This is a genomic window from Pseudomonas huaxiensis (assembly GCF_003231275.1).
GTDB lineage: Bacteria > Pseudomonadota > Gammaproteobacteria > Pseudomonadales > Pseudomonadaceae > Aquipseudomonas > Aquipseudomonas huaxiensis.
In genome coordinates this window covers 1-55,235 of the sequence record NZ_QKVL01000011.1, presented here as the reverse complement: position 1 = coordinate 55,235, position 55,235 = coordinate 1, and the positions used below count along the sequence as shown (strand labels likewise).

Genomic DNA, 55,235 nt, shown 5'->3' with positions numbered 1-55,235 from the left:
CGCAGCAGCGATTCGGCGGCGCGCAGGGCGACCGCGTATTCGCCGATCTGACGGATGATGTGCGGCTCGTCGCTGGCCCGCTCGACCTCGCTCTCGACCCACGGCCGGGCGTGCTGGTTGAGGTAGTCGATGCCGGCCTGCAGAGCGCCGGCGGCAATGCCGGTGTCGATGGCGGCGTGGAGAATCTGCGGGAAGGTCAGGCCGGTACGTTTCATCGGGCCTTGGCGACGCAACACGTAACGCTCGTCCAGCTCGATATTGTCGAAGCGCACGGTGCCGCTCACCGAGTTGTGCTGGCCGAAAGCGTCCCAGTCGTCGACCAGGGTCAGGCCGGGGGTATCGCGGTGCAGCAGCACGCCCGCGCCGCCGTCGTCACTGGCAGCGGTCAGCGAAATCCACTCGGCCAGGAACGAACCCGTCGAATAGAACTTGCTGCCGTTGAGCACCAGCACACCGTCCTCGCGGCGCTCGACCCGGGTCTTCAGGGCGAACTTGTTCTTGCCGCCGATTTCGGCCAGGGCGTTGCCCAGCCGCTTGCCGGCGAGCACATCGGTAACCAGGCGCTGGCGCACTTCTTCCGGGTAGCCATTGAGCACGCCGCGCAGCATGACGTTGTGGATCTGCAGCAATTGGCCGACGCCGCCGTCGGCGCGGGAAATGATCCGCACGGTCTCGACGATGGTTTCTACCGAGGCGCCGAGGCCGCCGTCGGCACGGGGCACGCCGATGGCGGTGAGGCCGCTTTCGGACAGCAGTTCGGCCTGGCGGCGCGGCAGGGTGCGGTTGTGTTGTGGGTCGGCAGCGATCGCGGCGATGTGCTCGGCGATCTCATGGGCGACGGTAATGGCCTGGGCTTCGCTTTCCAGACGGCGGGGCAGGGTAGTCACGATTAACGCTTCCTTGAATGAACAGGTGCGTGGACCGGAGCAGGTTCTGTGCCATCGGCCTGTAGCCCTTGTACGGCGTGGCTTTCAGTGAAATCGACAGGCGCGGCTGCTGCTCCAGCAGCAGTCGGCGGGTGGTTGTTGCTCAGGCAGCAGCAGGTCCGTTGCACGGGTGTTGCCAGATCAGCAGTCAGCCTCTGGCTCCATGGCTAAAGCCCAATGAAATCAAGGGTTTGACGAGTTGGCACGGGCGCTGCAATGACACTGGCAAAGGCCACCCGGCCCCTTCGATCCGCTTGATGGAGTCTGTTCATGTCACTTGCCGCCGCTCTTGCCTCCACTCAGCCGTTGCCCGCCGCAACGCCCCTGGAGCAACTCTGGTTCACCCGCTGCCCGGTGCCGACCGCTTCCGGTATCGCCTACACCCTGGGCTGGCTCGGCGAGGAATTCGCCGCCGAAGGCCTTCCGGTGCTGACCCTGCAGGAAGCCCGTCAGTTGGGCCATCACCACTACGATCATCAATTGCCCGGCCTGTTTCGCGAGGGCGGCAACGTCCCGGCCCTGGCCGCCCGCGCCGCCGGTTCGCCGAGCCGCCTGATCGGCCTGACCTGGATCGAGGAATGGCAGACCATTCTGGTCCGCCCAGGCTCCGGCATTCGCAATGCCGCCGATCTCAAGGGCAAGCGCCTGGCCCTGCCGGCCTGGGGCGAGAACCGTCCGGGCAGCATCGCTCGGGCCATGAGCCTGCACGGTTATAAAGGCGCGTTGAGTTCGGTCGGGCTGAGCTTCGACGACGTCACCCTGGTGGAAGTGGCGCTGGCCGACCAGGCCGCCGCACCGACCCCGGAGCAAGGCCTGCAACGGCTGTGGTCGGGCCTGGAGTATCTGGTGCGCGGCGAAGTCGACGCGGTCTACGTCAAGGGCGCTTCCGCCGCCGACGCCGCCCGCCGCCTGGGCCTGGAAGTGGGTATCGACCTCGACCAACTGGAGCCGCGCTTCCGTATCAACAACGGCACGCCACGGCCCATCACCGTGCACCAGAGCCTGCTGGACGACCACTTCGACCTGGTGGTGCGTTTCCTCGCCCAGACCCTGCGCGCCGCCGAATGGGCCAAGGACAACCGCGAAGGCCTGCTGCGCATCCTCCAGGACGAAACCCGCGCCGGTGCCGAAGGCGTCGATGAAGCCTACCGCGGCGACTTCCACACCACCCTGGCGCCGGACCTGTCCGAGCAGCGCCTGGCCTTCCTCGATGTGCAGAAAACCTTCCTCAACCTGCACGGCTTCCTCGAAGCCGACTTTGCCCTGGCCGACTGGGTCGACCCGCGTCCACTGCAAGCTGCCCATGAACTGTTGGCCGAGCGCACGAAGCGCGTCTAAAGGAGCAAGACCATGACCGTATTGACCACTGAACACCTGATCGATGCCGAACTGAAAGCTTTCGTTGATCAGGTCACGCACCTGGCCGGCGAGGCGTTCCGCGTCTACCGCGAAACCAACACCATCACCGCCAACGGCACCGTCGGCTTTATCGAGCGGGTGCCGGGCCGCGACCTGCTGGTGTCGGTCAACTACCCGGGCCCGTGGAAAAAGGACCAGCCGTTGAAGGCCAGCGTCACCGACTTCGCCGGCAATCTGGTGTTCGGCCAGGGCAAGGGCGGCCTCAACCGCTACACCCGCCTGTTCATCGAACAACCGAAGATCACCACCGTGTCCCATGTGCACAGCCCGTACCTCGGCGCCTGGGCGCAGACCCAGCGTTCGCTGCCGATCAGTTATGTGCCGGTGCAGCGCTACCAGTTGTCCCGCGAGCTGCCGGTATACATCGACCGCCGCCAGGACGAAGTCGACTTCATCCTCGACAGCCTTGCCGAAAACCCGTTCACCACCGCCATCCTCGAAGCCAACGGCGGTTCCACCGTCTGGGGCACCGAGGGCTTGCAGGCCACCGCCGAGTTCATCCTGTTGCTGGAGGAGGGCGCGCAACTGCAACTGCTCGCCGAAGCCCTCGGTGGTTCCCGCGCCTACGGCCCGGGCGTGCTGACCCAGCAATGGACCATGAGCAAGCTGCTCGGCCAGGCCCGTGAACTGGGCCTGGTTCCACCGAACGACAGCCCGCGCGCATAAGGACATCCGATCATGGCAGTAAAGATTCTCTGGTACCTCACCAGCCCCGATGGCCCGTATCCATGGGAAGAAAAGGGTCGCTGGGTGACTGATTTCTCCCACCTCAAGCAACTGGCGGTGACCGCTGACCGTCTTGGCTATTACGGCTCGCTGCTGGGCTCCAGCCCCAACGAAAGCCTGACCGTGGCGGCCTCGCTGATCGACGCCACCGAGCGCCTGCGTTTCCTGGTGGCGCAGCATCCGGGCGAAGTCTCGCCGGCGGTGTTGGCCAAGTGGGCGCTGACGTTCGACGAATTCTCCGGTGGTCGCCTGCTGTTCAACGTGGTCAACGGCAGTGACGCCGGTCTGGCGACCCTCGGCGTGCATTACCCGCACGACGAACGCTACCAGTTCAGCCTGGAATACTGGCGCGCCTTCCAGACCATCTACGCCGGCGGCACCGAGGGCTTCGACGGTCAGTACGTCAAGCTGGCACCGCGTCCGGCTGCGGCGGCGCGTCATCCGCTGGGTGGCTGGCATCCGCCGAAACGCCTGGCGGTGCCGCTGTGGGGCGCCGGCACCTCGGGTCCGGGTGTGGCTCACTCGGTGCAACTGCTCGACGTCTACCTGAGCTTTGCCGACACCCCACCGAAGCTGGGCGACAAGTTCCGCCGCGTCGGTGCCGAAGCGGCCAAGCTCGGCCGCGAGCTGAGCTACGGCACGCGCTTCCAGATCATCGTCCGTGAAACCGAGGAAGAAGCCTGGGCCCATGCCCAGAAGCTGTTGGACAACACCTCGCTGGCGACCACCCGCGCCGCCCTCGAACGGCAACTGCCGGCGGGCCAGACGCTGGACAGCTTCCACAGCGACGACCCGCGTATCGAAGCCAACCTGCAAGCGATCCGCGAAGGCCGTCTGCCCAAGGCTCGCGACCTGGAGATCTACCCCAACGTCTGGACCGGGCCGAGCCTGTTCGGCTTCAACCTGCTGGGGCCGGCTGCCGGTACGTACCTGGTGGGCAGTGCCGAGCAGGTCGCCGAGCGGATTCGCGAATACGAAGCCCAGGGCACCAGCGCCTTCATCCTCTCCGGCTTCCCGCTGATCGATGAAGCGCACCGGGTCGCCGACCTGCTGTTCCCCTTGCTCGACCTGGACCACGGCTTCGAGGTCCCGCGCCTCAACGCCCGCACCATCGCTGAAACGGCCGCCCAACCGGCCTGAGGAATGACCCATGCCCAACGAATTTTCCCGCCGGATCTTCCTCGGCAACAGCCTGACCATCGGTGGCGGCCTGATCCTCGGCTCCAGCCTGCTGACCGGCTGCGGTGGCGGTGAACCCGCCGCCGTGGCCGGCGCCAAGGCCATCGCCAGCACCCCGGTGCGGGGCGGACGGCTGCGCGTCGGCATCATCGACGGCGACCAGGCCGGCAACCTCGACGCGCACAAGCCGTCTGGCGGCGGGATCATTCGCGGCTGGGCGCTGTACAGCAAGTTCTGGGAATGGAACGACGACGTCAGCACCCGCCTGGGCCTGGCCGAGTTCGCCGAACCCAACGCCGACGCCACGGCCTGGACTATCCGCATCCGTCCGGGCCTGGAGTTCCACCACGGCAAGACCATCACCTCCGATGACATGCTGTTCTCGATCCTGCGCCTGACCGACCCGAAACTGGCCTCGCCCTATGCCGGGCTGGTTGGCGCCATCGACCGCCAGGCCCTGCGCAAGCTGGACGACCGCACCATCGAGATCCGCTTCAAGGAAGGCCGCAGTTTCTTCCCGCTGGACGAAACCCTGATCGCTTTCGGCGGCATCGTGCCGACCGACTACGACCCGAACAATCCGGTGGGCGCCGGGCCGTATCGCCTGAAGCGCTTCGTGCCGGGCCAGCGTGCGCTCTTCACCCGTTTTGAAAACTACTTCAAGCCCAACCAGCCTTACGCTGACGAGCTGGAAATCATCGAATTCAAGGACCAGGTGTCGCGGGTCGCGGCCCTGCGGGCCGGGCAGATCGACGTCGCCAGCGGCGTGCAGGCCGAGCACAGCGCCTTGCTCAAGGCCGACCCGCGCTTGCAACTGGTGGTCTCGCCGACCACCTCGTTCACCGGCTTCAACCTCAATACCGCCAAGGCGCCATTCCAGGACGAGCGCGTGCGTCAGGCCTTCCGCCTGCTGGCCGACCGCCAGGAACTGGTAGACCGCGGCCTCAACGGTTTCGGCCGGGTCGCCAACGACCTGTATTCGCCCAACGATCCGACCTACAACCATGCCATCGCCCAGCGCCCTTACGACCTGGAACAGGCCCGTTCGCTGTTGCGCCAGGCCGGCGTCAGCGACCTGCGCCTGGAACTGACTACCACCGCCAACGAGGTCAACGCCGCGCTGGTGTTCGCCCAGCAGGCGAAAAAAGCCGGTGTGGAAATCAAGGTCACGCCGGTGGACGGCTCGGTGTTCAACGGCCCGCAGAAAGAGCAATGGCTGATGTCGCCGGGCTCCACGCCGGCCCGCGGCTTCCTCGCCACCGGCTTGCACAACGATGCACCGCTGGCGATCTACAACCGCAGCAACTTCCGCGACGAGCGTTTCTCGCAATTGTTCACCCAGGCCCTCGGCCAGCCGGACCTGGCCAAGCGCCGCGAGCTGGTACACGAAGCGCAGACCATCCAGCACCAGCGCGGCGGCCTGCTGATCTGGGGCTTCAGTGACGTGCTCGACGCCGCTTCGAACAAGGTCGGCGGCCTGCACGGCGAACAGACCACCTTCGCCTCCTGGCGCTTTGACAGCCTGTGGTTGAACCATGCCTGATCGCCTGAAAACTCCCCGTTTGCCGGCCTGGCTGCCGTGGTTCATCGGCCGCCTCGGTTATGGCCTGCTCACCGCCTGGGTCATCAGCCTGGTGGTGTTCCTCGCCACCCAGGCGCTGCCGTCGGACCCGGCGCGGGTCATCCTCGGGCCCGACGCGCCGCTGGAAAGTATCCTCACCCTGCGCCAGCAACTGGGCCTCGACCGGCCGATCCTGCTGCAGTACCTGAGCTGGCTGGCCCAGTTGCTGCGCGGCGACCTCGGCGTGTCGCTGGACTCGGCGCAGCCGGTGGCGACTATCCTCTTCGACCGCTTCGGCAACACCCTGGCGTTGCTGCTCGGGGTGTTGCTGCTGGTGCTGCCGCTGGCGCTGGTGATCGGCGTCGGCCTGGCGCTGCGCCGTGACAGCCGCCTGGACCGTTGGGGCCTGGCGGCATTGATCGTGCTCAAGGCCACCCCCGGTTATTTGCTGGCCATCGGCCTGGTGCTGCTGTTCTCCATGCCGCACTTCGACTTGCTGCCTGCGGTGTCGCTGGTCGACCCGGACCGGCCGTTGTGGCGGCAACTGCATTACCTGGCGCTGCCGGTGATTGCCCTGAGCCTGACGGCGCTGCCGTACCTGGCGCGGCTGGTGCGCTCGTCGATGATCGAAACGCTGGATTCCGACTTCGTCGGCGCCGCCCGCCTGCGCGGTGTGCCGGAGCGGCGCATCGTCTGGCGGCACGCCTTGCCGAATGCGCTGGTGCCGGCGATTCAGGGCGTGGCATTGACCCTGCGCGTGCTGATCGGCGGCGCGCTGCTGGCGGAAGTGGTGTTCAGCTACCCCGGCATCGGCACCTTGCTCAACAGCGCGATCCAGATGCGTGACCTGCCGTTGATCCAGGGCGTGGTGCTGGTGATCACCCTCGGCGTGGTGCTGATCAACTTGCTGGCTGACCTGCTGACCGTCTTGCTGACCCCGAAACTGCGTACCGCACGCCGCCCCGGACTGATCGCCCGCAATCGCCGCGGCATCCAGAGCTGGTGGCGGCGTCCGGCGGCGAAAGCCCCTTGAAAGGAGTAGAGCATGTTCACTGCACGATTCTGGCGTGAGCCGAGCATTCGCCGCGGCGCCCTGGTGACCCTGGCGGTGGTGCTGCTGGCGCTGTTCGGCCCGTGGCTGGCGCCCCATGCGCCGACCGATATGCTCGGCGGCGTGTACGGCGCACCTACGGCCGCTGCGCCGCTGGGCCACGATTTCCTTGGCCACGACGTGCTGTCGCGCCTGCTGGCCGGCGGCCTGTCGATTCTCTGGATGTCCCTGGCTGCGGCCGGGCTGGCGCTGGTGGTGGGCAGCGTGCTGGGCATGCTCGCCGGCCTCTCCCGGCAGCGCCTGGATCAGGTCATCACCTGGCTGGCGGATGTCTGGCTGGCGTTCCCCGACCTGATTCTGGTGTTGCTGATCGTCTCCATGCTGGGGCGCGCGCCGTGGCTGATCGTCCTCACCGTGGCTATCGCGTTTACTCCCGGGGTGATTCGCCTGGCCCGCGGCAGCGCGGTGTCGGTGGCCAGCCAGGAGTTTGTCGAGGCGGCGCAGATGATGGGTTTTTCCCGGACCCGCATTCTCTTGCGCGAGATCCTGCCCAATGTCCTGACACCGCTGCTGGTGCACTTCGGCAACATGCTCACCTGGGGCATCGGCATGCTCTCGGGCCTGAGTTTCCTTGGCTACGGCGTCGCCCCACCGGCGGCGGACTGGGGCCTGATGATCAATGAAAACCAGGCGGGCCTGCTGGTCCAGCCCTGGGCCGTGCTGGCCCCGGCGCTGCTGATCGCGGTGTTCGCCTATGGCACCAACTTGCTGGCCGAAGGCATTGCCCGGTACAGCGCGGGAGCGCGCTCATGAATGCATTCGTCCTGTCCGAGCCGGTGCAGACCGGCGCCAGCGCCGACGAGGCCCGCGTGGCGGCCTTGCACGTCGAGGGCCTGCGGGTCGACCTCGACAACGGCAGCGATGTGATCGACCACATCGACTTCAGCCTGGAACCTGGGGAAATCCTCGGTCTGGTGGGTGAGTCGGGCTCCGGCAAGACCACCCTCGCCACCGCCTTGCTCGCCCACGCCCGTCGCGGCGCACGCATCAGCGGCGGACGGGTGCGGGTCGCTGGCACCGACTTCCTTGCCCTCGACGGCGAGGGCTTGCGCCGTGCCCGTGGCGGGCTGATCGGCTACGTCGCCCAGGACCCGGCGCTGGCCCTGAACCCGGCGATCCGCATTGGCAAACTGCTGCTGGAAACCCTGCGTGCCCACGAGCCGACGCTGGGCGTTGATGCCTGGGAGCAACGCCTGCAACAGACCCTGGTGGATGTCGGCCTGCCGGGCGATCGCGAGTTTCTCCGGCGCTTCGCCCATCAACTGTCCGGTGGCCAGCAACAGCGGGTGATGCTGGCGCTGGCGTTCATTCTGCGGCCGAAACTGATCGTGCTCGACGAACCGACCACCGCGCTGGACGTCGGCACCCGCGCGCACATCCTGCAAACCGTGCGGCGGCTGTGCAAGGAACAGGGCGTGGCGGCGGTGTACGTGTCCCACGACCTGGGCGTGATCAAGGACCTGGTGGACCGGGTAATGGTCATGTACGCCGGGCGCATCGTCGAAGTCGCCAGCCGCGAACGGCTGTTTGCCCGGCCTGGCCATCCGTACACCCTCGGGTTGCTCGCGGCGATTCCGGAAGTCGGCCGCCAGCGTGTGCTGCGCGCCATCGCCGGGCATGCACCGGCGCCGGGGCAGCGTCCGCGCGGTTGCGCCTTCGCGGCCCGCTGCGAGCGACGCACTGCCGCGTGCGAGGGAGCGGAACCTTCGTTGCAAGCGTTGGACGGCACCCAGCAGGTGGCGTGCCTGCACCCGCAACTGAGCGTGCTGCCAGAGGCGGAAAGCGCTGCGCCACGGCTGTTTGTCGAAGGGCGTACCCCGTTGCTGGAACTGCGCGAACTCAACCTGACCTATGACCGCCAGGTGCTGTTCGATCTGGATGTGCAGGTGTACCGCGGCGAATGCCTGGCGGTGGTCGGCGAGTCCGGCTCGGGCAAGACCAGCCTGGCGCGGACCCTGGCCGGCCTTGGCGACAACGCCACCGGCAGCCTGAATTTCGATGGCCAGCCGCTGAGCCTGCTGGCCCGCCAGCGTCCTGCGGCGACGCGGCACCGGATCCAGTACATCTTCCAGAACCCGTACCGCGCGCTGAACCCGCGCCAGACCGTCGCCCAGTGCCTGCAAGCGCCGCTGGAGCACTTCTTTGGCCTAAAGGGCGCCGCCTGCCGGGCCCGCATCGATGCCGCGCTGACGCGGGTGGCATTACCGCTGGAAACCGCGAACAAGTACCCGCATCACCTGTCTGGCGGCGAGCGCCAGCGCGTGGCGATTGCGCGGGCACTGGTCTGCGAGCCTGAAGTGCTGATCTGCGACGAAGTCACCTCGGCCCTGGACGTTTCGGTACAGGCCGCAATCCTCGCGCTGCTGCGCGAATTGCAGGAGGAGGGCATGACCCTGGTGTTCGTCACCCACGACCTTGGCGTGGTGCGGGCGATTGCCGACCGCATCGTGGTGGTCAAGGACGGCCGGATCATCGAGGCCGGTGCCAGTAGCGAAGTGCTGGACCGGCCGCAGACGGCCTATGTGAAGGGGTTGGTGGAACAGGCGATGTTTTTGCGGTAGGCCCGTTTGCAGTGGTGTCGTTGATGACCTCATCGCTGCGGCTCGGCGCTCCGGCAAGCCAGCGTCTACCGGCAAGCCAGAGTTGTGCCGGACTCAGTTCGGCTCAGAGGTCATACCGCACACTCAAGGTCACCGTCCGCGGGTCGTTTACCGAGTAATACGCGGTACTGCTCGCCGCCGAATACGCGATGCTCTGCGGGTACGCGCGGTTGAGCAGGTTTTTCACCCCGAGGGTGGTGGTCCAATGCCCGTCGCCGCTGCTGTAGCTGGTGTTGGCGTTCCAGAAGCTCTGTTCCGGCACTTCATAGATCTCGCCATTGACCGCGTTGGCGAACGACTTGGTCTGGAACTGCCAGTCGGTGCCCGCCACCAGCGCGCCCGGCAGGTTCACCGGCACGGTCCAGTTCAGCCCCAGCGCCAGGTTCCAGCGCGGTGCGAAGACCATCCAGTTGCCGTCGGCATCGACACCCGGCCCGGCGGCGTTCTTGAAGTCGTCGTACTGGGCCTTGAGGAAACCAAGGTTGACCGTGGCAGTCAGGTCGCGGCTGAGCAGGGCGGTGTTTTCCAGCTCCACGCCGTAGCTGTGGGCGCTGCCGACGTTGGTCCGCAGGTTGGCGCTGATGGCAGGGTCCCAGGCGTTGGTCTGCAGGTCTTTGTAGTCGTTGTAGAACACCGCGATGTTGCTGCGCAGACGCCCGTCGAGGTAGTCGCCCTTGAGCCCGGTTTCGTAGGTGATGACGTTTTCCGGGTCGAAGCCCTGCAACGCGGCGAGGCGAGTCGGTGCGCGGTTGTCGAAGCCGCCGGCCTTGAAGCCCTTGGCGACGTAACCGTACTGGATCAGGTTGTCGGTCCAGGCGTATTCCAGACCGAGTTTCGGGCTGAACGAGGCCCAGCTTTCGCTGGTTTCAGCTTCGAAGTTCAGGCCGGTGATGTCCCGTGCCGTGGTGATGCGGTAGTTCTTGTACTCGAAGTTCTTGTGTTCGGCGGTGTAGCGCAGGCCGCCGGTGACGGACAGGCGCGAGGTCAGTTTGTAGGTGCCCTGGCCGTACAGCGCGTAGCTTTCGGTATCGGTGGTGCTGTACTGGCCGCTGGCGTTGACCCGGTCGGCGGCTACCGAATAGGTCAGGCTGTCGCGTTCGGCGCGGAAGCGTTCTTTGTACAGGAAGGCGCCGAGGGTGAAGTTGAAGCGCTCGTACTCGCCGTTGAGCTGGAATTCCTGGGTGGCGTAGCGCTGCTTGTAGTGGATCAGGTTGTTCTGCACCGGCGCGGCGTTGCCGCTGTTGGCCTCGCCGGAGTTGTCGTAGTCCACCGGCTGGTCGAAGGTCGACCAGGCCGTGACCGACTTGGCGCTCAACTGGTCATCGATGTGGTAGATCGAGCGCAGCACCGCGCTGCCTTGGTCGAGGCGGTTTTTCGGGTCGAGGCTACTGTAGGTCTTGAACTTGTCGAAGTGGCCGTTGGCCGGGTCGAACGGGGTGTAGCTGGTGGTATCGCCGCGGTCGAAGGTGCCGGCCAGGGTCAGTTGCGTGTCCCACGGCGAATCCACCGGGGCCAGGCGCAGCTTGCCGCGGTAGGACTGGATATCGACGTTGTTCACGTCCTTATCGCGGGTGCGGTTGCGCACGGTGCCGTCGCGGCTCAGGCGCACGGCGGAGAAGCTGCCGAACAGGGTGTCGTCCACCAACGGGCCGCTGATCAGCAGGCGGCCGTTGCGCGCATCGTAATTGCCGGCGCCCAGCTCGACGAAGGCACGGGTTTTCTGGTCCGGGTCGCGGGTGATCACGCGGATCGCCCCGGCCGCGCTGTTGCGCCCGTAGAGGGTGCCTTGCGGGCCACGCAGGACTTCGACGCGCTCGACATCGTTGAAGTCGAGCATCGAGGAAATCGCCCGCGGGATGTACAGGTCGTCGGCGTACACCGCCACCGCAGCTTCCTGGATCGGGTCGGTTTCGCCGATGCCACGGATGCCGTAGGTCTGCGCGCTGTAGGAGATCGACTGACGGTTGAGGGTCAGGTTCGGCACCCGCCCGGAGAGGTCGCGGATATTGTTGATCTGCTGGTCACGCAGGGTGTTCTCGTCGAAGGCGCTGATCGCCACCGGGGTTTTCTGCAGGTTTTCCTGACGGTGCTCGGCGGTCACGGTGACGCTCGGGAGGCGTTCTTCCTTGGGGGCGTCGGTGGCGGCGAAAGTGGTCAGGGGCAAGGACAAGAGCAACGGCGGGAGTGTGTGGCGCAAGGTGGAGCGGGGCATGGTGGGGGCTTCCTGGCTGTTTTTTTGGATTTCCTCCCTGAGTGGGGTCGGTCAGTTGGATGGGGGTGGGGGCCATCGCGAGCAAGCTCGCTCCTACGGGTGCAACGCATTTTCTCTGTAGGAACGAGCTTGCTCGCGATGGCCTTGAACATCACAAAAAATCAATGCTTGTAACCATCCCCCTCCCGATCCAGTTGCCGAATCAGCGCATCCCAGTGCCGCTGAATCCCCGGGTTGTTGCCATCGAGAAACGCCGCAGTCTGCTGCTTCACTTTCTCGATCGCCGCCTCAGGCGCGAACAGCAGGTCGGCATTGCCGCCCGCCTGCGCGGCGATCTGGATGTTGCAGGCGCGCTCCAGGCCATGCAGCTCGCGGAACGCGTGTTCGACACTGCTGCCACCGGTGAGCAGGCCATGGTTGCGCAGGATCAGGATATTGCTGGTGCCCAGGTGGGCAACCAGGCGCTCTTGCTCGTCCAGGTCCAGGGCCACGCCTTCGTAGGTGTGGTAAACGACCCGGCTGTAATAGGCCAGCGCATGTTGCGACAGCGGCAGCAGGCCATCGCGCTGCGCCGACACCGCCGCACCATCGCGGGTGTGGGTGTGCAGCACCGCCTTGAGGTCGGGGCGGGCGCGGTGGATGGCGCTGTGGATCACGTAGCCGGCCTGGTTGATGCCCAGCCCCAGCGGGTCGTCGATGATCGTGCCGTCGACATCAACCTTGACCAGGTTGGACGCGGTGATTTCATCGAACAGCAGGCCATAGGCATTGATCAGGAAGTGCTCTTCCGGACCGGGCACTCGCGCCGAGAAGTGCGTGTAGATGTGGTCGGTCCAGCGAAACAGCGCGGCCAGGCGGTAGGCGGCGGCGAGTTTGACCCGCACCTCCCATTCTTCGGCGCTGACCCGCTGGCGCACGCTATCGAGGTCGGAGGTAACGGTCAGAACGGAAACGGCAGTCATTGCAGTGCTCCCCACGCGCCAGGCGGCGCGTCAAGTTCATAGGTTCAGGTTTAGGTTCAGTAGCCGCGCTGGTGGTCCACCAGATTGCGCAGCGCTTCGCCCTGGTGGTAGCGGCGGAAGTTCTCGACGAAATCCTCGGCGAAACCGCGGATGCCCTCGGTGGAAATGGCGCAGGTGTGTGGCGAAATGAACACCCGCGGGTCGCTGTACAGCGGATGGCCGGCGGGCAGCGGCTCGGGCTCGGTGACGTCGAGGGTGGCGCGGCCGATCCAGCCGGCTTCCAGCCCTTCGAGCAAGGCTTGCTGGTCGAGCAGGCCGCCGCGAGCGATGTTGATCAGGTGCAGGCCGGGCTTGGCGCTGGCCAGCACGTCACGGTTGATCAGGCCACGGGTCTGGGCGGTGAGGGGCGCGGCGATGACCAGATGATCGGACTCGGCGAACAACTGGTGCAGGTCGGCCACCGCCTCGACTGGCACGCCGGCTTCCAGCGCCAGGCCCGGCCGGCCCAGGGCGATCACCCGCAGGCCCAGGGCGTGGCCCTTGGCGGCAAGGGCGCGACCGATGCTGCCCAGGCCGAGGATGCCGAGGGTCTTGCCGCGCACCGGTTGCAGCGGGGTGAAGCTCCAGTCGTCGTCCTTGACCCAGATGTTCGGCAACTGCTTGGCCGCCGAGAAAATCGCCGCCAGGGCGAACTCGGCGACCTGTTCGGCATTGCTGCCCTTGCCGCTGGTGACCGGCGGGCCCTGGAACAGCCAGTCGGGATAGAAGTCGATGCCCGACGACACCAGTTGCACCCAGCGCAGCGACCACGGCCAGCCCGCAGGCGGCTGGTCGACGCGACGGCCACGCACGTTGATCGGACGCACGATCAGCACATCGGCGCGCTCTGCGTTGAATTGATCCGGGGAGAGGTCCAGCACCCGGTGCTCGGGGAGTTGCTGGCGAATGAATTCGTTGGACTGCGGGTCCAGCTGGCTGGCGATCACGCTGATGGTGCTCATTGGCTTGCTTCCTCGCTGAGGGCCGCGCGGCCGGTGCCGTGGAACACCACGTCGTCCTGCGGGGTGTGAATGCGGCTGCACAGCACGTCGCGGTAGTGCCGCTCAAGCGGGTTATGGCGCGACAGGCCGGGATTGCCGGTGGCCTCGATGGCCAGTTCCACCGCCTGGATCGCGTTCTGCGTCACCAGTTGCTTGAGCTGGCCGGCGTTCTTCGGCTCGACCAGGCCGGCGGCGGCAGAGTCCAGCAGATTACGGTTGGCGAACAGCAGGGTGTCGATGCGCCCGACCCGCTCCTGGAAGCGCGGCAGGCTGGCCAGCGACTGGCCGAGGTTGGACGGCACCCGCTCGCGCAGGAAGGTCACCAGCCAATCGCGCGCGGCCTGGGCCACCGCGTCGTAGATGCTCGACAGCAACACCGCCATCCACACCAGGCCTTCGCCGTCCAGCTCCGGGCGCGGCGCGCTGGCCGGGCTGACTGCGACGGCGTGATCGAGGGGCAGCAGCACGTTGTCGAACTCGACGCGGTGGCTGCAGGTGGCGCGCATGCCGAGGTGGTCCCATTCATCGACGATGCGGATGCCCGGCGTGTCCTTGTGCACCAGGAAGCCGCCCACCAGCGGGTCGGCATCGTCGCTGCGGCCCCACACCAGATACCACTCCAGGCCATGGCTGCCGGTGGAATACAGCTTGGTGCCGGACAGCCGCCAGCCTTCGGCAGTACGCCGGGCGATGGTCGCCGGCAGGCCGCCGCGGGCCGGGGTGCCCAGTTCCGGTTCGACGCGGAAGGCGTTGATCAGCGCGCCGTTCTCCACGGCCTCGCGAGCCAGTCGCTCGCGCAGGTGGGCCGGCCAGCGCTGGTCGTCCTGCAGGCGGAAGTGCTGCAGGTACTGCATCACCAGAATCAGCGCGGTGGACGGCTCGCCCTTGGCCACTGCGGCAATCACCTTGCGTGCGCTGGGCAGGTCGGCGCCTCCGCCACCCAGCGCCTTCGGCACGGTCAGGCCGAGCAGGCCATGGCGTTGCAGCAGGGCGAAGTTGGCGGCGGGGAAGGCACCACTGCGGTCGTAGTCGGCGGCACTGGCCGCCAGTTCGCGGGTGATGGTCGAAAGAACGACCGGGTCCAGGCCGGACGGGGCACTGTCCGACAAGGTCGGCCGGTGCAGCGGGACAGCAGTGGCGGAAGACTGGCTCATCAGGCACTCATCGCATAAGACGCACGGGAGGCGCCCCGTGGGAGCGCCGTTGTCCCCGCCCAGGACAGCGGATCCATGCCAGCGGGGCTTATGACCGTATGCTCGGTGTAATGCGCTGTAAAATTCTTTCTGGTTCTAAGCTAATCACAAGATTGAAAAATTGTTCGCATATTAGGTTATGACCAAAATGCATTTCACTGATTATCTAGGTGCCGGTACAGTGCACCGACATTCGCGACCGACGGATGGAACCCAGAACCTGACAACAGGCTGTTGTCCAGCCTCCAAGGAGTGCCCGCGATGATCCCTTTCAAACGAATTCTGGCGCTTGGCGCCGCTGTGCTGCTGGCCGGCCAGGTGCTGGCCGCCGACCGCCTCGAACTGCGCATCGGCGACCAGAAAGGCAACATGCGCGCCCAACTGGAAGCCGCCGATGCCCTGCGCGATTTGCCCTATGACATCCGCTGGGCCGAGTTTCCCGCCGCCGCACCGCTGGCCGAGGCACTGAATGCCGGGGCGATCGACGCCGGCATCATCGGCGACGCGCCGCTGCTGTTCGCCTTGGCCTCCGGGGCGCAGGTCAAGGCCATCGCCGTGGACAAATCCGATGCCTACGGCACTGCAGTGCTGGTGGAACCGAAGTCGGCGCTGAAAACTGCCGCCGACCTCAAGGGCAAGCGCATCGCCACCGGGCGCGGCTCCATCGGCCACTATGTGGCGCTCAAGGCCCTGGCCAGCGCTGGTCTCACCGAGAAAGACGTGGAGTTCCGCTTCCTCGGCCCGGTGGACGCCAAGGTCGCCCTGGCCAACGGCTCGGTGGATGCCTGGGCCACCTGGGAACCCTACACCGCGCTGGCCGAGCTGAGCGGGCAGGGTCGGGTGCTGGTCAATGGCCGCGGCCTGTCCAGTGGCAACAGTTTCCTCGCCGCCACCGACAAGGCCCTGGCCGACCCGGCCCGCCGCGACGCCCTGCAGGATTACCTGACACGCCTGGCCAAGGCTCAGGACTGGGCCAACCACAACCTCGACAGCTATTCGAAAACCCTGGCGCAGATCATCGGCTTCCCGGTGGAGGCCGCGCGCCTGCAGTTCGAACGCCGGCAACTGCGCTGGCAGGCGGTGGACGCCAAGACCATCGGCGAGCAACAGGAAACCGCCGACTTCTACCAGGCCCACGCCCTGATCGCCGAACGCCTCGATGTGAAACCGACCTTTGCCAGCGGCTTCGTCCTGCCGGCCGCCGCCGCCCTGACCCAAACCCACTGAAACCGGAGCTTCCCGCATGATTCCATTCCAGCGTCTGTACCGGCTGGCCGCCGCCGTGGTGCTTGGCGCCAGTCTTGTCGGCACGGCCAGCGCCGAAGAAACCCTGCGCATCGGCTACCAGAAATCCTCGACCCTGCTGACCCTGCTCAAGGCCCAGGGCGATCTGGAAAAGCAATTGGCCGGGCAGGGCATCACCGTCTCCTGGCATGAATTCGCCAGTGGTCTTCCGCTGCTCGAAGCGCTCAACCTGGGCAACGTCGATGTCTCGGCGGACGTCGCCGACACCGTGCCGGTGTTCGCCCAGGCCGCCGGCGCCAAGCTGACCTACTTCGCCCGGGAAACCCCGTCGCCGCTGGCCCAGGCCATTCTGGTGCCGGCGGATTCGCCGCTGAAAAGCCTGGCCGACCTCAAGGGCAAGAAGATCGCCGTGACCAAGGCCGCCGGCAGCCACTACCTGTTGATCCAGGCCTTGGCCAAGGCTGGATTGAACTTCAGCGACATCCAGCCGGCCTACCTGATTCCGGCCGATGGCCGTGCCGCGTTCGAGAACCGCAAGGTGGATGCCTGGGTCACCTGGGACCCCTTCGTCGCCAGCGCCCAGCGTCAGCAACATGCGCGGGTCTTGAGCAATGGCGAGGGCCTTTCCAACTACCAGCGCTATTATCTGGCGTCCAGCGACTACGCCAAGGCCCACCCCGAGGTGCTCAACACCTTGTTTACCTCGCTGAGCAAGGCGGGCAAGTGGATCAAGGCCAACCCGACCGATGCCGCCAAGGTGCTCGGGCCGCTGTGGGGTAACCTGGATGTGGCCACGGTCGAGCAAGCCAATGGCCGACGCAGTTATGATGTGCAGCCGGTGCAGGCCGACAACCTCGCCGAGCAGCAGCAGATCGCCGATGTGTTCTTTACCCAGGGCCTGCTGCCACGCAAGATCGACGCCAGCGCCGTGGAGCTTTTCAAGCCCGCCGTGCAGCGCTGATACCGTCACCGATCCAGGGCCGCTGGCACCTCTCGGGGTGCCAGCGGCCTTCGCCGTTATCAACCAAGGAGTGATTCATGGAAAAGCGTCAACTGGGCAACAGCGGAATCGAAGTCAGCGCCATCGCCCTCGGCACCATGACCTGGGGCGAGCAGAACAGCGAGGCCGAAGCCTTCGAACAGATCCGCGTGGCCCGTGAGGCCGGGGTCAACTTCCTCGACACCGCCGAGATGTACCCGGTGCCGCCAATCGCCCGGACCTATGGCGAAACCGAGCGGATCATCGGCAACTACTTCGAGCGTTTCGGTGGCCGCGATCAGTGGGTACTGGCGAGCAAAGTGGCCGGCCCGCACCGTATCGAGCATATCCGTGCCGGCAATACCCGCCTCAACCGCGCCAACATCACTGCGGCGCTGGAAGAAAGCCTGAAGCGCCTGAAAACCGATTACCTGGACCTCTATCAACTGCACTGGCCGGATCGCCAGGCCAACTTCTTTGGTCAGCTTGGCTACGTGCACGACGCTGACGACAATGAAGCCGTCGCCATCGAAGACACCCTGGAAGTGCTGGCCGACCTGGTGGCCTCGGGCAAGGTGCGCCAGATCGGTCTGTCCAACGAGACGCCGTGGGGCGTGCAGCGTTTCCTGCACCTGGCCGAGATCCGTGGCTGGCCGCGCGTGGTGTCGATCCAGAACCCCTACAGCCTGCTGAACCGCAGCTACGAAGTGGGCCTGGCGGAGATTTCCATTCGTGAGCAGGTCGGCCTGCTGGCCTATTCGCCGCTGGCGTTTGGTGTGTTGTCGGGCAAATACCTGAACGGCGCGCAGCCGGCGAAATCGCGCCTGACCCTGTTCGATCGTTTCCAGCGCTACAACAACCCGCAAGTGGAGCGTGCGACTGCGGCCTATGTGGCATTGGCGCAGGAGCACGGCGTTGACCCGGCGCAACTGGCGCTGGCCTACGTCACCAGCCGGCCGTTTGTGACCAGCAATATTATTGGTGCTACCACCCTTGAGCAGTTGCACAGCAACCTGGGCAGCGTTGAGGTGAAGTTGACCGAAGAGTTGCTGCGCGGGATCGAAGCGATTCACGTCGAACAGCCGAACCCCGCGCCGTAGAAGAAATACGGCGCCCCCCCCCCTCCTGTAGGAGCGAGCTTGCTCGCGAAGGCATCGGTGAATTCACCGACGCATCGCGAGCAAGCTCGCTCCTACAGATAGACAGGCTGGCTCAGTGCACCTGTTCGACACTCCTTTTACGCGGCGCATGACCTTGCTCATGCGCCTCGTCGCTTTCCACGATCGGCACTTCCTTGCCATCGCAGTCAAACAGTTTGCCATCGCGGAAGAAGTCGCCATCGTTCAGGCCGGAGATGTCCGTGTAGCGCAAGGTGCGCTCACTGGCCGCGGCGAACACTGACTGATTGTCCGAATTGCCAGCCCGCAGGTGGTTGAACAGCAGGTTGAGCAGGATCGCCATGATCGCTGACGAGCTGATGCCGGAGTGGAAGATGGTTTCGACCCAGGCCGGGAAGTGGTGATAGAAGCTCGGCGCGGCGATCGGAATCATGCCGAAGCCGATCGAGGTGGCCACGATGATCAGGTTCATGTTGTTGCGATAGTCGACCTGCGCCAGGGTACGAATGCCGCTGGCGGCAACGGTGCCGAACAGCACCACGCCGGCACCCCCAAGGACTGCGGTAGGTACGGCGGCAACCAGTCGGCCCATCACCGGCAACAACCCCAGCACCACCAGAATCATCCCCGCATAGGCCACCACGTAGCGACTCTTGACGCCGGTCACCGCCACCAGGCCGACGTTCTGCGCAAAGGCGCTCTGGGTGAACGAGCCGAACAGCGGCGCCAGGGCGCTGGAAATCATGTCCGCACGCAGGCCGTTGCCGAGGCGTTTGGAGTCGACCTTGGTGTCGATGATTTCGCCGACGGCGAGAATGTCCGCCGAGGTCTCGACCATGGTCACGACGATCACGATCAGCATCGACAGGATGGCCGCGAGCTGAAATTCTGGAGCGCCCATCGGCAGGATGCCGGGCAGCGCAACCAGCGGACCGTCGAAGGCCTTGGAGAAATCAGCCATGCCAAAGGCCATCGCCACCAGGGTGCCGATAAGGATCGCCAGCAGAATCGACAGGCGCGAGAGGCTGGCGCTGCCCAGCTTGCTCAGCAGCAATACCGTGGCCAGGGTGAATGCCGCCAGGGAGATGTTGGCCGTGCTGCCGAAGTCGGCGGCCTGGCTGTTGCCACCCATGGCCCAGCGCGCCGTGACCGGCATCAGGGTCAGGCCGATCGTGGTGATGACGATCCCGGTGACCAGCGGCGGAAAGAACTTGATGATGCGCGAGAACACCGGCGTGATCAGCAGGCCGACGAACGACGACACCATCACCGCGCCGAACACCACTGACAAACCGCCAGTGCCGTTATTGCCGATGATGGCGACCATGGTCGCGACGCTGGCGAACGACACCCCTTGCACCAACGGCAGGCGACAGCCGAAGAAGGGGATGCCGAGGGTCTGCAGCAGGGTGGCCAGGCCACCGGCGAACAGCGACGCGGCAATCAGCAGGCCCACGTCGGTGGCGCTCAGGCCGGCAGCCTGGCCGATGATCAGCGGCACGGCGATCATGCCGCCATACATCGTCAGCACATGCTGAAGACCGTAGGCGAGGTTGGCGCCGACGCCGAGGTTCTCGTCTTCCGGGAGGGATGAAGCAGGAGAAGTCATGGTGAATAGCTCGCTTTTGTTTTTTTGATGCGTCTAACAGCACGGTCTCAGTCGCACGGGATGAATACGGTGAAGGCAAGGCAGCAGTGATCCGGCTGCTGCGCCGTTGCGGGCGCAGCGGCCGGGGTGGGTTATTCGCCGATGACCAACTGGCGGGCCAGTTGGTTGTGGCGTTCGAGTACCAGCGGCAGGTCGATGGTGGTGATGCGGCCATCCTTGACCACCACGCGGCCGTTGATGACGCTGGTGTGAACCTGGGTCGGCGTGCAGAACACCAGCGCCGCCAGCGGGTCGTGATGGGCGCCGGCGTAGGACACATGGCCGAGGTCGAAGGCCACGAAGTCGGCGATCATGCCCGGCGCCAGGGCGCCGATGTCATTGCGGTTGAGCACCTTGGCGCCGCCCAGCGTGGCGATTTCCAGCGCCTCGCGAGCGGTCATCGCATCCGGACCGAAACCGACGCGCTGCAGCAGCAGGGCCTGGCGCACTTCCCCGATCATGCTGGCGCCGTCGTTGGACGCCGAACCGTCGACCCCCAGGCCTACCGGCACGCCGTGGTCGCGCATCTTGCGGATCGGCGCGATGCCCGAGGCCAGGCGCATGTTCGAGCACGGGCAGTGAGCGACGCCGGTGCCGGTGCGGGCGAACAGCTCGATACCGTGCTGGTCGAGCTGCACGCAGTGGGCGTGCCAGACGTCATGGCCAACCCAGCCGAGGTCTTCGGCGTACTCGGCGGGGGTCATGCCGAATTTTTCGCGGCTGTAGGCGATGTCGTTGACGTTTTCCGCAAGGTGGGTGTGCAGCGACACCCCGTACTGGCGCGCCAGCACCGCCGCTTCGCGCATCAGGTCGCGGCTGACCGAGAACGGCGAGCAGGGCGCAACCACCACGCGCAGCATCGAGCCGTGGCTGGCGTCGTGGTAATCCTCGATCAGGCGTTGGGACTCCTTGAGGATGTCGCTTTCCTTCTCGACCACCGAATCAGGCGGCAGGCCGCCCTGGCTGCGGCCGACGCTCATGCTGCCGCGGGCGGCGTGGAAGCGCATGCCGATTTCCCCGGCGGCGTGGATGCTGTCGTCCAGCTTGCAGCCGTTGGGGTAGATGTACAGGTGGTCGCTGGAGGTGGTGCAGCCTGACAGAATCAGCTCGGCCATTGCGGTTTGAGTCGACACCGCGATCATTTCCGGCGTCAGCCGTGCCCAGATCGGATACAGGTTGGTCAGCCAGTTGAACAGCTCGCCGTCCTGCGCTGCCGGCACCACGCGGGTGAGGCTCTGGTACATGTGGTGGTGGGTGTTGACCAGGCCGGGGATGACCACCTTGCCGGTCATGTCCAGGATCACATCGGCGTGCTGCGGCAGCTCATCGCTGGGGCCGACCTGCTTGATCACGTTGTCCTCGATGTACAGGCCACCGCGTTTGATCTCGCGGCGCTCGCCGTCCATCGTCACTAGAAGTTCGGCGTTCTTGACCAATAAAGTCTTGGGCATGGGTGTTCCTCTCCTGTTGGGAGTCTTGTTTTCAACGGGAATGTGTACCGGCACCCGGTCAGCGACCCGAGCAAAGCCCGTGCCGCCCGGCGCTGTAGGGCGCTACGGCGTTGCCGGCGGGGTCGATCAGTGCACGAACGCACGCCTGGGCTCGGCGCAAGGAGAGATCCTTGGCGGGCTCAGGCGGTGGCGAAAGGTATTGGGTAACAGGTCCGGGCCGTCCTGCGAGTCGCGATTGGCCGTAGCCAAGGGGACGAGGAGGGGGACAGGGATGAACGACATTCGGAGATGACGCTCGAGGGGGGCGAGCAAGTGTCGGTGTTGCATGGCTAAGACCGTCGCAATACGCATCGGCGATTACCGATGTCGTAGGCGTGGATTAGTGTAAACAGGATTTTTTTATTTTGTATACAGGAAATCTGGTGCTGGGCGTTGGGAGCGGGGTTTCTGGGCTGGGCGGTCTGGTCTGACGCGTGTGGCTGATGCCAAGCGGGTTCGGCTACAGTGGGCCGTTCATGTTGTTGCCCGGATCAAGCCCTCGGCTCGGGTGACCCAGTGAATTGAAATGTTATGGAGAACGACTGCTCGTGCACACCCGACTCACCGAAACAAAAGACTGGATGCTCCTGAAGCACGTCCGTCTCGCCGCGCTTCTTGATGCACCCACCGCATTTGGCGTGAGTCACCAGACTGCTGCTGCCTACACCGACGAAGAGTGGCAGGCGCGTGCGTCTTCGCACGGAACGCAATTCTGGCTGGCGTTTGACGGCGACAAACCCATTGGCATGATTGGCGCTGCGATCAGTGATGCTGGGCGCTTTAACCTGATTGGCATGTGGGTCGCGCCTGCTGGGCGTGGTTCAGGAGCGGCGGGGCTGTTGGTCGAGGCGGTAAAGTCTCGGGCTCTGGAACGGGGGTATGAACGGGTCTTTCTGGACGTCTCGCCTGAGAACGCCAGGGCCGCGAATTTGTATTTTAAGCAGGGCTTTTCGTTTATCGATGAGTGGGAGCCTTTGCATAGTCATCCGCATATCGTGGTGCAGACGATGGTTTGGGTTGGTGATTGAAAGAAGTCAGCTATCAGCTTGGGCGAGGTGTTGTATTGCGATCGGTCAGAGTATTCCGAACGGGTTGAGGATGCAGTTGTGCCGCGAGTAAAGTGAGTCCCCATACATCAGAACAGAGACAGATTCGCATGGAAGCATCAGCCACGTTTTCCACTCGAGATTTCACCCCGACAGGCTTGTCGCCGGTGCCGGAAATTACCACCGCCTTGCCCGTGTCCGTCAGCACCATGGAGAAAACCTATTCGGGCGACATAAGCGGGACGTCCTCCACAGTCTTTACCGCCGCCTTCGATCCAACGACCAGAACGGGCAGCTACATAGCGCTCGAAAGTTTCGATGGAACTGTGAATGGTCGGCAGGGGACGTTCAATTTCATTCATTCCGCGTCCACTACGGGCACCAATCGCGCAGATGAGTTTTTCAGCATAGTTGCTGGTAGTGGGACAGGGGATCTGCAAGGGATATCGGGGACGGGCGGGATTAAGGTCGATGCTGATGGTACGCATCGTATTTGGTTGGATTATCAGCTTGGATAGTGCTGCGAATAATGTTGGGTGTTGGTTTTTCAGGTGAGGTTTTACGTTCTGTCTCACGCTATGAAACTTGCACCTTGTCTTCTTCCCGCTTGAGATAGCCCCATGTCAACCGATCCACTCTGCCTTGTTTGTATACCTGCCCTCGTCGTCCTGCTCAAGGCGGCGGAAAATCGAAAAGGTTCACCGCTCAATGAGGAGGAAGTGCTTGAGATTCGCGATAACGCTACTTGTATAGCAGTGCCCGTGAGTGCCGCGTTCGCGATGGAAGAAGAACGCGGTTATCCAGACATTGCACCAGAGAATTGTTGGAGTGAGTGGCAGCAAGCCCGCTTATCGGTCTAGAAGGTTCTTCGGTTGGGCTCGCAATCAGAAAGATTGACTGGAAAAGGGGAAAAGCAAGGGGGAAGGGGCCGGGAAGAGGGGACGGATTTTTTCGGTCCCCTTTTCCGACACTGGCGTTCGGTTTCTCCGAATTTCAGACAGAGCCTGGGATATATCATCCTGTGGGTTAGTTTTCTGCTCCGAGAGCATTGTCTATTGCTGTATTTGCGTCCCATAGTTCTTTGGCTGCGACTTGGACGGTTTGCGTGTCTACTGCTGCTTTAGTTGCTGCAATGGCTTGAATGATCTCTTTAATTGCTTCTTTTACTAGGTTGGAGGGTATTGGTGTGAAATCCCTGCTCCAAGCTTTCCCAAGATCAGAGTTTAAATAAATTATCGCAGTCATAAAGACGCTTCGATCGTCGTCGGTCAATCTGCCATCTTTTGCTTTTGCGTTGCAGGCTTGATGGAGCTGGAAGAGAGCGTTTACAAAGTCATCTCTTTCTTTAGTAGTGGTCATTTTTTCTTTGCTCCGTGGCTAGATAGCGATTGAAAGTGCGAATTGAACCAGGCTGGCCAGATTTTGAAGGCCTTCTTTTAGCTCTTTGGTATTTTCATCGATGATAAATGCCCTTTGTTCCTCTGAATAGTTGCCGGAAATTGCGTTTCGTAATTTGGCATGCGCAGTTGCAAATTTCCTAATGGCAACTCCGCCAGGTGACGGTGAGGTGCTAATTTGGTTGTCCAGTTGTTCTTGTTTAAATAGAGTTGATAGGTAGATTTGTCGTTTTTCGGCTGTATCAAATTCTTTGCTGGCTATGTTTTTATTATAATATTCGCCTAGGGTTGTTGTTAGTGTTGAGCTCATTGTGGCTACATAGGTCTTATATATGCCATCGGCTTCGGCAGCGACTGCCAGTAAATTTTGCTCTTGCCTTGACCCCTCGGTGCTAACAATTCTTTCAATTTCTTTAGCGTTGTTGCTGTTCTCGATTAGATTTTCTAAATACGCTATAAAGTCAGTAATTGCAGCGCTTTGAGCTAGTTTTGCCTTTGCGTTGGTCTCTAGGAATTCCACTTTTGTATTGATGGATTCTAGTTCGTTTTTAACTCCCACGAGAGTGCCGGAGATAGGTGTCTCAGGGGCGGTAGTATGCTTTGATAGCGCTTCAAGATATACGGAGAAAGCCTCCAGTATATCCATGGAGGTTTTGAGTGAGTTTTTTTCTAGTGGACTAAGTTTTACTTCTTCCCCTAAGCTTTTATCTTTATACCAGGCAGATATTTCGGAGCTGGATAGGCATAGCCCTTTATCTTTGTCCCCTTTATTCTTGGGGATTCTCACTACTATGAATTCGCCGTATTGGCATGATGTGTTTCTAGCGATTATTGTCGCGGCAAGCTCCGCTTGCTTGTTAAATAGGAAGTCGTAGAATTTATTTATCTCAGTGATGGCGCTTTTGCCGGCAGTCACTGTGCTTGTAGCTTCTTGCTTTATGAGTACTGAAGACCCGCATCCGTTTAAAATAACTGTTAATGCGATTAGTGAGGCTGCTATTTCCTTTTTCATTATCTGCTCCCTGTGAGTCACATTGCGGCAATAGCCGAGCGCCCGGCTACAGACATGGGACTTGGGAAGGAGGTGGGCTCCTTGCTCCAGATGACCAGCTACTCATATTCAGCCGCAGGTTCAACTCCATGTACACCCTGTGAGCGTGGCAGATTGCCATCTGTGAGCGTAGCAGCGAGAGGAAAACTGTCGAATTTGTGTCGAAATCACTGCACCGGATAGCTACGCTGTGAGCGCGGAAAAGGGGACGCGCGGAAAAGGGGAAAAGGGGACGGATTTATTTCTTGGTTGAGTGGTTGAGAAATAAATCTGTCCCCTTTTCCGGTCCCCTTTTTCGTTGCTTTTTCCCTTTTCCCTTTTTCCTTTTTCGTTCTTTTTCGTTCAGTATTCAGTAGAGATAGTGCCCTTGCTAGAGGTACGCCGCTGGCTGCTTTCGACCCATAGTTGTCAGTGGCCAATAGCGCCAATTGTCTTCGTGTTCGAGGGAGCCCAGCGGGATGTGGAATATAAGAATGGGCTCTTCCTCAACCTGCACCAGTGCAGCCTGCTGGCCACTGACCCGGCGGGACGAGCTTTGCTGGAGAACGATTCCAGCGACGGTGCTATTGCGTGAAGTTCAGGCGCAAGGCTTCACAAGTGGTAACAGCCGGCTCAAAGTAAGCGTCCGGCGAACTCACCTTCCGAGCTCCAGCATTGAAAGCGATGGTGTCCGCTCAAATACGCGGGCACCATCGTTTTCAATGCTGGAGCTCGGAAGGTGAGTTCGCCGGACACCTACAGATCAATAGGCAGTGAGTTAACCAAACGAAACCTGTTCAGCCGCTGCGCCGTAAGCCTGTTTCTGCCGAAGTGCGGCGATCTGGATAACGGTCGGAATGGTGACCCGGAAGGCTGGACTGGCAATGTCCACGGCAGTCCACGCTCCGGTGACAACCCAGCCGATTGGCCCGGTGATGACCGCCATCGTTCTCATCATCGTGCCGGTGGCAGCGAAGCTCAGGCCGCGACCGATGAGCGCCTTGAGGACTGCGTTGACCACAATCGCCGTCAGTTGATACGACTTGAAGCCGCCCGCCCGAAACACGGTCTGGAATACACCGAACATCGCTTCCGCCGTAAACAGGTTGGTGTTCTTGAGGCCAATGGATTCGCCCAATTCCTTGATCTCTTCGGCTGACATTTTTTCCAGCGCGTCGCGCAGAATCTTGCCCAGCAGGTTCTGTTCGATCAGGTCGACCCTCGAGCCCTTGTTGTAGTTGACCTTGAGCTTGTCGCAGACATCCTCAAGTACCTCACGGTACAAGACACCTTTGCCACCACGGAGCATCGTGGCAATCGTGTTCCCCCCGAAACACTGGATCTCGGCGGCGATCTGCTGCCAGTAACGCCTGTGGTCAGGATAATGCGACTTGTATTCGGGCGTCGTGGACAGCTCTTCGGTTAGCCGCGAGCTGCCGTCTTTGTCATACACCAAGCAATAGACCAGATCATTCAGGTCACTGGAATCCATCGAGCCCAGGAATTTCAAATCCGGATCGTCTCTATATGCCATATCTCGCTCCATGCTTTTGATCAATGTTTCGGGCATACGGTAAAAAGCCGCAATGCTCTGCCCCTTATCGGCGGCCATTCCGGAACCTTGATTGTAAAAAGCAGGAGAAACCGGGAAGTTTCCCACTTGGTGAGACCGCACAAAGACTAGAAGCTCGCATTTACTCTGGCCTGTACCTGAAACCGCCGTCAGCGTCGAGGACCGGATTGCGCGACATCTACCCGGCGACCTATCCCTGAAAAGATTTAGTGCGCGTTGGTTGGCCCGCAAACACATCGAGGGTGTAGCTGGTTCGTCGAGGGGATAACTGTGGCCCGTCTCAGTGCGGTCATAGGTACTGCCTTAGATGCCTCCCGCCACCAGCTCGACCTGCAGGATCTGGAAATTCCGGGTCAGTCGCCAAGCAACATAGGAGTGCTACGCCGAATCATCGTTGACCCTGTTCGATAAATGGCAGGCTACTCGCCGTTTGCTGCACCCTATGAAAGACAGCCCTTGGATCGTTAACCGGCCTCCGCCAAGGACTGCTCTGGGTCGGTAGCCGCCTTTCGAGAAATACGACCCCATCTAGAAACAACCCTGCTTTGCTTCCGGCCATCCCGCCATGAAAGTGAACATCGCCCCGCTTCTCGCCTCACCACCTCCGACAACTGCACGATCAATTCCCCAGGCCTGAGCCATTAGACGGCCACGTGCCTTTGAGCATGGGGCAGTGTCGCACGCCGTGCTGACGGTGTTCGCCCAGAGCATGATGGGAACCGTTCAAACCGCCTACCCTGCCACCCTGTCAAAGGCGCAATCCTTGAGAACTAACCACCCGATCCCATGGGAGCACTGTACGTGCCTATCGATTTCAGACCCGCTCAAGCCTCGGACGCGCACGATATTGCGCGCTTCTTTCAACTGACATCGGAGGGCATGGCCGATTACATATGGAGCAAGCTGGCCGCACCGGGAGAAGCACTGCTGAGTGTCGGTGCGTCTCGCTATGCCAGGGAGCAGGGCGACTTTTCCTACAAGAACTGCTTGATGGCCACTTTCGAAGGGCGCGTCATCGGCATGATGCATAGCTACGCCTTGTACGAGACCCCCGACAGGCCTGTTGAGACAGACCCGGTCCTCGCGCCTTATTCCGACATGGAAATACCCGACACCTTGTACATATCCAGCCTGGCTCTGGATGAGGCCTGGCGCAGCCAGGGGCTGGGCGTCCAGTTTCTTCGTCACGCCCAGCAGCGCGCTGAGGACTCTGGTTTAGATGGGCTATGCCTGATCGATTATGCAGAAAACCACGGTGCACGCCGCTTCTACGAACGTCACGGTTTTCAAGTTGTTAAAACCTGCCAAATCGTTCCGCACCCGATGCTGGGCGTAACCGGTGAAGCCTATTTGATGTATCGCCCTACCCACAATGTGCTGGAGAAAAAACCATGAACAAGACATTGACCGTGTTCCGCGAACTGGATATCCAACCGGTGCGCGACCTTCCCTTTTTTGAAGAGGTCCTGGAAGGTACCCCTCATACGCTGACGTCCAAGTACTATCACGATGAACAGCAAGGTCGCATTTCCGGAGAATGGGAAGCCAGCACCGGAGCGTGGCGCATCGACTACAAAGTGTGGGAGTTCTGCCATGTCTTGAGTGGATGCTGCGTCATCGAGCTTGAGGGTTGCGCCCCCATCACACTGGCCGCTGGCGACACGTTCATTATCGAACCGGGCGCCAAGGGCAAATGGACCGTGCTGGAAGACATGAAAAAGAACTTCGTGATCCTCTTGCCCGCGAACTAGGCACGGGGTGGCGTTTCATTGGGCGCAGCGCAAGGGCAGTTTGCATGTTTGCCTGCTGGCGGTGCTCGAATGTTCTTCGGCAGGCCACAACAGCTCTCTACCTCATGGCTGCGCTGTCGCCCAAACTGAGCCTTTGGAGCGGCCTTGTGTCGCGAAAGGGGCGCAGCGCGGCCCTAGTGTGGGGAGAAGGGGACGCATCTGTCCCCTTTTTCGGTCCCCTTTTTCGAAGAATTGAGATCGGTCAGAAGTAGTCATCAAGGTTTAGCGCTATCGGTCATGGCGTTGGCCTCGGCGCCTAACCTGCGCAACAGCGCGGCCCCATCAGTGACACCCAGTATTTGATCGATCGCAGCGATTTTCGCGCTAACTTGTTCAATCTGAAAACCTGAGTTGTTGTAGACAGCCTCCGCCTCATTGTGGAGTGCATAGGCCATATGGGCCGCGACACGGACGCTCATTGGAGCATCAACATCGCTGCCCAGAAAGTCAGTAAGCAACACCCGGATCTCAAGCAGTGCGAGCGCGAGTAGCCTAGTCTGTTCAGTCTGCATAAGAAGATCTCGAGCACTGAAGTGGATGTGCGAGCGGGTTCCGGAAAAAGCAGGAAAAGGGGATGGATTTATTTCTTGAGTGGTTGAGAAACAAATCTGTCCCTTTCCCTCCTGTGCGGCCCGTCATCCGTCGGTGTCGATTCACTGTTTGCTTTCTGCGCAGGGACTGAATATCTCTCCGTACGATGACGAGCTGACAATCGGCACCGGCGTACCACTCACATTCAAGGTCGACACGCTGTAATGGCGCTTATCTGTTTCGCGTATGAAATTGCTTTCTGCTCCAGTGAGCAAGGGCTGACCGTTGGCAAGCAACGTTTTAATTGCGCTATTGCGGAACGCTGGGTTCCTTTTTGCGCCTGTATTGGTATAGGGAATAAGTGCAATCGCCTGGTTTTCAGTGAAGACATAAAACCAGTGGCCGTCGCTGTCCGAAATACAGCGGACATCTTGGGTTGTGAGCACGCCATCCTGTTTGTAAGCCCCATTGGCGTAATCGACCATGAGCAGCTTGTTCGCGGTCAGTACACCGATACCAGGCGTAGCCTTGCAAAGGGCGATGCTACCGATTGGGAATTTGCAGTAGCTCATCGTGGCCGTGGCATCGATTTGCTGAAGTTTCAGATCGTGTTTGATTTGCTGTCTTGCTTCTGGCGTGTCGTGGGCAATACCCGCACAGGCACAAAGTGAGAGGGTTGCCGCTGCGAGCAGGGTGTGGCGGAGCATTTTTCTTCCTTGAAGTGAATTGACTGTCGGGTGCAACTGCGGAATCTGGGTGCGCCAGGGAAAAGGGGGCGGATTTATTTCTTGGTTGAGTGGTCGAGAAATAAACCGGTCCCCTTTCTCGCCGGGCGCCAAGGGCAAATGGACCGTGCTGGAAGACATGAAAAAGAACTTCGTGATCCTCTTGCCCGCGAACTAGGGTCGCGAAAGGGGCGCGCTCGCGAACTGCAGCTATCGATCCATGGCGGCCTCATGCGAAGGGCTGCAATCGGCCAGAAGCTGCAGGTTATTTACTCCTGTAAATCAGGCGCTTTCCACGCTGTGGCTTGGTGAATTCAATAACTGAGCAATTCTCTTGCGCAGTTGACCATGCGCCTGCTCATCGTAGGGCGTCGCTGTTTTCCAGTCATAAAACCATACGGGCATTTTGCGACGGTGCTCCGGCTCCGAGGCGAAACGGGGAAAGATGTGGCAGTGCAATTCTGGCTCAGTATTTCCCAGGATTTCGTAGTTCACGCGAAGTGCACCGGTCGCCTCCAAGACAGCGTCTCCAAGGCGGGTCATATCTAGCAGGTAGGTTACTCTGGCCTCGGCACTCAGATCGTTGAGACTAGGGACAACGGGGTCGGGCAGCAACAGGCAGTAACCCTGTAAAAATTGGACGTCGCCCATGACTGCCCACCCTGAGGCCATTCGGCAAATCACCTTATCGTTAGTGCCGTTACGAGCTTGCTCTACGCGTTGCGAAATCAGGGGCATGCATTGTCCTTAATGATGTGTAAGCGAGATCTGGCAGTTGCGTTCTATGAAGTTTGTGAACGTGTGGACCCTCAAATATCCAAGAACTCTCGCGGCGTCGCTCTTGAATGCACGCCCCTCAATCAGGCAAATGACCAAGCGGCAGCGGACTTTGCGCCTTGACCGTCTGTATTGCAAAGTTGCTACGGATATCACTCACACCCGGCAACTTGAGCAAGGTCCCCGTAAGAAAACGTTCATACCCGCGCAAGTCAGGCACTACCACGTGCAGCAGAAAATCAGACTCACCTGACACAAGAAAAGCGGAAATTACTTCCGGTAGCGCCAACACCGCTTCGCGGAAGTTTTCAGCTTCTTTTTCGTGATGGCGCTCGACCTTGATGCCGACAAACACCGTCAACCCCAGTCCAACTTCATCAGGATCGAGGCTCGCCTGATAACCCCGGATCACTCCCGCCTGCTCCAGATGACGCACGCGGCGCAGGCAAGGTGAGGCCGACAGGCCGATCTCGTCCGCCAACTGCACATTGGTCAGGCGGCCGTCGTGCTGAAGGGCCGCCAGAATACGGCGGTCGTAGGCGTCGAGTTTGGTTTTTGGCATATCAGGCCTATTTGAAAATCAAGATTGGCAGAACATGCCAATTCTAGCCATTTACGGGGTTGAACACGCAAGCACTTGCCCCGGGGTTGAGCGTTAGACTTCCGTCCAGCGCTCAATCAGACGGAGTACCGAGCAATGGATAACCCAGGGTTGTATTTGTTGGCATTAGCCATGATTTTCCTGATGCCCGGCCCCGACATGATCTTGCTGCTACAGACCGGCGCAAGTCAGGGGCGAGCGGCGGCACTGGCGACGGCAGTGGGTCTGGCCATCGCCCGTGGCTGTCATGTGGCGTTGGCGGCGATGGGCCTGGCGACGCTGTTCAAGGTGGCGCCCTGGACATTCGACATGGTGCGTATCGCAGGGGCGGCCTATTTGCTGTGGATGGGGGTGCATCTGTTCAAACCGGGCGCGTTCGCCTCATTGGCCGGCACCGGCAAACAGCTTCAGGCAGCGCCCTTGCGATCGGCGATTCAACGAGGTGTGCTGACCAACCTGCTCAATCCCAAAGCGCTGTTGTTCTGCTCAGTGCTGCTGCCTCAATTCATCACGCCTGACGCGGAGCCGGTGACGACGCAGTTTGCGCTGCTCGGCTTGGTGCTGGTGGGGGTAGGCTTCGTGTTCGACAGCAGTTACGCGCTAGCTGGAACCTGGATCGGCGGCTGGCTTGAGCGGAACCCGACAGCACAGCGCATGCAGCGCTGGCTGTTTGGGGGATTGCTGATTGGTTTTGCGGCGCGCCTGGCGTTCATGCAGCAGGCTTGACCGGTCGTTATTGAAATCGAGCGCCGTCGGTGCGGCGCTCGATTTCAGTAGTGACGAAAGCTTGTGTGCCTTGATGAAATTCCCTTCCTCCCCTTCAAATCACATAAAACCCATGCGTCCCATCCCGCCCCAACTGCTCGACCAGACCAAACTCCCAATCCAGATACCCCTGCATCGCTTCACGCGGGTTATCGGTGCCTTCATACGGCCGGCGATAACGGTCACTGCGCGGCACGGCGAGGCTCGTTTCGCCATGCTCCAGCGGGCGTTCTTCGGCGATCCAGCGCCCCGTGCCGCCTTCCAGCAAAAACACCGGCTTGCGCGTCAGCGCCTGCAAGTCCACGGCGGCAAAGCGCGCCAGCAGGCTGCTGCCGCAGGTCACCACATAACGCTCAGCCACCGGCAGCTTCTCCAGCGCCTGCGCCAGTTGCGCGCGAATCGCCCAGTGCGCGCCGGGAATATGCCGCTGTACGTAGTTGGCGCTGGTGGTGAAGTCCAGCAGCACGGTGTCGCCTTCGTCCAGCCAGGTCTGCAGTTGCGCGGACTGGATCGACGGCGGCTGGGGCAGGGCGGGTAGCGGCACCTGCCATTCGCCGGTTTCGCTGAAGTCGGCCGCTTCCAGCCCGTCCAGCACCGCCACTTGCCAACCCATCTGCGCCAGCCACGAAGCACTCATGTTGGCGCGCACGCCGTCGTTGTCGAGCAGGACGATCCGCGCGCCGCGTACGCTGGCCGTGTGATCGGTTTCCTGCACCAGTTGCCCGCCCGGCACCGAGCGGCTGCCCGGCAGATGACCCTCGGTGTATTCCTCCGGGGTGCGCACGTCGAACAGGTAGGTGGTGCGGTTGCTTTCTGCCTGCCAGGCGCTCAGGCCGCCTTTGGACAGGCGCGCCACGCCGGCTTTATCGGCCACGGCGCGGGCACGGTTGGCCGCACTGGCGCGGGTATCGGCGCTGACGGAAGCGAAGCGCTGCGACTGACCGTGAGCCAGTTTCTGCCCGGCCAGGGTCCAGCCGATGGTGCCGTTGCGCAGGGCCGACACCGGGTTGGGGATGCCGGCGTTCACCAGCGACTGGGTGCCGATGATGCTACGGGTGCGGCCGGCGCAGTTGACGATGACCCGGGTGGCTGGGTCCGGCGCCAGTTCGGCGACGCGCAACACCAGTTCGGCGCCCGGCACGCTGATGCCGCCAGGGATGCTCATGGTCTGGTATTCGTCGAAGCGGCGGGCGTCCAGCACCACCACGTCGGCCTTGTCATCCAGCAGTTGCTGGACTTCCTCGGCCGCCAGCGAAGGTGTGTGGCGCTGGCTTTCGACCAGTTCGCCAAAGGCCTTGCTCGGCACGTTGACGTCACGGAACAGTTCGCCGCCGGCCTCGCGCCAACCAGCCAGGCCGCCGTCGAGCACGGCGACGTCGGTGTAACCGAGGGCCAGCAGACGTTCGGCGGCGAGGGCGGCAAGGCCTTCGCCGTCGTCATACACGGTCACCTGGGTGTCGCGCCGGGGCACTCGGGCATAGACCTCGATTTCCAGTTTCGACAGGGGAATATTGGCCGCGAAAAGCGGGTGCTCCAGGGCGAAGGGCGCTTCTTCGCGCACATCGATCAGGGCGAGTTCATGCTTGGCCAGCAGGTGCTGGCGCAGCTCGGCGTAGGAGCGGGTAGTCGCGGTGCTCATGGGGCGGGGTTCTCTTTGGACAGGTCCCAGATATTGGGCAAGCGGGTGTTGGAGTAACCGGAGATAAAGGGCTTTTCGCTACCGTCGGCGAGGTAGACCGCCCGTTTTACCGCGCCGATGTTGGCGCCATAAACGTGGATGCTGATGGAGACCTGATCGTCATGGGCGTTGCTGACCTGGTGGATGTCGCCGATGCGCGGCGATACCGCTTCCACCTGGCCGGGCGCCAGGCGCACGGCGTCGCCGGCGGGGATCAGGGCGCCGCTGTCGGTGCGGGCGAAGCCCTGCGAATACTCGGCGCCGCGCAGCATGCCGATCAGGCCCCAGACCCGGTGGTCGTGGATCGGCGTGCTCTGGCCCGGGCCCCAGACAAAGCTGACCACGGAAAAGCGCTGGCGCGAATCGGCATGCAGCAGGAACTGCTGGTAACGGGTGGGATCGGGTTGCGCCAGCTCCTCGGGCAGCCAGTCGTCATGGGCGACCAGTTGCTGCAACAGATTCTGGCCACGGTCGAGAATGGTGGCTTCCTCGGTTTCCTGGTCGAGCAAGTCGGCGAGGTTACCGATGAACTGGCGAAGGCGGTCCAGGCGTAGCGGTTCGGTCATGATCAAGGGCTCAGGCTGCGGTTTTCGAGAACCCTAGCAACCGCCAGATGATTCTCAAAATTCAAATTCTGCATAAGCTAATATGCGCAAAGAGAATTTTAAAGATCAAATATTATTCTTTATTTTTTATATTAGCTTATGCCGGAAAAGAATTTCACAACGGAGGAGCTGATCGTTAGCTTATAAGCGTTCGTTTTGAAGAAAGCGCCTTCTATAACCATCAAGCTTTCTCAACCGCCTCAAGGAGCCCCCCAGCATGAGCGTTCAATTCATCGGCATGATCGGCCATCGCCTGTCTTCGGAAACCCTCGACGCCAGCGGCCCGATCTTCGACAAGGCGTACATCACCCGCTTTGCCCAGGTGCACGAAGACGCCGGTTTCGACCGTCTGCTGGTGGGCTACTGGTCGGATCAGCCGGACGGTTTTCTGGTGACCGCGCTGGCCGGTTTGTCGACGTCGCGGATCAATTTCCTGCTGGCCCACCGCCCCGGCTTCATCGCCCCGACCCTGGCGGCGCGCAAGCTGGCGACGCTGGAACACCTGCTGGACGGCCGCCTGGCCCTCCACGTGATCAGCGGCGGCAACGACGGCGAGCAGCGCAAGGATGGCGACTATCTGGAGCACGACCAGCGTTACGCCCGCACCGACGAATTCCTCGAGGTGGTGCGCAAGGTCTGGACCGAAGAGCAGCCGTTCGACCACCACGGCACGTTCTATCAGGCGCAAAACGCTTTCTCGGCGATCAAGCCGCTGCAGAAACCGCACCTGCCGGTGTATTTCGGTGGCTCGTCGCAGGCGGCGCTGGAAGTGGCCGGCAAGCACGCCGATGTCTTCGCGCTGTGGGGCGAATCGCTGGAGCAGACCCGCGAGACCATCGCCAACGTGCGCGCCGAAGCGGCGCGGCACGGGCGTGAAATCCAGTTCAGTGTGTCGTTCCGGCCGATCATCGCCGACACCGAAGACGCCGCCTGGGCCAAGGCCGACGCCATCCTCACCACCGCCCGCCAGCGTCTTGAACGCTCTGGCCCGGTGATCGCCAACAAGCCGCAAAGCGTCGGCGCCCAGCGCCTGCTGGACACCGTTGCCCAGGGCGAGCGGGTTGATGAGCGTCTGTGGACCGGCATCGCCGCGCTGGTCGGCGGCGGGCATAACTCCACCGCGCTGGTGGGCACCCCGGAGCAGGTGGCCGATGCCTTGCTGGCCTACTACGACCTCGGCGTGACCACCTTCCTAATTCGCGGTTTCGACCCGGTCAACGACGCCGAGGAGTACGGCCGCGAACTGCTGCCGCTGACCCGCGCCAAGGTCGCCGCCCGCGAGGCACAACGCGGCGCCTGATGGTCTTTCTTTCACGCTGAAACCCACGAGACCGCACGCGCGGATCGTCCGCCACCGTGCCTTTCAAGGCACCTGGAGATGTTCCGTGTCCGATGCTCTGCGCGCCACTCAAGTGCGATCCCTGCTTTTCGATGCCCGCGAAGTCCTCGCCGGCCTGCTGTTTCTCGGCTTCGGCATCGCTGGTCTGGTGATCGGCAGCGACTACGCCACCGGCACCGCCATGCGCATGGGCGCCGGCTATTTTCCCTGGTTGGTGAGTCTGGCCCTGTGCGGGCTGGGCGTGGCGCTGCTGGTGCGCGGGCTTCTGTTGTCCCGCGAGCGGGTAGCGCTGGGCGAGCTGTTCCAGGCGCGGGTAGGCTTGTCCATCGGTGGTAGCGTGGTGGCCTTCGCCTTGCTCCTGCCGAGCCTCGGCCTTGGCTTGTCCACCTTGCTGATGACCCTGCTCAGCGGCCTGGCCCGGCGCCGCGCCAACCTCGCCGAACTGGCCGTGCTCGGCTGCGCGCTGGGGCTGTTCAGCGTGCTGGTGTTCGCCTGGGGGCTGGGCCTGAACCTGCCAGCCTGGCCGGTCTGAGGACGGATCATGGAACTGCTCGACCACCTCGGCATCGGCCTCGAAGCCGCCTTCACCGTTAACAACCTGCTGTACTGCCTGCTCGGCGTCACCCTCGGCACGCTGGTCGGCGTGTTGCCGGGCCTCGGTCCGGTGGCGACCATCGCCATGCTGCTGCCGATCACCTACGGCCTGACCCCGGCCGCCGCGCTGATCATGCTCTCGGGCATCTATTACGGTGCGCAGTACGGCGGCTCGACCACGGCGATCCTGGTCAACCTGCCGGGCGAATCGTCCTCGGTGGTCACCTGCCTCGACGGCCACGCCATGGCCCGCAAGGGCAGGGCGGGGGCGGCACTGGCGATCGCCGCCATCGGTTCGTTCGTCGCCGGCAGCTTGGCGATCCTGCTGCTGGCCGCCGCCGCCACGCCGCTGGCGGAGGTCGCGCTGAAGTTCGGTCCCGCGGAATATTTCTCGCTGATGCTGCTCGGCCTGGTGGCGGCGATCGTGCTGGCCCAGGGCGATGTGCTCAAGGCCGTGGCCATGACCCTGCTCGGGTTGTTGCTCGGGTTGGTGGGTACCGACGTCAACTCCGGCGTCGAGCGTTTCACCTTCGGTATTCCGGCGCTGAGCGACGGCATCAGCTTCGTGGTGATTTCCATGGGCATCTTCGGCATCGCCGAAATCATCGCCAACCTCGAGCGCGACCACGGCGGAGTGCCGAAGGTGGCGCGGGTCGGCAGCCTGTTGCCGTCGAAAGAAGACTACCGCCGTAGCTGGAAACCGATCCTGCGCGGCACCGGCCTCGGCGCGTTGCTGGGTGTGCTGCCCGGCGGCGGCGCGATGCTCGGCTCGTTTGCTTCGTACATGGTGGAAAAGCGCCTGGCCAGGCAACCCGAGCGTTTCGGCCAGGGCGCCATCGAAGGCGTTGCCGGCCCCGAATCGGCGAACAACGCCGGCGCGCAGACTTCGTTTATCCCGATGCTGGTATTGGGTCTGCCGTCCAACGCGGTCATGGCGCTGATGGCTGGCGCCATGATGATCCACGGCATCGTCCCCGGCCCGCAGGTGATCGACGACCGCCCCGAGCTGTTCTGGGGTCTGATCGTCAGCATGTGGATCGGCAACCTGTTGCTGCTGGTGCTCAACCTGCCACTCGTTGGTATCTGGGTGCGCCTGCTGGCGGTGCCGTACCGCCTGTTGTACCCGTCGATCCTGCTGTTCTGCTGCATCGGCGTGTACAGCGTCAATAACAGCCTGTTCGACGTACTGCTCACCGTCGCCTTCGGCCTGCTCGGCTACCTGTTCATCAAGCTGCGCTGCGAGCCGGCGCCGCTGCTGCTGGGCTACCTGCTCGGCCCGCTGATGGAAGAAAACCTGCGCCGCGCGATGTTGCTGTCGCGGGGCGACCCAACGGTGTTCGTCACCCGTCCCCTGAGCCTGACCCTGCTGATCATCTGCGTGCTGGTGGTGGTGCTGATGCTCTCGCCACGGGTACGCGCCACCCGCCAGGTGGCCTTCAGCGAAGACTGAATCCTTCTCCGATCCCTCTGTTCCAGGAACCGCCCATGAAATTCGCCAAACCCCTGAAATTTGCCCTGGCCGCCCTGGCCCTGGGCATCACCGGCCTGGCCCAGGCCGACAGCTACCCGAGCCGCGCCGTGACCCTGATCGTGCCGTTCCCGCCGGGTGGCGCGGCGGACACCGTCGGCCGTTACTACGCTGAGCAACTGTCGGCCTCCCTCGGCCAGCCGGTGGTGGTGGACAACAAACCGGGCGCCGGTACCGCCATCGCCGCCGAGGCTGTGGCCAAGGCCAAGCCGGACGGCTACACCCTGTCGCTGGCTACCGCCGGGCAACTGGCGATCCTGCCCAACCTGCAAAAAGACCTGCGTTACGACTGGAAGAAAGACTTCGTGCCGGTCGCCGTCGTCGCCTCCGTGCCCAACGTGGTTGCGGTCCAGACCAGCAGCAAGATCGACTCGCTGGCGGGCCTGATCGCCGAAGCCAAGGCCCATCCCGGGGCGCTGAGTTACTCGTCCTGCGGCAACGGCACGCTGTGCCATTTGTCTGGTGAGCTGCTCAAGCACCTGTCCGGCGCCGACCTGCTGCACGTGCCGTACAAAGGCAGCGCACCGGCGGTGACCGGTCTGCTCGGCGGTGAAATCGACGTGGCCGTCGACACCCTGACCGTGCTCGCGCCGCAGATCCAGGCCGGCAAACTCAAGGGCCTGGTCCTGAGCAGCGCCGAGCGCTCGCCGTTGCTGCCGAACGTACCCAGCGCCACCGAAGCCGGGCTGCCGGGGTTCGTTGCCTCGGGCTGGTTCGGTATCGTCCTGCCCAAAGGCGCCGCGCCGGAGCTGGTGCAGAAACTGAGCGGTGCCATCGACGTTATCGCCAAGGCGCCGCAGACCGCAGAGCGTTTCGGCCAGAACGGCATCAGCGTCGAGCACAGCTCGCCTGAAGGGTTCGCCGAGCTGATCGCGCAGGACAACAAGCGCTGGGGGGAAGTGATCGAGGCGGGGAAAATTACCCTGGAATGAGGTGCGGATAAAACAAAAGCCCCCGCACCAGGCGGGGGCTCATTTCATCAGAACAACGCTAACGTGTAATCGATGTTCACCCTCAGCTCATTGTCATCCCGGAACGACGCCGCCGGGGCGAAGTCGTTGCGGTACCAGGCATGTCGCAGGCGTACGGCGACGTTCTTCAGCGGCCCGCTCTGCACCACATACGACAGCTCGATATCCTTCTCGCTTTCGTTCAACCCCGACCCGCCCAACGCCGTTGGCAGTTCGATATGGCTGCCGTCCAGATAGCGCAGCATGCCTTTCAGGCCGGGAACGCCCATGGCGACGAAATCGTAGTCGTACCGCACTTGCCAGGTCCGTTGCTTGGGGTTGAGGAATTCGCTGCTCAGCGCACCTTCGCTGACCACCATCGGCTCGGAGCCGGCGATGTAGGGCATGGAGGTGTTGCCGTTGAGTTGCATCCAGCCCAGGCCAAGGCTGTGTCCGGCCTGGCTGTAGGTGGCCATGATGCCGAAGGTGCGGTTGTCGACTTCGCCGGCCTTGGCCGGGCCGTCTTCGCGGCTGATGTGGTAGCGCACGTCGGTCTTCAGGCGACCTCCACCCAGCGCGCGGTTGTCGATGAAACCGACGAAGTCCTGCTTGTAAATGTCCTCCAGTTCGGCGTGGTAGTACTTGAGGGTCAGCGGCTCGGACAACTGGTAGTCGCCACCGATGTAGTTGAAGGCGTCCGACTGCGCGGCGCCGTTGAAGCGGCGGTTGGGCGCGGCGATGGAGATCTTCTGGTCGTTGGTGGAGTCGCGCTGGTTCATGCGGTCGAGGCGACCCGCAGTGAGGGTCAGGCTGTCGATATCCTGGGACTTGATGTTCACGCCACGGAAGGTCTGCGGCAGCAGGCGTGTCGGGCTGGCGAACAGGATTGGCAGGATCGGCATCAGCGTGCCGCCCTGCAGCTCGGTCTTGGATACCTTGATCTTGCCGGTCAGGCCCAGCTCCGAGTAGTCATCGCGGGGATGGCGGTCGGTGCTGTCGAACGGCAGCAGGCCGGTGCCGGTGCGGTCGGGACTGGAGTCGAGCTTGATGCCGAGCAGGCCCTGGGCATCGAGGCCAAAGCCCACCGGGCCTTCGGTGTAGCCGGAGTTGAAGCGCAGGATGAAGCCCTGGGCCCATTCGCGGGTCGCCGATTGCGCCGAGGTGCCTTTGTAGTCGCGGTCGAAGTAGTAGTTGCGGGCGGTGACGGTCGCCTTGCTGTCTTCGAAGAAGCCTTGGGCCTGGAGGACCGGGCTGAGGGCGCAAAGCGAGCCGAGGGCGACAGCGGTGTTGAGTCGGTTCATGGTGTGGCCTTTCTTATTGTTGTTTTCGGGGTTCATTCAGGGGCGTGCAGCAGGACCCACTGTTGGTCCTTCACGGTCACGAGGGCGCGGGCGCGTTGGTCGTGACCGAAGTGGTCGGTGGCGCTGAGGTTGTAGACGCCATGGGTGCCGACCACGTCCTTGGTGCTTTCCAGCTGGTCGCGCAGGCTCTGGCGGAATTCCGCGCTGCCCGGCTGGGCGGTTTTCAGTGCGGCAGGCACCGCAGCTTCGACCAGACGCATGGCGTCGTACAGGTAGGCGCCGAACGGCGACAGGCTGCCCGCGCCGTACTGCGCTTCATAGCGCTGGGCATAGTCGCTGGCGACGGCTTTGGACGGGTGGGTTTCCGGCAATTTGTCCCACACCACCACCGGGCCTACCGGCAGGATCGCGCCGTTCAGCGCCTTGTCGCCGATGCGCAGGAAGGCCGAGTTGGCGGCACCGTGGGTGTGGTAGATCGTGCCCTTGTAACCAAGGCGGCGCAGTTCGGTGTGGGGCAGTGCAGCCGGGGTACCGGTGGCGCCGATCAGCACGGCGTCGGGCTTGGCGCTCATGACTTTCAGGGCCTGGCCGCTGACCGAGGAATCGGTGCGGTTGAAGCGCTCGTCGCGGACCAGCGTGATCCCCGCGGCGGGTGCCAGTTCGCTGAGCACCTTGTGCCAGTCCTCGCCCCAGACATCGTTGTAGCCGATGTAGGCGAGGGTTTTCACCCCGGCTTCTTTCATGTGCTCGATCAGCGCTTCGGCCATCAGCGCATTGGTCTGGGCGATGGTGAAGATCCACTGTTGCTCGCCGCCTGGCGGCGTGTAAGGGGCGAGGGCGATCTGCGCGGTGCGGCTTTCCTTGGCGATCTGCGCCACGGCCGCTGAGGTCGGCACGGTGGTGGAACCGATCAGCAGATCCACCTGGTTTTCGCTGACCAGCTTGCGCGCGTTCTTCGCCGCAGCGGTGCTGTCGCTGCCGTCGTCGAGCACCACGTATTTCACCGCCTGGCCGGCGATTTCCTTGGGCAGCAGGGCAATGGTGTTGCGTTCCGGAATACCCAGCGAAGCGCCGGGGCCGGTGGTGGAGAGGATCACGCCGACGGTGACGTCGGCCTGGGCAGCAGCCGACAGGGCGGCCACCAGCAGCAAGGGAATGAACGGTTTCATGGAAGCTCCTGAGTATTGTTGTTATGGCGTTGAGCGTGTCGGGAACGGCGGGTGCTAGCCGGTAGCGCGGGCGGCCTCCGTGGCGGTGGATGAGGATTTGCGTCCCAGGTAGCTCTCGACCACCCGGGGGTTCTGCGCGAGGTCGGTGGCATCGCCGTGCAGGACGATGTCGCCGACTTCCAGGACGTAGCCGTAGTCGGAAATCTTCAGCGCGGCGCGGGCGTTCTGTTCCACCAGCAGGATGGAAACGCCGCGTTCGCGCAGGGTCTTGAAGATGTCGAAGATCTCGCCGATCACCCGCGGCGCCAGGCCCAGGCTCGGTTCGTCGAGCATCAGCAGGCGCGGCTTGGCCATCAGCGCGCGGCCGATGGCGAGCATCTGCCGCTCGCCACCGGACAGGGTGCAGGCCGCCTGTTCGCGGCGTTCACGCATCCGCGGGAACAGCGCGAAGACTTCATCGAGGGTCTGCTGGTGATCGCGATGACCCTGGCGGTGGCGGCTGAAAGCGCCGAGGCGCAGGTTGTCCTCGACGCTCATCAGGCCGAACAGCTCGCGGCTTTCCGGCACCAGCGCCATGCCCTTGTCGATGCGCTGGGCCACGCCGTGGTGGGCCTGCAACGGCTGGCCGGCGTAGCTCACCTCGCCAACGGACGGCAGCAGTCCGATCAGCGCCGCCATCAAAGTGGTTTTGCCGGCGCCGTTGGGGCCGATCAGGCTGACGATCTGGCCCTCGTCCAGGTGCAGGTCGAGGTTGCGCACCGCTTCCACCTTGCCGTGGTTGATCGACAGGTTGCGTACATCCAGCAGGCGGCTCATTCCACACCTCCGAGGTAGGCGGCCAGGACCGCCGGGTTTTCCTGGATTTCCAGCGGGGTGCCGCAGGCCAGGCGCTGGCCGAATTCCATCACCACGATGTGGTCGGCCAGGCCCATGACGAAGTCCATGTCGTGCTCCACCAAGAGCACGCCGAGGCCTTCGCCGCGCAGTTGTTCGAGCAGTTGCGCGAGGGCCTGTTTCTCGCCGTAGCGCAGGCCGGCGGCGGGTTCATCGAGCAGCAGCAGGATCGGGTCGCTGCACAGCGCCCGGGCGATTTCGACGATGCGTTGCTGACCCAGCGCCAGGCTGCCCGCCGGGGTGTGCAGGTGTTCGCCAAGGCCGACCCGCTCGATCTGCCGCGCGGCTTCGGCCAGCAGGCTGGCTTCCTCGGCGCGCTCCAGGTGCAGCATCGAACGCAGCAGGCCGGCTTCGCCGCGCATATGGGCGCCGAGGGCGACGTTTTCCAGCACGCTCATGTCCGGCAGCAGGCGCACGTGCTGGAAGGTGCGGCTGACGCCGAGGCGGGCGATGGCGCGCGGCGCCAGGCCGTCGATGCGCTGGCCGAGGAAGCTGATCTGCCCGGCGTTGGGTGACAGCACCCCGGAGAGCAGGTTGAACAGGGTGGATTTGCCGGCGCCGTTGGGGCCGATCAGCGCAGTGACTTCGCCGCTGTTGATCGCCAGGCCCATGTCCTTGTTGGCAACCAGGCCGCCGAAACGCTTGATCAGTCCTTCGGCCACCAGCAGCGGCTGGCCGTGGGCGGGCATGCTGCGCCGGGGCAGGGCGGCGGCCTCGGCGGGCAGCGCGGTGCTGCGCCGGCGCTTGGGCAGTGTCGCCTGCAACAGCGGCAACAGACCGCCGCGGGCGTATTGCAGGACGAGGATGATCAGTACGCCGAAGAAGATCATTTCGAAGTTGCCGGCCTGGCCGAACAGGTGCGGCAGGACATCCTGCAGCACCTGCTTGATCAGCGTCAGCAAGGCCGCGCCGAGCAGCGCACCCCAAAGGCTGGCGACGCCGCCGAGGACGATCATGAACAGGTATTCGATGCCCATCACCACCGAGAACGGCGTCGGGTTGACCACCCGTTGCAGGTGGGCGTACAGCCAGCCGGACAGCGAGGCCAGCAGCGCGGCGATCAGGAACACCTGCAAGCGGCTGCGGGCGGTGGGGATGCCCATTGCCTCGGCCATGCCGGCGGCGTCCTTGAGAGTGCGGATGGCCCGGCCCTGGCGGCTGTCGAGCAGGTTGTGCAGCAGCCACAGACTGGCGGCGAGGATCAGGCCGAGCAGCGGGCTGAAGTCGGCGGCGCTGCTGATGCGCCAGCCGAACAGCTCGATGGCCGGCAGGTCCTGGATGCCGCCGAAACCACCAAGGCCCGGCAGGTTGCCGAACAGGTAGAACAGCGCCAGGCCCCAGGCCAGGGTGCCGATCGGCAGGTAGTGACCGGCCAGGCGCAAGGTCAGCAGGCCGAGGCTGGTGGCCACCGCGAGGGTGATCGCCAGTCCGGCCAGCAGGCCGAGCCAGGGCGACAGGCCGTACTCGGTGCACAGCACCGCGGTGGCGTAGGCGCCGATGCCGACGAACGCGGCCTGACCGAAGGAGGTCATGCCGCCGATGCCGGTGAGCAGCACCAGGCCCATGGCGACCAGGCTGTACAGGCCGATGTAGTTGAGTAGGGTGACGTGGAACGGCGGCAGCACGCTTGGCGCCAGGCACATGGCCGTGAGCAGCAGGATCAGGGGAAACAGGCGACGGATCATCAGTGTTGCTCCTCGAGATGAGGGTGTTTCAGCGACAGCCACAACAGCACCGGGATCACCAGGGTGAACACGATGACTTCCTTGAAGGCCGAGGCGCCGAAGTTGGCGAAGCTTTCCAGCACGCCGACGAAGAACGCGCTGCAGGCGGCGATGGGGTAACTGGCGAGGCCGCCGAAGATCGCGGCGACGAAGCCTTTGAGGCTGATGAGGAAGCCGGAGTCGTAATAGAGCGTGGTCAGCGGCCCGATCAGCACGCCGGAGACCGCGCCGATAAACGCCGCCAGACCGAACGCGCTTTGGCCTGCCAGTTGCGTCGGGATGCCCACCAGTTGCGCGCCGTTGCGGTTCAGCGCGGTGGCGCGCAGGGCCTTGCCGTACAAGCTGTGGCCGAAGAAGGCGTAGAGCAGGCCGATCAGCGTCAGCGCGCAAGCGATCACCAGCAGGCTTTGCAGGCTTACCGGCAGGTCACCGAGCATGAAGCTGGCGTCGCTCAGCGCCTGGGTGCGCACGCCCTCGGCGCCGAACATCCACAGGCTGATGCCGACCAGCGCGATGTGCACCGCCACCGAGATGATCAGCAGCAACAGCACCGAGGTTTCCGCCACGCGCTGGTAGACCAGGCGATACAGCAGCGGGCCCAGCGGTGTGACCAGGGCCAGGGTGACGATGATCTGCAGCACGCCGGGCAGGGCAGCGAGATCGAGATTGCCCAGCACCAGCCAGAGCAGCGCCGGCACGCTCAGGTAACGCAGCGCCAGGCCTGGCAGGCGCCGGTAATGACCGTGACGCACGGCGATCGCCGCATCCAGCGTGCAGGCCAGCAATGACAGGCCGATCAGCAGCCACAAGGTGCCGGGCAGCAGGCCCAGTTGCAGGGTGGCCAGGGTCAGGGCGCTGTAGGTCACGAAGTCGCCCTGGAACACCAGGATGGTGCGGGTGACCGAGAACACCAGGACCAGCGCCAGGGCCACCAGCGCATAAATAGCACCCGTAGTGAGGCCGTCCTGGCCGAGAAACGCCAGTATCGAGAGATCCATGAGCAACCCTCAGCGAGCGATGGGGTAGGAAAGGCCGGGCCGCGCGGACGGGCTGTCGGTCAGGTCGGGGGGAGGCGGTAGATCGGCGGGGCGGCCGGTGCGCGCATGCGAGAACATAGTGAGATACCCAACTGTATTTTTATTGTCTTAGGGTCCAGCCCCGGTGTGGGCTGTGGGCGACCTTATCGGAATACACATGCGAATGTGTATGTATAGACTAGCGGGTCATGACGGAGGTTTGTCAATAGGGGGAGGGAGAAAGAGGTGGTTTTGAAATCGAAAGATACAGTTATGTATCTTTTAGGGGTTTTAGCCGTATCAGGACGGTGCGGCTGGCAAATCATTTTGTGGGAGCTGGCTTGCCAGCGATGGCGTCGGTGAATTCACTATCGCCATCGCTGGCAAGCCAGCTCCCACAGGCCTCAGGCCGGAACGGCAGCGCCCTGCGGCAACAACAACCCCGCCATGCGCTGGCTGCGGTCCAGCCGCTGCTCGGACGTGTCGTCGCTGTGCAGCAGCGACAGGCTGATCTGGTACGCATAGATCAGGTAGGCGCGGTCCTGTGCTTCATCGGCGGGCGCACCGGCCTGGATCAGCAAGCCCTCGATGTAGTTCAGGCGATGGCTGTCCACTTCGTCGATGGCCTGACGCGCTTGTTTGTCGCGGCGGGCCCAGGCGCGGATGCCCAGTTCGATGGCGGCAGCTTCCTTGGCGGTCTGGCCGTGGGATGGCAATTCCAGCAGGCGCTGCAGTTGCTGCAGCGGCGAGGCATGAGCGTTGCGCAGGTTGAGAATCACGTCTTCGGTGGCGCGCGCACGCCAGTTGCCGAGGATGCCTTCGAGCAGTTCGCCGCGGCTTTTGAAGTGGTAGTAGAAGCTGCCGCGGGTGATTTTCAGTTCCTTGGCCAGGGTATCGACCCGGACCGCATCGACGCCGCTGCTGACCAGCACATGTTGGGCGGCGTGGATCCAGTCTTCGCGGGTGAGGTTGGTGCGTGATGACATTGTGTAAGGGCCTTGTTCATCGAGCTGGAAGGCGCCAGGGCGGCAGGATCGTGGCCCGGCCCGGGGCGCTAAGGAGGGCATTCTAGCGCCCGGCGCAATGCCGAGGCTATTGCCGCCGGCGCAGCCAGAGCGCGCTCCGGGGCACCGGCAGTGTGCCGAATTCACCCATTTCTTTAAATACACATCTGTAGGTTGACCTACATATTTTTGCACCATTGCGCGTTTTTTTCGTTGACGCACGTCAAAACCATCCATAGCATTCGGATACACATCTGTATGTTAAGAATAAAAACGGAGACCTCGATGAGCGCAATTGCCAAGACGCTGCTGGCCGCAGGGCACAACACCCACTACTACGAAGCCGGCCAGGGTGATGCCCTGTTTCTGCTGCACGGCTCGGGTCCGGGTGTGTCCGGCGGCACCAACTGGGCCAAGTCCATCCCGGTGTTCGCCGACCGCTGGCGGGTGATCGTGCCGGACATCGCCGGCTTCGGTTTCACCGAATTCCAGGCCGACGCCAAGTACGACATCAAGCTTTGGGTCAACCACCTGCTGGGCATCATGGATGCGCTGGATATCCAGAAAGCCTCCTTCATCGGCAACTCCTTCGGCGGCGCCGTGGCCATCGGCCTGGCGGTGTTCGCTCCGGAGCGGGTCGACAAGCTGGTGCTGCTCGGCACTCCTGCCGGCGAATTCGTGCAGACCCCCGGCCTGCGTGGCGCCTGGGAATATGAACCGTCGGTAGAGAACATGCGCCGCCTGATGGAACTGTTCCCCTACAACACCTCATTGATCACCGACGAACTGGTGCAGTCGCGCTTCGAGGCCAGTGTCCGGCCCGGCGCTCAGGACGCCCTGCGCAAACTGATCCCGCGCCCGGCCGCCGAGGGCCAGACCCTGGTTAAAGGCTTCCCTGCCGCAGCGCTGGCGAAAATCACCGCACCAACCCTGGTGGTGCATGGCCGCGAAGACCGTGTGGTGCCGCCGGAATGCGGCCTGCTGATCGCCAATAGCGTGCCGAACGCCGACCTGCACCTGTTCGGTCATTGCGGCCATTGGGTGCAGAGCGAGCAGCCACGGCGCTTCGCCGCGCTGGTCCGCGACTTCCTCAGCGAGTAAGCGCCATGAGCCGAAATGTAATGGAGCGCGTGCTCTGGCAACTGTGCGTCGAGCGCGCCGCCAAAGAGCGGTTTCGCCAGGACGCTGCGGGCTTTCTCGCCCGCTTCGAACTGAGCGAAGACGAGGCCGCGATGATCCTCGGCTTCGATGTCGCCGGGCTGCAGGCGGCCGGGGTCAACCCGATGCTGACCATGGGCTTCTGGCAGGAACTTTCCGTGGAGCGCGACATGGCGATCTACAAGCAGCGCCTCGGCTGCACCGATGAACTCAGCGCGGGTTTCTCCGCCGCGCTCAAGGGGTGATGAGATGGGCAAGATAGTAGGCGGCTTCTGGATGCCGCACGACCCGGTCATGTTCGTGGCGCCCAATGCGCCGCCCGAAGCCCAGCGCGAGGCGGTGTGGCAAGCCTACGCCGACTGCGCCCGGCGCCTCGCCGAGCTGGAACCGACCGCGGTGATCATCGTCGGTTGCGACCATTACATTCTGTTCGGCACCCACTGCCTGCCGCGCTACGTGATCGGCACCGGCGACGTCGACGGCCCGATCGACCGCCTGCCGGGGCTGCAACGCCGGGTGGTGAGCAACCACCAGGCGCTGGCCGAACACATCGTCGCCCACGGTGACGCCACTGGTGTGGACTGGAGCGTGGCGCGCAGTTTCACCGTCGACCATTCGTTCTCGATCCCGCACCAGTTGGTGGTGCAGCCCGCCGAGCAACTGCTGGGCAAGACCCTGCCGAGTATCCCGGTGTACCTGGCCTGCGGCGTTGATCCGTATATCACGCTGAAGCGCTCGGCCGACCTCGGCCGGCAACTGCGCGCGGCGGTGGAAGCCTTCGACGCCGATGAGCGCGTGGTGATCATCGGCAGCGGCGGCATCAGCCACTGGGTCGGTACCGTCGAGATGGGCAAGGTCGCCGAAGACTTCGACCGCGAAATTCTCGAACTGGGGGTCAAAGGCGATCTGGAAGGCCTGTGCGCTTACAGCGACGAAGAGATCCTCCGTCGCGCCGGCAACGGCGCCATGGAAATCCGCAACTTCGCCTGCGCCATGGCCGCGCTGGAGCAGCCGGTGGGCGAAGTGGTCGCCTATGAGGCGGTGCCGGCCTGGGTCACCGGCCTGGGCTTTGTGCAATTAAAGGAGGGCCGGGCATGAGCCGGGTATTGCTGTGCCAGCGCGACGAACTGGCGCCGGGCGAACTGAAGAAGGTCGAGCAGGCCGAGGGCGACGCGATCTGCGTCTACAACCTGGGCGGCACCTTCTACGCCACCACCGACATGTGCACCCACGCCACCGCCTCGTTGGCCGAGGGCGATCTGGAAGACGACCTGATCACCTGCCCGGTGCACTGGGGCCAGTTCCACATCCCCAGCGGCAAGGCGGTGACCTTCCCCTGCGAACGGCACCTGCGCACCTACAAGATCATCGTCACCGACCGCGAGGTGTACGCCGACGTCGCCCTTGAAGCCGACGAGGCCCTGGCTGCGGCCGAAAGCCCGGTTTGACGTCGTCGCTGTCCCACCGCATTCCTGTGTGAGTCCGAACCATGGATAACAATAAATACATACCGCTCAGAACCATCGAATCCACCCCGAGCCTGGATAACCTCGATCGCATCTGCGACATGGAAGAAGGCCGGCTGTCGGGCAAGGTGTTCTGGGACCAGGCCATCTACGAGCAGGAGATGGAAAAGATCTTCGCCCGCTGCTGGCTGTTCGTTGCCCACGAATCGCAACTGCCGAAATTCGGCGACTACCTGACCACCTCCATGGGCGAGGACGAAGTGCTGGTGGTGCGGCAGAAGGACGGCTCGCTGAAAGTCTTCCTCAATTCCTGCCCGCACCGCGGCAACAAGGTCTGCTTCGCCGAGGCCGGCAACGCCCGCGGCTTTATCTGCAACTACCACGGCTGGTCGTTCGGCGCCGACGGTGGCCGACTGATGGGCATGCACGAATCCAAGTGCTACGAAGAAAGCAACTTCGACAAATCGAAACACGGCCTGCGCGAAGCCCGGGTCGGCACCTACAAAGGTCTGGTGTTTGCCACCTTCGCCGCCGACGCACCGACCCTTGAGGAATACCTCGGGCCGATGACCTGGTACCTCGACGTGATGCTCGATATGGACGAGGGCGGCAGCGAGTTCCTCGGCGGCTGTATCCGTTCCACCATCGACTGCAACTGGAAGATCGCTGCGGAAAACTTCGTTGGCGACATCCTTCATGGCGGCTGGACCCACGACTCGGCGGCCAAGGCCATGCTCGGCGGGCCGGTGACCAATGTCGGCGAATTGCCGGAGTCCTACTCGGTCAACTGGAACGGCCACGGCTACGAGTTCGCCACCGACGTGGTGGGCAACGCCGCGACCCTCGGCGAGCGCGATATCAACAAATACCTGCACGTGTTGCGGCCCAAGGTCGCCGAGCGCCTGGGCGAATTCCGCTCGAAGCTGATCGGGGCGATTTCCTCGTTCACCGTGTTCCCCAACTTCTCCTTCCTGCCGGGGCAGAACACCGTGCGTATCTGGCAGCCGCGCGGGCCGCACAAGATCGAGCTGTTCACCTGGGTGATCGTCAACAAGAACGCCCCGCAGGACATCAAGGACAAATGGCGCCGCGGCGCGATGATGACCTTCTCGCCCACCGGCGTGTTCGAGATGGACGACGGCGAGAACTGGGAGTACTGCACCAAGACCGCGCGCGGCGTAGTCACCCGTTACCAGGACCTGTACGTCGGCCTGGGCATGGACAGCCGGATCGACAACAGCGAGCTGCCGGGCAACGTGTTCAAGGGCCAGCTCAACGAATGCAATGCGCGGGCGTTCTACCAGCGCTGGAAAGACCTGCTGCAAGCGCCGACCTGGGCGGATGTCCCGGACCGCAACGGCAAGATGCGCTGAGGAGAAGTCCGCATGACACTGGAACAACAGTTGACCTTCGACGACGTGCGCCGCGTCGAGCAATTCCTGCTGCGCGAAGCGCGCCTGCTGGACAACGAATGCTGGGACGAATGGCTGCAGACCCTCAGCGAGGCGATTCATTACTGGATGCCCGGCATCGAGAACCGTCGTCGCGAGGACAAGTCCGGGCCCTACACCCTGGAACACATGGCCTTCTTCGACGACGGCATCCGCGAGCTGCAACGCCGGGTGTCGCGCTTCAAGCAGCCGTCGGCCTGGGCCGAGAACCCGCCGACGCGCAATGTCCACCTGGTCAGCAATATCGAGGTGTATGCCGGTGAGGCGCCGGGCGAGTACCGCGCCTACTCCTGCTTTATCAACGTGCGCAGCCGCGGGCTGGATGAGCAGTCGCAGATCACCGGTCGCCGCGAGGATGTACTGCGGGTCGAGGCGGACGGGCTGAAGCTGCTCAAGCGCAAGATCCTGATCCCCAATGCGATGTTGCTGTGCAAGAACATCAATACCTTTTTGTAACCCGGACAGACAGTACCCCACCTGTGGGAGCTGGCTTGCCAGCGATGAGGCCATCAGGAACAACAACTGTGTCAGGACTGGCTCCATCGCTGGCAAGCCAGATCCCACAGGGTTTGCATCAGGTTCAGCGGCATCTTTGAGGAGTGAAACATGGGTTGGCTAAACAACCAGGTCGCACTGGTCACCGGCGGCACTGGCGGCATCGGTAGCGCCATCGTGCGGCGCTATGTCGCCGAAGGGGCGAAGGTCGCGGTCATGGGCCGTGACGCCGCGCAATTGGCGGCGCTCGCCGCCGAGCTGGGCGACGCGGTGATCACCGTGCAAGGCGATGTCTCGCGTTGGCAGGACAACCAGCGCGCCGTGGCGGCAACGCTGGAAGCCTTCGGCAAGCTCGACACCTTTGTCGGCAACGCCGCGGTATTCGACTATTTCACCCGGCTCGACCGCATCGCCCCGGAAGATTTCGAAGGCGCATTCCAAAAGCTGTTCTCGATCAATGTCCAGGGTTACCTGCTCGGTGCCCAGGCGGCGACCGAAGCGCTGCGCGAAACCCGCGGCAGCATGATTTTCACCCTGTCCAACAGCGCCTTTTATGCCGGCGGAGGTGGCATTCTCTACGTCACCGCCAAGCATGCCCTGGTGGGGATGATCCGCCAGTTGGCCTACGAGCTGGCGCCGGACATCCGCGTCAACGGTGTCGCCCCCGGCGCCACCAACACGCCGATGAAGAGCCTGGAAGGCCTGAACAGCCGCAGCGTGCCGCTGAACCAGATTCCCGGCTTCGAAGCCGGCGCCGCCCAGGCGGTGCCGCTGCAGCGTATCGCCGAACCCGAGGACCACGCCGGCCACTACGTGCTGCTGGCCTCGCGGGAGAACGCCGGGCTGACCACCGCCAACATCATCCACAGCGATGGCGGCTGGGAAATCCGTAGCAGCGGGGCGGCGAAGCATCGCAAGACCTGAACCAAGCCAGCGTGCTCTACAAAATAAACAAGAGAGATGCGTGATGAGCAACAGAAGCCTTAGTGCACCGCAACAACACCTGCTGGACCTGGTCGCCGGCCTCAACCTGCCCGTGCTGGCCGCGCCGATGTTCCTGGTTTCCGGGCCGAAGCTGGTCTCGGCTTGCTGCCAGGCCGGGATCATCGGCAGCTTCCCGGCGCCCAACGCCCGCACCGTCGAGCAACTGGACCAGTGGCTCGGCGAGATAGTCGCCGAGCGCGAGGCCGCCAGCCAGCGCGGCGAGGCCCGCGCGCCATGGATGCTGAACATGATCGTGCACAGCACCTACGACCGTTTCGACGCCGAGCTGGAACTGGTCAAACGCTACCAGCCGCCAATTGTCTCCACCGCACTCGGCAGTCCCAAGCGCGTGCTCGATGTCGTGCACGCCTACGGCGGCGTGGTGATTGCCGATGTGATCAGCCCGGCCCTGGCGCGCAAGGCGGTGGACGCTGGCGTCGATGGTCTGGTGCTGGTCTGCAACGGCGCCGGCGGCCACACCGGTAACTACAACCCGTTCGCCTTCGCAGGCGAGGTGCGGCAGTTCTGGAACGGTCCGCTGGGCCTGGCCGGGGCTATCTCCAACGGTCGCGACATCCACGCCGCACAAGTGCTCGGCTGCGACTTCTCGCTGGTCGGCACGCGCCTGGTGGCGGCTGCGGAAAGCCTGGTGGAAGACGCCTACCGCGACATGCTGGTGGATTGCTCGCTGGATGACGTGGTCACCACCAAGGCGGTCAGTGGCGTGTTGGCCAACTGGATGCGTCCGTCGCTGGAGCAGGCCGGTATCGACCCGGCCACCGAAACCCGCGCCAGCATTGACTTCTCCGGCAACATCGCCAGCGCCAACAAGGCCTGGAAGCACGTGTGGTCGGCGGGGCAGGGGGTCGGGCAAATCAGCCGCCACTACAGCGTCGCTGAACTGGTGGATGAACTGCACCAGGGTTACCAGGAAAGCCGCGCTCGCGCGTTGTAAGCCGAACTTGCCTTCAGGAGAAACACGATGACTCATCCTTCCCTGCACCCGGCCGCCGAAGCACTGGCCCGCGCCCGGCAGACCCGCACCCCGTGCGGGCGCATTTCCGAGCGTTTCGACATCAACAGCCTGGCCGACGCCTATGCCATCCAGGAACTCAATACCCAGGCCGCCCTGGCCGCCGGCCGGCGCCTGAGCGGGCGCAAGATCGGCCTCACCTCGCTGGCGGTGCAGCAACAACTGGGTGTCGATCAACCGGATTTCGGCATGCTCTTCGCCGACATGGAAGTCCTCGACGGCGCGGCCATCGACAGCACGCGGCTGATCCAGCCCAAGGCCGAAGGCGAGATTGCCTTTGTCCTCGGACGTGACCTGCCGCACGCCGACACCACCCTGGCCGAGCTGCTGCGCGCTGTGGACCATGTGTTGCCGGCGCTGGAGATCGTCGATTCGGCGATCGAAGACTGGAAAATCACCCTGGTCGACACCGTCGCCGACAACGCCTCCTCCGGTCTTTATGTGCTGGGCAAGACCCCGGTGAGCCTGGCCGGGCTCGACCTCGCGCTGGAAGGCATGCTGCTGGAGAAAAACGGCGCACAGGCGGCCATCGGCGTTGGCGCGGCTTGCATGGGCAACCCGCTGGACGCCTGCCTGTGGCTGGCGCGGACCATGGCCGAGGCCGGGCGTCCGTTGCAGGCCGGTGATGTGCTGCTGTCCGGTGCGCTTGGGCCGATGGTCCAGGTCCGGTCCGGCGACAGCCTGCGCCTGCGCCTTACCCGGCTTGGCGAGGTGAGCTGCCACTTCGCCTGAAACGAACGAGCCAACACCTTCAAGGCCGGCCACCAGGCTGGCGAACGTCACAACAATAAATCAGTGAGCGGTGGGCACCTGACCCGCCGAACTCATGAGGGCGTGCCATGTACGACATCTTCAACGACCCGACGCGGTTGGCGCCGGCGCGCGTGCTCTATGAGCCCGGCGCGGACGGCAGTTTCATCCTCGGCTCGGCCGAACCCCTGCAACCTTATGCGCGCTGCATCGGCGAATGGCTGGAGCATTGGGCGCATCAGACCCCCGACCGCGCTTACCTGGCGGAACGCCGCAACGGTGGCTGGTTCACCCTGAGCTACCGTGAAGTGCGCCAGCGTGTCGGCGCTCTGGCCCAGGGCCTGCTGGAGCTGGACACCGCGCCTGGGCGCCCGGTGCTGATGCTCTCTGAAAACGATATCGACCAGGCGCTGCTGACCCTGGCGGCCATGCACGTGGGCATTCCGGTGTCCACCGTATCGGTGGCCTATGCCCGCAACACCGGTAGCGGTTGCGCCAAGCTCAAGGCGATCATCGAGGTGCTGGACCCGGCGCTGATCTTCGTCAACGACGGCGATGCCTTCTGCCGCGCCATCGAGCTGGTCGCGCCACGCTGCCCGGTGGTGGCGGCGCGCAACGCCCAGGAAATCCCCGACGGGCTGGCACTGCCATTGCTCTACAAACCGGAAAGCCCGGCGGTGATGGACGCCTTTGCCCGCCTGAGCGGCGACACCCCGGCGCGCTACCTGCTGACCTCCGGTTCCACCGGCTCGCCGAAGGCGGTGATCAACACCCACGGCATGCTCTGCGCCAACCAGCAGGCCATCGCTCAGTGCTGGCCCTTCATCGAGCGGATTGACGTGGTGGTGCTGGACTGGCTGCCGTGGAGTCACGTGTTTGGCGCCAACCACAACTTCAACCTGGTGCTGCGCAACGGCGGCACCCTGTACATCGACGATGGCCGGCCACTGCCGGGACAGATCGACCGCACGGTGGAGAACATCAAGTCGGTCAAGCCGACGCTGTTCTTCAACGTGCCGCGCGGTTACGAGTCGCTGTTGCCGTACCTGGAGCGTGACGAAGAACTGGCCCGCGCCTTGTTCGGCCGCCTGGAACTGTTGTTCTACGCCGCCGCCGCGTTGCCGCAAAGCTCCTGGCAACGGCTGGTGGCCCGCGCCGCCGAAGTGCGCGAGGCGCCGCTGTTCTTCGCCACCGAATGGGGCTCGACCGAAACGTCGCCGGTGGTCACCAGCGTACATTTCCAGTTGGACAAGGCCGGCAATATCGGCCTGCCGGTGCCGGGCACGCAGATCCGCTTCGTGCCCAGTGGCGACAAGCTGGAAATGCGTGTACGCGGCCCGTCGGTGTTCCCGCGTTATCTCAACGACGAGCAGAGCACCGCGGCGGCGTTCGATGAACTGGGCTTCTACCGCATCGGCGATGCCGGCCGGCTGGTGGACCCGCAGCGACCCGAGCTGGGGATTCTGTTCGATGGCCGGGTCACTGAGGACTTCAAACTCAGCAGCGGCACTTGGGTGTCGGTGGGCACGTTGCGCCCGCGGCTGGTCAGCGCCCTGGTGCCCTATGCCAGCGACTGCGTGATCTGCGGCCACGACCGCGACGTGATCGGTGCGCTGGTCTACCCGACCCCGGCCCTGCGTGAACTGCTGGGCAAGGCTGGCGAGTCCATGAGCGGCGCGCAACTGGCGCTGCAAGCGGAAGTGCGCCTGGCCCTGTGCGCCGGCTTGAAGGCTCTGGCCCGTGACTTCCCGGCGTCATCGCAGCATGCGGTGCGGCTGATGATCCTCGACACCCCGCCGAGCCTGAATGACGGCGAAATCACCGACAAAGGCTACATCAACCAGCGCGCCGCCCTGACGCTGCGCGCCGACGCGGTCCAGCGCCTGTACGCCGACACCCTCGGTCAGGACGTGATCCTGCTCGCCGAAGTCTACGGAGAAGCGGTATGAGTCAACGCAAACTGAAAGTCGCCATCATCGGTTCCGGCAATATCGGCACCGACCTGATGATCAAGATCCTGCGCCATGGCCAGCATTTGGAGATGGCCGCGATGGTCGGCATCGACCCGGCGTCCGATGGTCTGGCGCGGGCCGCGCGGATGGGTGTCGCCATCACCCACGAGGGTGTCGAAGGCCTGACGCGTATGCCTGAATTCGCCGATATCGATTTTGTCTTCGATGCCACCAGCGCCGGCGCCCACGTCAAGAACGACGCCTTCCTGCGCTCGATCAAACCCGGCATCCGCCTGATTGACCTGACCCCGGCCGCCATCGGTCCGTACTGCGTGCCGGTGGTGAACCTGGAGCAGAACCTCGACCAGCTCAACGTCAATATGGTCACTTGTGGCGGCCAGGCGACGATTCCGATGGTCGCGGCCGTGTCCCGCGTGGCCAAGGTTCACTACGCCGAAATCGTCGCCTCGATTGCCAGCAAATCCGCCGGCCCCGGCACC

Annotated in this window: 52 protein-coding genes and 2 pseudogenes (1 of these 54 running past the window's edge); 32 read left to right on the top strand and 22 right to left on the bottom strand. The window is 63.4% G+C overall.

Features of this window, described 5'->3' with window-relative positions; all coding sequences use genetic code 11:
• On the bottom strand, window positions 1-887 hold the 5' portion of the coding sequence (locus tag DM374_RS14455; RefSeq protein WP_110970452.1) for an acyl-CoA dehydrogenase family protein. Its footprint begins 331 nt before the window's first position; only the first 887 of its 1,218 coding nucleotides appear in the window; its start codon is at window positions 885-887; the stop codon falls past the left edge of the window.
• Between the two features lie 309 nt (window positions 888-1,196).
• On the opposite strand from DM374_RS14455, the gene DM374_RS14450 reads away from it, so the two are divergent.
• From DM374_RS14450 to DM374_RS14420, 7 genes are read left to right on the top strand one after another with little or no spacing between them, the layout of a single operon-like run.
• Entirely contained in the window at window positions 1,197-2,264 is a 1,068-nt protein-coding gene (locus DM374_RS14450; RefSeq protein ID WP_110970451.1) for an ABC transporter substrate-binding protein, read from the top strand.
• A 12-nt stretch (window positions 2,265-2,276) separates the two neighbouring features.
• Complete coding sequence (locus tag DM374_RS14445; protein WP_110970450.1) at window positions 2,277-3,011, top strand: class II aldolase/adducin family protein; 735 nt, start codon at window positions 2,277-2,279, stop codon at window positions 3,009-3,011.
• A 12-nt stretch (window positions 3,012-3,023) separates the two neighbouring features.
• Window positions 3,024-4,211, top strand: coding sequence for an LLM class flavin-dependent oxidoreductase (locus tag DM374_RS14440; protein ID WP_110970449.1), 1,188 nt, complete (start codon window positions 3,024-3,026; stop codon window positions 4,209-4,211).
• A gap of 10 nt (window positions 4,212-4,221) precedes the next feature.
• Window positions 4,222-5,793, top strand: coding sequence for an ABC transporter substrate-binding protein (locus DM374_RS14435; protein WP_110970448.1), 1,572 nt, complete (start codon window positions 4,222-4,224; stop codon window positions 5,791-5,793).
• Complete coding sequence (locus DM374_RS14430) at window positions 5,786-6,844, top strand: ABC transporter permease (protein ID WP_110970447.1); 1,059 nt, start codon at window positions 5,786-5,788, stop codon at window positions 6,842-6,844. Before DM374_RS14435 ends, DM374_RS14430 begins: the two co-directional genes overlap by 8 nt.
• Before the next feature lie 12 nt (window positions 6,845-6,856).
• Window positions 6,857-7,675, top strand: a complete 819-nt coding sequence (locus tag DM374_RS14425) for an ABC transporter permease (protein ID WP_110970446.1) — start codon at window positions 6,857-6,859, stop codon at window positions 7,673-7,675.
• Complete coding sequence (locus DM374_RS14420) at window positions 7,672-9,483, top strand: dipeptide ABC transporter ATP-binding protein (RefSeq protein WP_110970445.1); 1,812 nt, start codon at window positions 7,672-7,674, stop codon at window positions 9,481-9,483. The genes DM374_RS14425 and DM374_RS14420 overlap by 4 nt, the downstream gene beginning before the upstream one ends.
• A 103-nt stretch (window positions 9,484-9,586) precedes the next feature.
• On the opposite strand, the gene DM374_RS14415 is transcribed toward DM374_RS14420, so the two are convergent.
• From DM374_RS14415 to DM374_RS14400, 4 genes are all read right to left on the bottom strand, one after another.
• The gene (locus DM374_RS14415) at window positions 9,587-11,734 is read right to left on the bottom strand and encodes a TonB-dependent receptor (RefSeq protein ID WP_110970444.1); all 2,148 of its coding nucleotides are present in this window, start codon (window positions 11,732-11,734) and stop codon (window positions 9,587-9,589) included.
• A 161-nt stretch (window positions 11,735-11,895) separates the two neighbouring features.
• Window positions 11,896-12,696, bottom strand: coding sequence for a class II aldolase/adducin family protein (locus DM374_RS14410; RefSeq protein WP_110970443.1), 801 nt, complete (start codon window positions 12,694-12,696; stop codon window positions 11,896-11,898).
• A gap of 56 nt (window positions 12,697-12,752) precedes the next feature.
• Entirely contained in the window at window positions 12,753-13,697 is a 945-nt protein-coding gene (locus DM374_RS14405; RefSeq protein WP_110970442.1) for a D-isomer specific 2-hydroxyacid dehydrogenase family protein, read from the bottom strand.
• Window positions 13,694-14,890 (bottom strand): acyl-CoA dehydrogenase family protein, encoded by a 1,197-nt coding sequence (locus DM374_RS14400; RefSeq protein WP_225422505.1) that lies wholly within the window; start codon window positions 14,888-14,890, stop codon window positions 13,694-13,696. Before DM374_RS14400 ends, DM374_RS14405 begins: the two co-directional genes overlap by 4 nt.
• Window positions 14,891-15,190: 300 nt before the next feature.
• Between DM374_RS14400 and DM374_RS14395 the strand changes: the two genes are divergently transcribed.
• From DM374_RS14395 to DM374_RS14385, 3 genes are all read left to right on the top strand, one after another.
• A complete protein-coding gene (locus tag DM374_RS14395; protein ID WP_110970441.1) occupies window positions 15,191-16,156 on the top strand; it encodes an ABC transporter substrate-binding protein in 966 nt (321 codons plus the stop codon).
• Window positions 16,157-16,172: 16 nt separating this feature from the next.
• Window positions 16,173-17,135, top strand: a complete 963-nt coding sequence (locus DM374_RS14390; protein ID WP_110970440.1) for an aliphatic sulfonate ABC transporter substrate-binding protein — start codon at window positions 16,173-16,175, stop codon at window positions 17,133-17,135.
• Between the two features lie 77 nt (window positions 17,136-17,212).
• Entirely contained in the window at window positions 17,213-18,253 is a 1,041-nt protein-coding gene (locus DM374_RS14385; protein WP_110970439.1) for an NADP(H)-dependent aldo-keto reductase, read from the top strand.
• Between the two features lie 112 nt (window positions 18,254-18,365).
• On the opposite strand, the gene DM374_RS14380 is transcribed toward DM374_RS14385, so the two are convergent.
• Complete coding sequence (locus tag DM374_RS14380) at window positions 18,366-19,880, bottom strand: nucleobase:cation symporter-2 family protein (protein WP_110970438.1); 1,515 nt, start codon at window positions 19,878-19,880, stop codon at window positions 18,366-18,368.
• Between the two features lie 131 nt (window positions 19,881-20,011).
• Entirely contained in the window at window positions 20,012-21,370 is a 1,359-nt protein-coding gene (locus DM374_RS14375; protein WP_095159649.1) for an 8-oxoguanine deaminase, read from the bottom strand.
• Between the two features lie 587 nt (window positions 21,371-21,957).
• On the opposite strand from DM374_RS14375, the gene DM374_RS14370 reads away from it, so the two are divergent.
• From DM374_RS14370 to DM374_RS33720, 3 genes are all read left to right on the top strand, one after another.
• The gene (locus DM374_RS14370) at window positions 21,958-22,437 is read left to right on the top strand and encodes a GNAT family N-acetyltransferase (protein WP_177431561.1); all 480 of its coding nucleotides are present in this window, start codon (window positions 21,958-21,960) and stop codon (window positions 22,435-22,437) included.
• Window positions 22,438-22,565: 128 nt separating this feature from the next.
• Window positions 22,566-22,973 (top strand): DUF3224 domain-containing protein, encoded by a 408-nt coding sequence (locus DM374_RS14365; RefSeq protein WP_110970437.1) that lies wholly within the window; start codon window positions 22,566-22,568, stop codon window positions 22,971-22,973.
• A 102-nt stretch (window positions 22,974-23,075) separates the two neighbouring features.
• A complete protein-coding gene (locus DM374_RS33720; RefSeq protein ID WP_110970436.1) occupies window positions 23,076-23,315 on the top strand; it encodes a hypothetical protein in 240 nt (79 codons plus the stop codon).
• A 166-nt stretch (window positions 23,316-23,481) separates the two neighbouring features.
• Here the strand turns inward: DM374_RS33720 and DM374_RS33145 are convergent, their stop codons facing one another.
• From DM374_RS33145 to DM374_RS14345, 3 genes are all read right to left on the bottom strand, one after another.
• On the bottom strand, window positions 23,482-23,814 hold the full coding sequence (locus DM374_RS33145) for a hypothetical protein (protein WP_157969697.1): 333 nt from the start codon (window positions 23,812-23,814) through the stop codon (window positions 23,482-23,484).
• Window positions 23,815-23,832: 18 nt separating this feature from the next.
• The gene (locus DM374_RS14355) at window positions 23,833-24,864 is read right to left on the bottom strand and encodes a hypothetical protein (protein WP_110970435.1); all 1,032 of its coding nucleotides are present in this window, start codon (window positions 24,862-24,864) and stop codon (window positions 23,833-23,835) included.
• A 796-nt stretch (window positions 24,865-25,660) separates the two neighbouring features.
• Window positions 25,661-26,494 (bottom strand): DUF3944 domain-containing protein, encoded by an 834-nt coding sequence (locus DM374_RS14345; protein ID WP_225422504.1) that lies wholly within the window; start codon window positions 26,492-26,494, stop codon window positions 25,661-25,663.
• 747 nt (window positions 26,495-27,241) lie between these two features.
• Between DM374_RS14345 and DM374_RS14340 the strand changes: the two genes are divergently transcribed.
• Both DM374_RS14340 and DM374_RS14335 read left to right on the top strand, forming a co-directional pair.
• Window positions 27,242-27,850, top strand: coding sequence for a GNAT family N-acetyltransferase (locus DM374_RS14340; RefSeq protein WP_110970433.1), 609 nt, complete (start codon window positions 27,242-27,244; stop codon window positions 27,848-27,850).
• The gene (locus tag DM374_RS14335) at window positions 27,847-28,206 is read left to right on the top strand and encodes a cupin domain-containing protein (RefSeq protein ID WP_110970432.1); all 360 of its coding nucleotides are present in this window, start codon (window positions 27,847-27,849) and stop codon (window positions 28,204-28,206) included. Before DM374_RS14340 ends, DM374_RS14335 begins: the two co-directional genes overlap by 4 nt.
• A gap of 254 nt (window positions 28,207-28,460) precedes the next feature.
• On the opposite strand, the gene DM374_RS14330 is transcribed toward DM374_RS14335, so the two are convergent.
• Both DM374_RS14330 and DM374_RS14325 read right to left on the bottom strand, forming a co-directional pair.
• A complete protein-coding gene (locus tag DM374_RS14330) occupies window positions 28,461-28,757 on the bottom strand; it encodes a hypothetical protein (protein WP_110970431.1) in 297 nt (98 codons plus the stop codon).
• Between the two features lie 141 nt (window positions 28,758-28,898).
• Window positions 28,899-29,483 (bottom strand): hypothetical protein, encoded by a 585-nt coding sequence (locus DM374_RS14325; protein WP_110970430.1) that lies wholly within the window; start codon window positions 29,481-29,483, stop codon window positions 28,899-28,901.
• 121 nt (window positions 29,484-29,604) lie between these two features.
• On the opposite strand from DM374_RS14325, the pseudogene DM374_RS33715 reads away from it, so the two are divergent.
• Window positions 29,605-29,679, top strand: a pseudogene (locus DM374_RS33715) (cupin domain-containing protein); the annotation flags it as partial.
• A 104-nt stretch (window positions 29,680-29,783) separates the two neighbouring features.
• Here DM374_RS33715 and DM374_RS14315 read toward each other — a convergent pair.
• Both DM374_RS14315 and DM374_RS14310 read right to left on the bottom strand, forming a co-directional pair.
• Window positions 29,784-30,239, bottom strand: a complete 456-nt coding sequence (locus tag DM374_RS14315) for an HIT family protein (protein WP_110970429.1) — start codon at window positions 30,237-30,239, stop codon at window positions 29,784-29,786.
• 118 nt (window positions 30,240-30,357) lie between these two features.
• Window positions 30,358-30,840: an Lrp/AsnC family transcriptional regulator gene (locus DM374_RS14310; RefSeq protein WP_110970428.1), complete on the bottom strand. Its 483-nt coding sequence runs from the start codon at window positions 30,838-30,840 to the stop codon at window positions 30,358-30,360.
• Window positions 30,841-30,975: 135 nt separating this feature from the next.
• Here DM374_RS14310 and DM374_RS14305 point away from each other — a divergent pair, with 135 nt between their 5' ends.
• Window positions 30,976-31,605: a LysE family translocator gene (locus DM374_RS14305; RefSeq protein ID WP_110970427.1), complete on the top strand. Its 630-nt coding sequence runs from the start codon at window positions 30,976-30,978 to the stop codon at window positions 31,603-31,605.
• A gap of 94 nt (window positions 31,606-31,699) precedes the next feature.
• Here DM374_RS14305 and DM374_RS14300 read toward each other — a convergent pair whose 3' ends face one another.
• Window positions 31,700-33,283, bottom strand: coding sequence for a rhodanese-related sulfurtransferase (locus DM374_RS14300; protein ID WP_110970426.1), 1,584 nt, complete (start codon window positions 33,281-33,283; stop codon window positions 31,700-31,702).
• Window positions 33,280-33,888, bottom strand: coding sequence for a cysteine dioxygenase family protein (locus DM374_RS14295; protein WP_110970425.1), 609 nt, complete (start codon window positions 33,886-33,888; stop codon window positions 33,280-33,282). The genes DM374_RS14300 and DM374_RS14295 overlap by 4 nt, the downstream gene beginning before the upstream one ends.
• 256 nt (window positions 33,889-34,144) lie before the next feature.
• Between DM374_RS14295 and DM374_RS14290 the strand changes: the two genes are divergently transcribed.
• The 4 genes from DM374_RS14290 (at window position 34,145) to DM374_RS14275 (ending at window position 38,320) form a co-directional block, all read left to right on the top strand.
• Entirely contained in the window at window positions 34,145-35,227 is a 1,083-nt protein-coding gene (locus tag DM374_RS14290; RefSeq protein ID WP_110970424.1) for an LLM class flavin-dependent oxidoreductase, read from the top strand.
• An 85-nt stretch (window positions 35,228-35,312) separates the two neighbouring features.
• Window positions 35,313-35,798, top strand: a complete 486-nt coding sequence (locus tag DM374_RS14285) for a tripartite tricarboxylate transporter TctB family protein (RefSeq protein ID WP_225422503.1) — start codon at window positions 35,313-35,315, stop codon at window positions 35,796-35,798.
• A gap of 9 nt (window positions 35,799-35,807) precedes the next feature.
• On the top strand, window positions 35,808-37,310 hold the full coding sequence (locus DM374_RS14280; RefSeq protein WP_110970423.1) for a tripartite tricarboxylate transporter permease: 1,503 nt from the start codon (window positions 35,808-35,810) through the stop codon (window positions 37,308-37,310).
• A gap of 35 nt (window positions 37,311-37,345) precedes the next feature.
• Window positions 37,346-38,320 (top strand): Bug family tripartite tricarboxylate transporter substrate binding protein, encoded by a 975-nt coding sequence (locus DM374_RS14275; protein ID WP_110970422.1) that lies wholly within the window; start codon window positions 37,346-37,348, stop codon window positions 38,318-38,320.
• Between the two features lie 47 nt (window positions 38,321-38,367).
• Here the strand turns inward: DM374_RS14275 and DM374_RS14270 are convergent, their stop codons facing one another.
• From DM374_RS14270 to DM374_RS14245, 6 genes are all read right to left on the bottom strand, one after another.
• Window positions 38,368-39,639, bottom strand: a complete 1,272-nt coding sequence (locus tag DM374_RS14270; RefSeq protein WP_110970536.1) for an OprD family porin — start codon at window positions 39,637-39,639, stop codon at window positions 38,368-38,370.
• Window positions 39,640-39,671: 32 nt separating this feature from the next.
• The gene (locus DM374_RS14265) at window positions 39,672-40,808 is read right to left on the bottom strand and encodes an ABC transporter substrate-binding protein (RefSeq protein WP_110970421.1); all 1,137 of its coding nucleotides are present in this window, start codon (window positions 40,806-40,808) and stop codon (window positions 39,672-39,674) included.
• A 54-nt stretch (window positions 40,809-40,862) separates the two neighbouring features.
• Entirely contained in the window at window positions 40,863-41,624 is a 762-nt protein-coding gene (locus DM374_RS14260; RefSeq protein ID WP_110970420.1) for an ABC transporter ATP-binding protein, read from the bottom strand.
• Window positions 41,621-43,387, bottom strand: a complete 1,767-nt coding sequence (locus tag DM374_RS14255) for a branched-chain amino acid ABC transporter ATP-binding protein/permease (protein WP_110970419.1) — start codon at window positions 43,385-43,387, stop codon at window positions 41,621-41,623. The genes DM374_RS14260 and DM374_RS14255 overlap by 4 nt, the downstream gene beginning before the upstream one ends.
• Window positions 43,387-44,424 carry a branched-chain amino acid ABC transporter permease gene (locus DM374_RS14250; RefSeq protein WP_110970418.1) on the bottom strand — a complete coding sequence of 346 codons (1,038 nt, stop codon included), beginning with the start codon at window positions 44,422-44,424 and terminating at the stop codon, window positions 43,387-43,389. The genes DM374_RS14255 and DM374_RS14250 overlap by 1 nt, the downstream gene beginning before the upstream one ends.
• Window positions 44,425-44,846: 422 nt before the next feature.
• Complete coding sequence (locus DM374_RS14245) at window positions 44,847-45,428, bottom strand: TetR/AcrR family transcriptional regulator (RefSeq protein ID WP_095159695.1); 582 nt, start codon at window positions 45,426-45,428, stop codon at window positions 44,847-44,849.
• 303 nt (window positions 45,429-45,731) lie between these two features.
• On the opposite strand from DM374_RS14245, the gene DM374_RS14240 reads away from it, so the two are divergent.
• From DM374_RS14240 to mhpF, 11 genes and pseudogenes are all read left to right on the top strand, one after another.
• Window positions 45,732-46,547 carry an alpha/beta fold hydrolase gene (locus DM374_RS14240; RefSeq protein ID WP_110970417.1) on the top strand — a complete coding sequence of 272 codons (816 nt, stop codon included), beginning with the start codon at window positions 45,732-45,734 and terminating at the stop codon, window positions 46,545-46,547.
• A gap of 5 nt (window positions 46,548-46,552) precedes the next feature.
• Window positions 46,553-46,849 carry an extradiol ring-cleavage dioxygenase gene (locus tag DM374_RS14235; protein ID WP_110970416.1) on the top strand — a complete coding sequence of 99 codons (297 nt, stop codon included), beginning with the start codon at window positions 46,553-46,555 and terminating at the stop codon, window positions 46,847-46,849.
• A 4-nt stretch (window positions 46,850-46,853) separates the two neighbouring features.
• Window positions 46,854-47,702, top strand: a complete 849-nt coding sequence (locus DM374_RS14230; protein ID WP_110970415.1) for a DODA-type extradiol aromatic ring-opening family dioxygenase — start codon at window positions 46,854-46,856, stop codon at window positions 47,700-47,702.
• Complete coding sequence (locus DM374_RS14225; protein WP_110970414.1) at window positions 47,699-48,052, top strand: non-heme iron oxygenase ferredoxin subunit; 354 nt, start codon at window positions 47,699-47,701, stop codon at window positions 48,050-48,052. Before DM374_RS14230 ends, DM374_RS14225 begins: the two co-directional genes overlap by 4 nt.
• A 41-nt stretch (window positions 48,053-48,093) precedes the next feature.
• Window positions 48,094-49,443 carry an SRPBCC family protein gene (locus DM374_RS14220; protein WP_095159700.1) on the top strand — a complete coding sequence of 450 codons (1,350 nt, stop codon included), beginning with the start codon at window positions 48,094-48,096 and terminating at the stop codon, window positions 49,441-49,443.
• A 12-nt stretch (window positions 49,444-49,455) separates the two neighbouring features.
• The gene (locus tag DM374_RS14215) at window positions 49,456-49,977 is read left to right on the top strand and encodes a 3-phenylpropionate/cinnamic acid dioxygenase subunit beta (protein WP_110970413.1); all 522 of its coding nucleotides are present in this window, start codon (window positions 49,456-49,458) and stop codon (window positions 49,975-49,977) included.
• 150 nt (window positions 49,978-50,127) lie between these two features.
• Entirely contained in the window at window positions 50,128-50,940 is an 813-nt protein-coding gene (gene hcaB / locus DM374_RS14210) for a 3-(cis-5,6-dihydroxycyclohexa-1,3-dien-1-yl)propanoate dehydrogenase (RefSeq protein ID WP_110970412.1), read from the top strand.
• Between the two features lie 43 nt (window positions 50,941-50,983).
• On the top strand, window positions 50,984-51,955 hold the full coding sequence (locus DM374_RS14205; RefSeq protein WP_110970411.1) for an NAD(P)H-dependent flavin oxidoreductase: 972 nt from the start codon (window positions 50,984-50,986) through the stop codon (window positions 51,953-51,955).
• Window positions 51,956-51,982: 27 nt separating this feature from the next.
• Window positions 51,983-52,765, top strand: coding sequence for a 2-keto-4-pentenoate hydratase (locus tag DM374_RS14200; RefSeq protein WP_110970410.1), 783 nt, complete (start codon window positions 51,983-51,985; stop codon window positions 52,763-52,765).
• Between the two features lie 107 nt (window positions 52,766-52,872).
• Window positions 52,873-54,732 (top strand): feruloyl-CoA synthase, encoded by a 1,860-nt coding sequence (locus DM374_RS14195; protein WP_110970409.1) that lies wholly within the window; start codon window positions 52,873-52,875, stop codon window positions 54,730-54,732.
• Window positions 54,729-55,235 (top strand): annotated as a pseudogene (mhpF, locus tag DM374_RS14190) (acetaldehyde dehydrogenase); the annotation flags it as partial. The gene DM374_RS14195 and the pseudogene mhpF, both read left to right, overlap by 4 nt.

What these genes read in the sequence shown, in the direction of transcription:
- DM374_RS14450 (WP_110970451.1), top strand. Translation starts at nt 1,197, where the DNA reads ATGTCACTTGCCGCCGCTCTTGCCTCCACTCAGCCGTTGCCCGCCGCA.
- DM374_RS14445 (WP_110970450.1), top strand. Translation starts at nt 2,277, where the DNA reads ATGACCGTATTGACCACTGAACACCTGATCGATGCCGAACTGAAAGCT.
- DM374_RS14440 (WP_110970449.1), top strand. Translation starts at nt 3,024, where the DNA reads ATGGCAGTAAAGATTCTCTGGTACCTCACCAGCCCCGATGGCCCGTAT.
- DM374_RS14435 (WP_110970448.1), top strand. Translation starts at nt 4,222, where the DNA reads ATGCCCAACGAATTTTCCCGCCGGATCTTCCTCGGCAACAGCCTGACC.
- DM374_RS14430 (WP_110970447.1), top strand. Translation starts at nt 5,786, where the DNA reads ATGCCTGATCGCCTGAAAACTCCCCGTTTGCCGGCCTGGCTGCCGTGG.
- DM374_RS14425 (WP_110970446.1), top strand. Translation starts at nt 6,857, where the DNA reads ATGTTCACTGCACGATTCTGGCGTGAGCCGAGCATTCGCCGCGGCGCC.
- DM374_RS14420 (WP_110970445.1), top strand. Translation starts at nt 7,672, where the DNA reads ATGAATGCATTCGTCCTGTCCGAGCCGGTGCAGACCGGCGCCAGCGCC.
- DM374_RS14415 (WP_110970444.1), bottom strand. Translation starts at nt 11,734, where the DNA reads ATGCCCCGCTCCACCTTGCGCCACACACTCCCGCCGTTGCTCTTGTCC.
- DM374_RS14410 (WP_110970443.1), bottom strand. Translation starts at nt 12,696, where the DNA reads ATGACTGCCGTTTCCGTTCTGACCGTTACCTCCGACCTCGATAGCGTG.
- DM374_RS14405 (WP_110970442.1), bottom strand. Translation starts at nt 13,697, where the DNA reads ATGAGCACCATCAGCGTGATCGCCAGCCAGCTGGACCCGCAGTCCAAC.
- DM374_RS14400 (WP_225422505.1), bottom strand. Translation starts at nt 14,890, where the DNA reads ATGAGCCAGTCTTCCGCCACTGCTGTCCCGCTGCACCGGCCGACCTTG.
- DM374_RS14395 (WP_110970441.1), top strand. Translation starts at nt 15,191, where the DNA reads ATGATCCCTTTCAAACGAATTCTGGCGCTTGGCGCCGCTGTGCTGCTG.
- DM374_RS14390 (WP_110970440.1), top strand. Translation starts at nt 16,173, where the DNA reads ATGATTCCATTCCAGCGTCTGTACCGGCTGGCCGCCGCCGTGGTGCTT.
- DM374_RS14385 (WP_110970439.1), top strand. Translation starts at nt 17,213, where the DNA reads ATGGAAAAGCGTCAACTGGGCAACAGCGGAATCGAAGTCAGCGCCATC.
- DM374_RS14380 (WP_110970438.1), bottom strand. Translation starts at nt 19,880, where the DNA reads ATGACTTCTCCTGCTTCATCCCTCCCGGAAGACGAGAACCTCGGCGTC.
- DM374_RS14375 (WP_095159649.1), bottom strand. Translation starts at nt 21,370, where the DNA reads ATGCCCAAGACTTTATTGGTCAAGAACGCCGAACTTCTAGTGACGATG.
- DM374_RS14365 (WP_110970437.1), top strand. Translation starts at nt 22,566, where the DNA reads ATGGAAGCATCAGCCACGTTTTCCACTCGAGATTTCACCCCGACAGGC.
- DM374_RS33720 (WP_110970436.1), top strand. Translation starts at nt 23,076, where the DNA reads ATGTCAACCGATCCACTCTGCCTTGTTTGTATACCTGCCCTCGTCGTC.
- DM374_RS33145 (WP_157969697.1), bottom strand. Translation starts at nt 23,814, where the DNA reads ATGACCACTACTAAAGAAAGAGATGACTTTGTAAACGCTCTCTTCCAG.
- DM374_RS14355 (WP_110970435.1), bottom strand. Translation starts at nt 24,864, where the DNA reads ATGAAAAAGGAAATAGCAGCCTCACTAATCGCATTAACAGTTATTTTA.
- DM374_RS14345 (WP_225422504.1), bottom strand. Translation starts at nt 26,494, where the DNA reads ATGGCCGCCGATAAGGGGCAGAGCATTGCGGCTTTTTACCGTATGCCC.
- DM374_RS14340 (WP_110970433.1), top strand. Translation starts at nt 27,242, where the DNA reads ATGGGAGCACTGTACGTGCCTATCGATTTCAGACCCGCTCAAGCCTCG.
- DM374_RS14335 (WP_110970432.1), top strand. Translation starts at nt 27,847, where the DNA reads ATGAACAAGACATTGACCGTGTTCCGCGAACTGGATATCCAACCGGTG.
- DM374_RS14330 (WP_110970431.1), bottom strand. Translation starts at nt 28,757, where the DNA reads ATGCAGACTGAACAGACTAGGCTACTCGCGCTCGCACTGCTTGAGATC.
- DM374_RS14325 (WP_110970430.1), bottom strand. Translation starts at nt 29,483, where the DNA reads ATGCTCCGCCACACCCTGCTCGCAGCGGCAACCCTCTCACTTTGTGCC.
- DM374_RS14315 (WP_110970429.1), bottom strand. Translation starts at nt 30,239, where the DNA reads ATGCCCCTGATTTCGCAACGCGTAGAGCAAGCTCGTAACGGCACTAAC.
- DM374_RS14310 (WP_110970428.1), bottom strand. Translation starts at nt 30,840, where the DNA reads ATGCCAAAAACCAAACTCGACGCCTACGACCGCCGTATTCTGGCGGCC.
- DM374_RS14305 (WP_110970427.1), top strand. Translation starts at nt 30,976, where the DNA reads ATGGATAACCCAGGGTTGTATTTGTTGGCATTAGCCATGATTTTCCTG.
- DM374_RS14300 (WP_110970426.1), bottom strand. Translation starts at nt 33,283, where the DNA reads ATGAGCACCGCGACTACCCGCTCCTACGCCGAGCTGCGCCAGCACCTG.
- DM374_RS14295 (WP_110970425.1), bottom strand. Translation starts at nt 33,888, where the DNA reads ATGACCGAACCGCTACGCCTGGACCGCCTTCGCCAGTTCATCGGTAAC.
- DM374_RS14290 (WP_110970424.1), top strand. Translation starts at nt 34,145, where the DNA reads ATGAGCGTTCAATTCATCGGCATGATCGGCCATCGCCTGTCTTCGGAA.
- DM374_RS14280 (WP_110970423.1), top strand. Translation starts at nt 35,808, where the DNA reads ATGGAACTGCTCGACCACCTCGGCATCGGCCTCGAAGCCGCCTTCACC.
- DM374_RS14275 (WP_110970422.1), top strand. Translation starts at nt 37,346, where the DNA reads ATGAAATTCGCCAAACCCCTGAAATTTGCCCTGGCCGCCCTGGCCCTG.
- DM374_RS14270 (WP_110970536.1), bottom strand. Translation starts at nt 39,639, where the DNA reads ATGAACCGACTCAACACCGCTGTCGCCCTCGGCTCGCTTTGCGCCCTC.
- DM374_RS14265 (WP_110970421.1), bottom strand. Translation starts at nt 40,808, where the DNA reads ATGAAACCGTTCATTCCCTTGCTGCTGGTGGCCGCCCTGTCGGCTGCT.
- DM374_RS14260 (WP_110970420.1), bottom strand. Translation starts at nt 41,624, where the DNA reads ATGAGCCGCCTGCTGGATGTACGCAACCTGTCGATCAACCACGGCAAG.
- DM374_RS14255 (WP_110970419.1), bottom strand. Translation starts at nt 43,387, where the DNA reads ATGATCCGTCGCCTGTTTCCCCTGATCCTGCTGCTCACGGCCATGTGC.
- DM374_RS14250 (WP_110970418.1), bottom strand. Translation starts at nt 44,424, where the DNA reads ATGGATCTCTCGATACTGGCGTTTCTCGGCCAGGACGGCCTCACTACG.
- DM374_RS14245 (WP_095159695.1), bottom strand. Translation starts at nt 45,428, where the DNA reads ATGTCATCACGCACCAACCTCACCCGCGAAGACTGGATCCACGCCGCC.
- DM374_RS14240 (WP_110970417.1), top strand. Translation starts at nt 45,732, where the DNA reads ATGAGCGCAATTGCCAAGACGCTGCTGGCCGCAGGGCACAACACCCAC.
- DM374_RS14235 (WP_110970416.1), top strand. Translation starts at nt 46,553, where the DNA reads ATGAGCCGAAATGTAATGGAGCGCGTGCTCTGGCAACTGTGCGTCGAG.
- DM374_RS14230 (WP_110970415.1), top strand. Translation starts at nt 46,854, where the DNA reads ATGGGCAAGATAGTAGGCGGCTTCTGGATGCCGCACGACCCGGTCATG.
- DM374_RS14225 (WP_110970414.1), top strand. Translation starts at nt 47,699, where the DNA reads ATGAGCCGGGTATTGCTGTGCCAGCGCGACGAACTGGCGCCGGGCGAA.
- DM374_RS14220 (WP_095159700.1), top strand. Translation starts at nt 48,094, where the DNA reads ATGGATAACAATAAATACATACCGCTCAGAACCATCGAATCCACCCCG.
- DM374_RS14215 (WP_110970413.1), top strand. Translation starts at nt 49,456, where the DNA reads ATGACACTGGAACAACAGTTGACCTTCGACGACGTGCGCCGCGTCGAG.
- hcaB (WP_110970412.1), top strand. Translation starts at nt 50,128, where the DNA reads ATGGGTTGGCTAAACAACCAGGTCGCACTGGTCACCGGCGGCACTGGC.
- DM374_RS14205 (WP_110970411.1), top strand. Translation starts at nt 50,984, where the DNA reads ATGAGCAACAGAAGCCTTAGTGCACCGCAACAACACCTGCTGGACCTG.
- DM374_RS14200 (WP_110970410.1), top strand. Translation starts at nt 51,983, where the DNA reads ATGACTCATCCTTCCCTGCACCCGGCCGCCGAAGCACTGGCCCGCGCC.
- DM374_RS14195 (WP_110970409.1), top strand. Translation starts at nt 52,873, where the DNA reads ATGTACGACATCTTCAACGACCCGACGCGGTTGGCGCCGGCGCGCGTG.